This is a genomic window from Sphaerisporangium sp. NPDC049457 (genome assembly GCF_055586705.1).
Genome location: NZ_JBVJHR010000035.1, coordinates 1 through 43,902, shown reverse-complemented (window position 1 = coordinate 43,902; position 43,902 = coordinate 1). Strand labels below are relative to the sequence as shown.

At 69.2% G+C, this 43,902-nt stretch carries 45 protein-coding genes, 1 pseudogene and 1 CRISPR repeat array; of the genes and pseudogenes, 16 read left to right on the top strand and 30 right to left on the bottom strand.

The genetic code is table 11. From position 1 onward, the window contains the following. Positions 1–92: 92 nt before the first annotated feature. Positions 93–1,282: direct repeats of the CRISPR family, unit length 29 nt; unit sequence GGGACCATCCCCGCGTGCGCGGGGAGCAC. A 274-nt stretch (positions 1,283–1,556) separates the two neighbouring features. Beyond that, positions 1,557–2,231 carry a DUF2637 domain-containing protein gene (locus tag ACZ6QO_RS36860; RefSeq protein WP_465857981.1) on the bottom strand — a complete coding sequence of 225 codons (675 nt, stop codon included), beginning with the start codon at positions 2,229–2,231 and terminating at the stop codon, positions 1,557–1,559. A 353-nt stretch (positions 2,232–2,584) separates the two neighbouring features. Here ACZ6QO_RS36860 and ACZ6QO_RS36855 point away from each other — a divergent pair, with 353 nt between their 5' ends. Together ACZ6QO_RS36855 and ACZ6QO_RS36850 are read left to right on the top strand one after the other, a co-directional pair. Then, entirely contained in the window at positions 2,585–2,800 is a 216-nt protein-coding gene (locus ACZ6QO_RS36855; protein ID WP_465857979.1) for a hypothetical protein, read from the top strand. Continuing rightward, positions 2,800–3,186 (top strand): Clp protease N-terminal domain-containing protein, encoded by a 387-nt coding sequence (locus tag ACZ6QO_RS36850; protein ID WP_465857977.1) that lies wholly within the window; start codon positions 2,800–2,802, stop codon positions 3,184–3,186. Before ACZ6QO_RS36855 ends, ACZ6QO_RS36850 begins: the two co-directional genes overlap by 1 nt. On the opposite strand, the pseudogene ACZ6QO_RS36845 reads toward ACZ6QO_RS36850, so the two are convergent. Both ACZ6QO_RS36845 and ACZ6QO_RS36840 read right to left on the bottom strand, forming a co-directional pair. Next, positions 3,125–3,760, bottom strand: a pseudogene (locus tag ACZ6QO_RS36845) (recombinase family protein); the annotation flags it as partial. The gene ACZ6QO_RS36850 and the pseudogene ACZ6QO_RS36845 sit on opposite strands and share 62 nt — an antisense overlap. A 33-nt stretch (positions 3,761–3,793) precedes the next feature. Then, positions 3,794–4,198: a MerR family transcriptional regulator gene (locus ACZ6QO_RS36840; protein ID WP_465857975.1), complete on the bottom strand. Its 405-nt coding sequence runs from the start codon at positions 4,196–4,198 to the stop codon at positions 3,794–3,796. Between the two features lie 559 nt (positions 4,199–4,757). On the opposite strand from ACZ6QO_RS36840, the gene ACZ6QO_RS36835 reads away from it, so the two are divergent. Together ACZ6QO_RS36835 and ACZ6QO_RS36830 are read left to right on the top strand one after the other, a co-directional pair. Beyond that, complete coding sequence (locus ACZ6QO_RS36835; RefSeq protein WP_465857973.1) at positions 4,758–6,275, top strand: SulP family inorganic anion transporter; 1,518 nt, start codon at positions 4,758–4,760, stop codon at positions 6,273–6,275. Positions 6,276–6,655: 380 nt separating this feature from the next. Next, positions 6,656–6,823 carry a P-type ATPase actuator domain-containing protein gene (locus ACZ6QO_RS36830; RefSeq protein WP_465857971.1) on the top strand — a complete coding sequence of 56 codons (168 nt, stop codon included), beginning with the start codon at positions 6,656–6,658 and terminating at the stop codon, positions 6,821–6,823. Here the strand turns inward: ACZ6QO_RS36830 and ACZ6QO_RS36825 are convergent. The 3 genes from ACZ6QO_RS36825 to ACZ6QO_RS36815 all read right to left on the bottom strand — a co-directional run bounded on the left by ACZ6QO_RS36825 (position 6,801) and on the right by ACZ6QO_RS36815 (position 8,784). Next, positions 6,801–6,947 carry a hypothetical protein gene (locus ACZ6QO_RS36825; protein ID WP_465857969.1) on the bottom strand — a complete coding sequence of 49 codons (147 nt, stop codon included), beginning with the start codon at positions 6,945–6,947 and terminating at the stop codon, positions 6,801–6,803. The two genes, ACZ6QO_RS36830 and ACZ6QO_RS36825, sit on opposite strands and share 23 nt — an antisense overlap. 115 nt (positions 6,948–7,062) lie before the next feature. Then, on the bottom strand, positions 7,063–8,274 hold the full coding sequence (locus ACZ6QO_RS36820; RefSeq protein WP_465857967.1) for an acyltransferase family protein: 1,212 nt from the start codon (positions 8,272–8,274) through the stop codon (positions 7,063–7,065). Between the two features lie 252 nt (positions 8,275–8,526). Further along, positions 8,527–8,784 carry a GlsB/YeaQ/YmgE family stress response membrane protein gene (locus ACZ6QO_RS36815; protein ID WP_465857993.1) on the bottom strand — a complete coding sequence of 86 codons (258 nt, stop codon included), beginning with the start codon at positions 8,782–8,784 and terminating at the stop codon, positions 8,527–8,529. Between the two features lie 177 nt (positions 8,785–8,961). On the opposite strand from ACZ6QO_RS36815, the gene ACZ6QO_RS36810 reads away from it, so the two are divergent. Both ACZ6QO_RS36810 and ACZ6QO_RS36805 read left to right on the top strand, forming a co-directional pair. Beyond that, on the top strand, positions 8,962–10,017 hold the full coding sequence (locus ACZ6QO_RS36810; protein WP_465857991.1) for an acyltransferase family protein: 1,056 nt from the start codon (positions 8,962–8,964) through the stop codon (positions 10,015–10,017). Between the two features lie 571 nt (positions 10,018–10,588). Beyond that, positions 10,589–11,563 carry a sporulation protein gene (locus ACZ6QO_RS36805; RefSeq protein WP_465857965.1) on the top strand — a complete coding sequence of 325 codons (975 nt, stop codon included), beginning with the start codon at positions 10,589–10,591 and terminating at the stop codon, positions 11,561–11,563. Positions 11,564–11,733: 170 nt separating this feature from the next. Here the strand turns inward: ACZ6QO_RS36805 and ACZ6QO_RS36800 are convergent, their stop codons facing one another. Beyond that, positions 11,734–11,901, bottom strand: a complete 168-nt coding sequence (locus ACZ6QO_RS36800; RefSeq protein WP_465857963.1) for a hypothetical protein — start codon at positions 11,899–11,901, stop codon at positions 11,734–11,736. Positions 11,902–11,955: 54 nt separating this feature from the next. Further along, positions 11,956–12,405, bottom strand: a complete 450-nt coding sequence (locus ACZ6QO_RS36795) for a hemerythrin domain-containing protein (protein ID WP_465857961.1) — start codon at positions 12,403–12,405, stop codon at positions 11,956–11,958. Between the two features lie 381 nt (positions 12,406–12,786). Between ACZ6QO_RS36795 and ACZ6QO_RS36790 the strand changes: the two genes are divergently transcribed. The 3 genes from ACZ6QO_RS36790 (at position 12,787) to ACZ6QO_RS36780 (ending at position 15,201) form a co-directional block, all read left to right on the top strand. Next, on the top strand, positions 12,787–13,485 hold the full coding sequence (locus ACZ6QO_RS36790) for a CBS domain-containing protein (protein ID WP_465857960.1): 699 nt from the start codon (positions 12,787–12,789) through the stop codon (positions 13,483–13,485). A 324-nt stretch (positions 13,486–13,809) separates the two neighbouring features. Then, positions 13,810–14,847: a zinc-dependent alcohol dehydrogenase family protein gene (locus ACZ6QO_RS36785; protein WP_465857958.1), complete on the top strand. Its 1,038-nt coding sequence runs from the start codon at positions 13,810–13,812 to the stop codon at positions 14,845–14,847. A 195-nt stretch (positions 14,848–15,042) separates the two neighbouring features. Next, positions 15,043–15,201 (top strand): PLDc N-terminal domain-containing protein, encoded by a 159-nt coding sequence (locus ACZ6QO_RS36780; protein WP_465857989.1) that lies wholly within the window; start codon positions 15,043–15,045, stop codon positions 15,199–15,201. A gap of 28 nt (positions 15,202–15,229) precedes the next feature. On the opposite strand, the gene arsB is transcribed toward ACZ6QO_RS36780, so the two are convergent. The 10 genes from arsB to ACZ6QO_RS36730 form a co-directional block, all read right to left on the bottom strand. Continuing rightward, positions 15,230–16,321, bottom strand: coding sequence for an ACR3 family arsenite efflux transporter (gene arsB / locus ACZ6QO_RS36775; RefSeq protein ID WP_465857956.1), 1,092 nt, complete (start codon positions 16,319–16,321; stop codon positions 15,230–15,232). Next, entirely contained in the window at positions 16,318–16,626 is a 309-nt protein-coding gene (locus tag ACZ6QO_RS36770) for an ArsR/SmtB family transcription factor (RefSeq protein ID WP_465857987.1), read from the bottom strand. Before ACZ6QO_RS36770 ends, arsB begins: the two co-directional genes overlap by 4 nt. A gap of 155 nt (positions 16,627–16,781) precedes the next feature. Next, positions 16,782–17,438, bottom strand: a complete 657-nt coding sequence (locus ACZ6QO_RS36765) for an arsenate-mycothiol transferase ArsC (protein ID WP_465857955.1) — start codon at positions 17,436–17,438, stop codon at positions 16,782–16,784. A 301-nt stretch (positions 17,439–17,739) separates the two neighbouring features. Next, positions 17,740–18,039, bottom strand: a complete 300-nt coding sequence (locus ACZ6QO_RS36760; RefSeq protein ID WP_465857952.1) for a hypothetical protein — start codon at positions 18,037–18,039, stop codon at positions 17,740–17,742. A gap of 91 nt (positions 18,040–18,130) precedes the next feature. Then, positions 18,131–18,481: an ArsR/SmtB family transcription factor gene (locus ACZ6QO_RS36755; protein ID WP_465857950.1), complete on the bottom strand. Its 351-nt coding sequence runs from the start codon at positions 18,479–18,481 to the stop codon at positions 18,131–18,133. 43 nt (positions 18,482–18,524) lie between these two features. Further along, positions 18,525–19,190 (bottom strand): response regulator transcription factor, encoded by a 666-nt coding sequence (locus tag ACZ6QO_RS36750; protein ID WP_465857948.1) that lies wholly within the window; start codon positions 19,188–19,190, stop codon positions 18,525–18,527. A 97-nt stretch (positions 19,191–19,287) separates the two neighbouring features. After that, the gene (gene pstB, locus ACZ6QO_RS36745; protein ID WP_465857985.1) at positions 19,288–20,181 is read right to left on the bottom strand and encodes a phosphate ABC transporter ATP-binding protein PstB; all 894 of its coding nucleotides are present in this window, start codon (positions 20,179–20,181) and stop codon (positions 19,288–19,290) included. A 44-nt stretch (positions 20,182–20,225) separates the two neighbouring features. Further along, positions 20,226–21,092, bottom strand: a complete 867-nt coding sequence (gene pstA / locus ACZ6QO_RS36740) for a phosphate ABC transporter permease PstA (RefSeq protein ID WP_465857946.1) — start codon at positions 21,090–21,092, stop codon at positions 20,226–20,228. Next, positions 21,089–22,042 carry a phosphate ABC transporter permease subunit PstC gene (gene pstC / locus ACZ6QO_RS36735; protein WP_465857945.1) on the bottom strand — a complete coding sequence of 318 codons (954 nt, stop codon included), beginning with the start codon at positions 22,040–22,042 and terminating at the stop codon, positions 21,089–21,091. Before pstC ends, pstA begins: the two co-directional genes overlap by 4 nt. A 33-nt stretch (positions 22,043–22,075) precedes the next feature. After that, positions 22,076–23,026, bottom strand: coding sequence for a PstS family phosphate ABC transporter substrate-binding protein (locus ACZ6QO_RS36730; RefSeq protein ID WP_465857943.1), 951 nt, complete (start codon positions 23,024–23,026; stop codon positions 22,076–22,078). A 276-nt stretch (positions 23,027–23,302) separates the two neighbouring features. Here ACZ6QO_RS36730 and ACZ6QO_RS36725 point away from each other — a divergent pair, with 276 nt between their 5' ends. From ACZ6QO_RS36725 to ACZ6QO_RS36715, 3 genes are all read left to right on the top strand, one after another. Beyond that, positions 23,303–23,491, top strand: coding sequence for a hypothetical protein (locus ACZ6QO_RS36725; RefSeq protein WP_465857941.1), 189 nt, complete (start codon positions 23,303–23,305; stop codon positions 23,489–23,491). Positions 23,492–23,654: 163 nt separating this feature from the next. Next, on the top strand, positions 23,655–24,335 hold the full coding sequence (locus ACZ6QO_RS36720; protein WP_465857939.1) for an arsenate reductase/protein-tyrosine-phosphatase family protein: 681 nt from the start codon (positions 23,655–23,657) through the stop codon (positions 24,333–24,335). 53 nt (positions 24,336–24,388) lie between these two features. Further along, entirely contained in the window at positions 24,389–24,790 is a 402-nt protein-coding gene (locus tag ACZ6QO_RS36715; RefSeq protein ID WP_465857937.1) for an arsenate reductase ArsC, read from the top strand. Positions 24,791–24,892: 102 nt separating this feature from the next. Here the strand turns inward: ACZ6QO_RS36715 and ACZ6QO_RS36710 are convergent, their stop codons facing one another. Next, complete coding sequence (locus ACZ6QO_RS36710) at positions 24,893–25,246, bottom strand: ArsR/SmtB family transcription factor (RefSeq protein ID WP_465857935.1); 354 nt, start codon at positions 25,244–25,246, stop codon at positions 24,893–24,895. A 57-nt stretch (positions 25,247–25,303) separates the two neighbouring features. On the opposite strand from ACZ6QO_RS36710, the gene ACZ6QO_RS36705 reads away from it, so the two are divergent. After that, entirely contained in the window at positions 25,304–26,431 is a 1,128-nt protein-coding gene (locus tag ACZ6QO_RS36705; protein ID WP_465857933.1) for a flavin-containing monooxygenase, read from the top strand. A gap of 148 nt (positions 26,432–26,579) precedes the next feature. Here ACZ6QO_RS36705 and ACZ6QO_RS36700 read toward each other — a convergent pair whose 3' ends face one another. Both ACZ6QO_RS36700 and ACZ6QO_RS36695 read right to left on the bottom strand, forming a co-directional pair. Next, positions 26,580–27,800: a GNAT family N-acetyltransferase gene (locus tag ACZ6QO_RS36700; RefSeq protein WP_465857931.1), complete on the bottom strand. Its 1,221-nt coding sequence runs from the start codon at positions 27,798–27,800 to the stop codon at positions 26,580–26,582. A gap of 10 nt (positions 27,801–27,810) precedes the next feature. After that, on the bottom strand, positions 27,811–28,146 hold the full coding sequence (locus ACZ6QO_RS36695) for an ArsR/SmtB family transcription factor (RefSeq protein ID WP_465857929.1): 336 nt from the start codon (positions 28,144–28,146) through the stop codon (positions 27,811–27,813). A gap of 250 nt (positions 28,147–28,396) precedes the next feature. Here ACZ6QO_RS36695 and ACZ6QO_RS36690 point away from each other — a divergent pair, with 250 nt between their 5' ends. The 3 genes from ACZ6QO_RS36690 (at position 28,397) to ACZ6QO_RS36680 (ending at position 33,795) form a co-directional block, all read left to right on the top strand. Next, entirely contained in the window at positions 28,397–29,767 is a 1,371-nt protein-coding gene (locus tag ACZ6QO_RS36690; RefSeq protein WP_465857983.1) for an FAD-dependent oxidoreductase, read from the top strand. A 22-nt stretch (positions 29,768–29,789) separates the two neighbouring features. Beyond that, positions 29,790–31,040 carry an MFS transporter gene (locus ACZ6QO_RS36685; protein WP_465857927.1) on the top strand — a complete coding sequence of 417 codons (1,251 nt, stop codon included), beginning with the start codon at positions 29,790–29,792 and terminating at the stop codon, positions 31,038–31,040. Between the two features lie 211 nt (positions 31,041–31,251). Continuing rightward, positions 31,252–33,795: a molybdopterin-containing oxidoreductase family protein gene (locus ACZ6QO_RS36680; protein ID WP_465857925.1), complete on the top strand. Its 2,544-nt coding sequence runs from the start codon at positions 31,252–31,254 to the stop codon at positions 33,793–33,795. Positions 33,796–34,044: 249 nt separating this feature from the next. Here ACZ6QO_RS36680 and ACZ6QO_RS36675 read toward each other — a convergent pair whose 3' ends face one another. The 9 genes from ACZ6QO_RS36675 to ACZ6QO_RS36635 all read right to left on the bottom strand — a co-directional run bounded on the left by ACZ6QO_RS36675 (position 34,045) and on the right by ACZ6QO_RS36635 (position 43,769). Further along, positions 34,045–34,974 (bottom strand): GNAT family N-acetyltransferase, encoded by a 930-nt coding sequence (locus tag ACZ6QO_RS36675; protein ID WP_465857923.1) that lies wholly within the window; start codon positions 34,972–34,974, stop codon positions 34,045–34,047. A gap of 26 nt (positions 34,975–35,000) precedes the next feature. After that, positions 35,001–35,381 (bottom strand): ArsR/SmtB family transcription factor, encoded by a 381-nt coding sequence (locus tag ACZ6QO_RS36670; RefSeq protein WP_465857922.1) that lies wholly within the window; start codon positions 35,379–35,381, stop codon positions 35,001–35,003. A 68-nt stretch (positions 35,382–35,449) separates the two neighbouring features. Continuing rightward, positions 35,450–37,822 (bottom strand): heavy metal translocating P-type ATPase, encoded by a 2,373-nt coding sequence (locus tag ACZ6QO_RS36665; RefSeq protein ID WP_465857920.1) that lies wholly within the window; start codon positions 37,820–37,822, stop codon positions 35,450–35,452. 121 nt (positions 37,823–37,943) lie between these two features. Next, on the bottom strand, positions 37,944–38,165 hold the full coding sequence (locus ACZ6QO_RS36660; protein WP_465857918.1) for a heavy-metal-associated domain-containing protein: 222 nt from the start codon (positions 38,163–38,165) through the stop codon (positions 37,944–37,946). A 45-nt stretch (positions 38,166–38,210) separates the two neighbouring features. Continuing rightward, the gene (locus ACZ6QO_RS36655; protein WP_465857916.1) at positions 38,211–39,434 is read right to left on the bottom strand and encodes a pyridoxal phosphate-dependent aminotransferase; all 1,224 of its coding nucleotides are present in this window, start codon (positions 39,432–39,434) and stop codon (positions 38,211–38,213) included. A 7-nt stretch (positions 39,435–39,441) separates the two neighbouring features. Next, positions 39,442–39,867: a FixH family protein gene (locus ACZ6QO_RS36650; protein ID WP_465857915.1), complete on the bottom strand. Its 426-nt coding sequence runs from the start codon at positions 39,865–39,867 to the stop codon at positions 39,442–39,444. Positions 39,868–39,892: 25 nt separating this feature from the next. Further along, on the bottom strand, positions 39,893–40,132 hold the full coding sequence (locus tag ACZ6QO_RS36645) for a hypothetical protein (RefSeq protein ID WP_465857913.1): 240 nt from the start codon (positions 40,130–40,132) through the stop codon (positions 39,893–39,895). 3 nt (positions 40,133–40,135) lie between these two features. After that, entirely contained in the window at positions 40,136–42,043 is a 1,908-nt protein-coding gene (locus ACZ6QO_RS36640; protein ID WP_465857911.1) for an ABC transporter ATP-binding protein, read from the bottom strand. After that, a complete protein-coding gene (locus ACZ6QO_RS36635; RefSeq protein ID WP_465857909.1) occupies positions 42,036–43,769 on the bottom strand; it encodes an ABC transporter ATP-binding protein in 1,734 nt (577 codons plus the stop codon). Before ACZ6QO_RS36635 ends, ACZ6QO_RS36640 begins: the two co-directional genes overlap by 8 nt. Positions 43,770–43,902: the final 133 nt, after the last annotated feature.

Here is a 43,902-nt window from a genome sequence, read left to right as displayed (position 1 = left end):
CCAGCAGCAGACACCAGCAGCGACCAGTAACAATCAACACGCAGGGGTCAGATTTCAGCCGCCGCCACGGGGTCCGGATTCAGCCGTCGTCGAGAACCATCCCCGCGTGCGCGGGGAGCACATCTGAAGTGGCTCCCGGAGGTGACTTCTGATAGGACCATCCCCGCGTGCGCGGGGAGCACTTCTGCGTCCAGTAGTGGACGACGTTGAGCGGGGGACCATCCCCGCGTGCGCGGGGAGCACATGCTGTCCTCCGTCCTGGTGATGTGGCGGTCGGGACCATCCCCGCGTGCGCGGGGAGCACGAGCAGGCTGCGGTAGGTGGCCATGGTGCTGGGGGACCATCCCCGCGTGCGCGGGGAGCACAGGTGGCGTGCTCGGTCCTCGGTCGGCCTCGCGGGACCATCCCCGCGTGCGCGGGGAGCACAGCAGGTGTGCAGCGCCCTGGCGGACATCGTCCGGGACCATCCCCGCGTGCGCGGGGAGCACACGTGGCTGAACCGCACGGCGTTCGACCCCGAGGGACCATCCCCGCGTGCGCGGGGAGCACAGAAGGAAATGCCCCTCCGTGTTCCCGCCCCAGGGACCATCCCCGCGTGCGCGGGGAGCACATGCCCTCCGGCCCGCCCCGGAGGGCATCTGTGGGACCATCCCCGCGTGCGCGGGGAGCACAAGGTGGCCGGCGGCAAGGAAGAGGTCGACCAGGGACCATCCCCGCGTGCGCGGGGAGCACCGAGTCGTTCGAGCAGTCCGGCAGCCGTGTCCGGGGACCATCCCCGCGTGCGCGGGGAGCACCGGCGACCGTGGGGCGGGGCAGCAAACGCGACGGGACCATCCCCGCGTGCGCGGGGAGCACGCCGCGCCTGTGGTGGCCGTGGCCGTGTCGGCGGGACCATCCCTGCGTGCGCGGGGAGCACGTCCGGTCGTCTCGGGTGCGTCGCGGGGATGCGGGACCATCCCCGCGTGCGCGGGGAGCACGATGGACCGCCAGAGCAGCGGTGATCGCGACTGGGACCATCCCCGCGTGCGCGGGGAGCACTAAGCCGCCGGATCTTGTCAAGCGGTCCGGCGGGGACCATCCCCGCGTGCGCGGGGAGCACGGAACCCCAGGTCCCTGATTACGCATCGAGGCGGGACCATCCCCGCGTGCGCGGGGAGCACAGGAGGTCAACCTGGCGGAGGCGGACCACACCGGGACCATCCCCGCGTGCGCGGGGAGCACTGAAGGCGGTCACCTCCACCACGACGGTGTCCGGGACCATCCCCGCGTGCGCGGGGAGCACACTGGCTGACCTGCGCGCTTATTGGCCGCAGGAGCGAAAATAGAGCACTTTCGAGACCTCGGACATATCCGACAGTCCTGCCCTGGAAGCGTCGCGCCACAGAGGAAGCGGAGTGCCATCTCTGATCTGCTCACTCTCGCACCCCGGATGCCGCTCGCGGTAAGCCAACATAAAACCGGTCGTCGAGGTGATCAAGCTTACCTCGAACACGCTCCGCCCGAAGGAATGCGTACTTCACGGACTAGCTTCGTAGGATCACTCCTTTCGATGTCGATTACCGCCCGTATTCACCAGCCAGTCCCTCGCGTTTGACCAGCCGACCCCAGCGTGCTGATCTGGCAAAATTGGCTGCGATCGCCTTGCCAGATGGGAGAGTGCCATCAGAGGCTCGGTTGGCCAGAGCCCACTCCCACGCCGCGCGCTGCAACCGCCCCTTGCTCCTCTTCACATCGCGCCCCTCGATCGCCTCGCTTCCCGGTGACTCCTCGGAGACCTCTCCGCGATGGCCGCCTCCGGCGTCCTCCTCCCGATAGAACCCTGGCTTCATCGAAGGACCTTTGCAGGCCTGTCTGATCTGGGCCATGAACAGCTCGTAGGCACCGATTAGAGCAAAGCTTGGCCAGGCGGCAATGACGCGGCCGGTCAGTGTCGGTTCGGCGACCGCGACGTTGGCGCCCAGGCTCCCGAGGCTGGCAATCACCAGAAGGGTCCACGGCAGCCCACCTCCCCGTGCCCCTCGGCGGCTCGACAAAAGAAGTGACATGGATGCCGCCACGATCATGCCGTCGACCGACAGCGGGATCAGTGCCGCGCTCCACGCGCTCTCACCGTGACGGAGTACCAGCTGGTACATGTGCTTGTAGGAGACCACGGCCGCGATCGCGGCCAGCAGGACGACGCTGGCGGTCGTGGTGTAGCGGATCCATCGATCCACCGTCGAGAGCTCCATGGCCGCTCACCGTGCTCCGACAGGCAGGACCAGCTCGGTGGATGCGATGAAGGGCATGTACGTATCGAGGGTGTCGCCCCTCGGACACCAGCCTTTTGCATATGTGGGGGCCAGGAGAGATCCGGGCCTCCACTAGCTGTTTCTGGGGCCGGTACGTCAGTCGCAGTCCGATCTGGGCGTAGACCTCGGCCTTGTCGGCCGGGTCGGCTTCCTGGAGTATCTGGACCAGGTCTCCAAGTGCGGTGACCATGTCGTCGATCTCCTTTCTGGACATGCGGCGCCGTCCGGCGGCCTGCCGCTGCTCGGCCTGGGCCGCTATCCGCTGCGCCTGAGTCTCGGCCATCCATCGGGTGATGAGGGCAGGGTCGGCCCCGGCCTCCAGCGCGGCGCGATGCTGGGCGAGCTTCCTGCTCCAGGTCGGCCTGGCCGCGAACGTACTGGACCGGCTCGGCGTCACCCACGACAAGGTCCTCGAGGCGCCTCCCGCCTGCTGCACCCGCACGGTGCTGTCGACGGGGCCGCCGAAGGCACCCGGACGGTTGGGGACGGCGAGGCCTACGACACGGTGATGCGGGCCCACCGGTTCGCCGCCGGCCGGGGTCAGAACCTGGCCAGCACCGAACACCGGCTGTTCGTCCTGGCCACCGACCCCGGCTGCTCGGCCCGCCGCATCCTGGACGACCTCGACATCGAAGCCGCCCACATCAAGAAGGAGCCCGCCGAGTGGATACCGTCCCCGCCGCGACCCGGCCGCCGCGCTCGCAAGCTCGCCAAACCCGGCCGAGGTGAGCGCGCCTGCTCACTTTGCGGCTGCCCCGACCCGCACCGCGCCATGGTCCACGGCCCGGGCGTACAGATCTGTGGCGAATGCGTCCGCCTGGCCGGTGGGATCGTTACCGCCCAGCATGAGAAGGCCGATCGCGGACTTCAGCACGGCCGGCGGCTGATCGGTTGAGCCTCACCCGCCTCCCCGTCGGACAGCACACGTAGACGCTGGCGACGGAGGGAGGCCGCCCACCCGTGGGGATGACCAGCTTGCGGGCGACGTCGGGGACCGCTACGCCACGGGCCCGCAGCGTCCGCGCATAGGAGATCATGTCGTCGTTGAACACTTCCGGCTGCCCGCCGTGGCGGCCGCGTTCACGGGTTGAGGCTCGGCCCTCCAGCGACTTCTCGCAGATGTACTCCCGCTCGGACTCGGCCATCCTGGCGAAGAACGCGAACAGCGCCGCTCCGTGCTCGGACGGGTTGTAGATCTCCTGCAGCGGGCCGGTGAGCAGGTCCAGCTGAATATCGGCCCGGCGCAACTCCTCGACGATGACCAGGAGTTCGGCCGCGCCTCGGCCCAGCCGCTTCATCTTGTGCACCGTGAAGATCACCTGATGGTGCGGCACCGCCGTCTTGATCGTGCGCGCGCACTCCATCGCCTTGGTGAACTCCGGCCGCACCTTGACCCGGGTGCTGATCTTCTCCGAGAAGATCAGCTGGCAGCCCGCGCCCTCCAGCGCGTCCAACTGGCTCTGCAGCTCCTGCTGCGCGGTTCAGGTGAGCTCGGCCGCCGGTCAGGCCGGGCCGCCGGTCAGCTGGCCGGCGCGGCGCTGCAGGTCGGCCGCGAATTCCTCAGCCCGGCCCAACTGGGTGCGCAACGCCTGGCAGCGCTCGCGGGTGGCCTGCTCGAAGCGGCCCAGCCGCGCCAGCAGCTGCTCCCGCTCTGCCGCCTCCAGGGCCGCCGCCGCGCCGCTGTTGTCGAGTCGGTCGGTGACGGCCAGCAGCTCGCCCATCTGCTCCAGGGTGAAGCCGAGCGGCTTCATCCGGCGGATCACCATCAGCCGGGCCACGTCGGCCTCGGTGTAGAGCCGGAAGCCGCCCTGGCTGCGCGCCGAGGGCCGCACCAGGCCCACCTCGTCGTAGTGCCGGATGGTCCGCAACGACAGCTCGGTCCGCGCCGCCACCTGCCCGATGTGCATATGACCTCCGCTGCGAGCTTCGCTGTGATCTCTGCCACTGCTCGGCTCAGCCGGAAGCTCGCCCTCGGCGGCGGAAAGCGCCGATACGTCCATCCTTCGCACAACCTCACTGCTCCACGGGTGGCGGCGGTGCAGGCGTGCACACTCGCCCCCGCCAGATCTCTACTCTAACGTTAAGGTAGAGTTTCCGATGGCCAGACCGCATTATGACGTTCCGGCACAGACCCAGACATACCATCCTGGCGCCCTCGGTCCCCAGACATGCATCTGTGCCGGCACGAGCGCCACCCCCGTCACGAGGTAAGGAACATCGACGCGCGCATACCTTTGATCACCACCGCTTGCTGCCCGCCGTGACCTACCTGAGGCAGCGCCGCCGACGTCGTCGTTGTCGTCGCCCGGCGCCTGCCGCCCTCCTTTGACTCGGGCACGCCCGCGAGCGTGCCCTCGCGGCCCCTTCACCCGGCCGCTTCCTCACCTGCCGCCGCCGCGCCAACGGCCGGTGGCCTGCTGCCCACTGCCCCCGACAAGGGGCCGCTCCACGTTCAAAGGACGCCTGTTGCCTCACTCATCTGTGCCCGCCCGACCGTCCGCGACCCTGGCCGCCCGCCTGCGGCCCACCCGCCCCGCCTGGCTGACGCCCTCGGTGGCCCGCACCGAGATCCTGTCCGGCCTGGTCGTCGCGCTCGCCCTGATCCCCGAGGCGATCTCGTTCTCCATAATCGCCGGGGTCGATCCCAGCGTCGGGCTGTTCGCCTCCTTCACCATGGCCGTGGTCATCGCCATCGCCGGCGGCCGTCCCGCGATGATCTCCGCGGCAACCGGCGCGATCGCCCTGGTGGTCGCCCCGCTGGCCCGCGAATACGGCCTGGGCTACCTGGTCGCCACCGTTATCCTCGGCGGCCTCATCCAGATCGCGCTAGGCGCGCTGGGCGTGGCCAAGCTGATGCGGTTCGTGCCGCGCAGCGTCATGGTCGGCTTCGTCAACGCCCTGGCCATCCTGATCTTCATGGCTCAAGTGCCCGAGCTGGTCGACGTGCCGTGGATCGTCTACCCGCTAGTCGGCGGCGCGCTGGCGCTGATGGTTTTCCTGCCCGGGCTGACCAAGGCGATCCCAGCACCGCTGATCTCCATCGCCGCGCTCACCGCGCTGACCATCGGCGCCCACCTGGCCGTGCCCACCGTCGGCGACCGCGGCGCGCTGCCCTCCGCGCTGCCCATCCCCGGCCTGCCGGACGTGCCCTTCACGCTGGACACCCTGACCCTCATCGCCCCGTACGCGCTCGGCTTCGCCCTGGTCGGGCTCATGGAATCGCTGATGACGGCCAAGCTGGTCGACGACTTGACCGACACTCACTCCTCCAAGACCCGCGAGTCCATCGGCCAAGGCATCGCCAACATCGTCACCGGCTTCTTCGGCGGCATGGGCGGCTGCGCCATGATCGGCCAGACCATGATCAACGTCAAGAACGGCGCCCGCACCCGGCTTTCCACCTTCACCGCCGGCGTCATGCTCATGGTGTTGTGCATCGTGTTCGGCCCGCTGGTCTCCCAGATCCCGATGGCCGCCTTGGTCGCCGTCATGATCCTGGTCTCGGTCGGCACCTTCGACTGGCACTCCATCGCGCCGGCCACGCTCAAGCGCATGCCGGCCGGCGAGATCGGCGTCATGGTGATCACCGTCGCGGCCGTGGTCGCCACCCACAACCTGGCCATCGGCGTCGTCGCCGGCTCCCTGACCGGCCTGGTCATCTTCGCCCGCCGGGTGGCGCACCTGGCCGAGGTCTCGGCCGTCGTCGATCCGGACGGGGGCCAAGTCGTCTACGCCGTCACAGGCGAGCTGTTCTTCGCCTCCAGCAACGACCTGATCTCCCAGTTCGACTACACAGGCGACCCTGACGACGTGGTCATCGACTTGACCGACGCCCACATATGGGACGCCTCCTCCGTCGCGGCTCTGGACGCCGTCGAAGCGAAGTACGCCGCCCGCGGCAAGGCCGTGCGGATCATCGGTCTCAACCAGGCCAGCGCTCGCATGCACGCCACCTTGTCAGGGGAGCTGTCCGGCAGCCACTGAGGTTTCGGGGCGACCTTGCCGCCCCGAGTCCGGCAGGCGCTGCCCGCCGGCGCCTCGCACGTGGAGCAGTCGAAGGCCTCAACGGCGGCGGCCGGATCAGCAAGATGGCCCATGTCGCACTATCCATCGTGAGCCGTGTTGTGCGAACAAGGTTTAGCGAGAGGTCATGAGAAGGACGCCCGGGATGAGCGGACACCGCCGGGCGGGGGCGACACGACATCCACCGATAGCGGCTCGTCGACGACCCACGTGGGTGGGCCCCTGGCCGGGGACCGGCACCATCCGACACACCTGCGGCGACCTGGACCGGCTGATGGGACGCGAACGGCAGACTTCGCCCCTGCTGTTCTGGGTCGGCATGCATACCAGGCGATCCGCTCGTGCGCCTGCCCATACCCAGATTCCAGCGACATCTGGCCCATCCGGCGGACGCGCGACTGCTCGACGGCGGCATCGAGGTGGACCTGTCGACGCTGACCGGTGAGCGTCTCGCCCGCGAGCGCCACCAAGCGAATCTGGCCCGGCTCACCGATGAGTGGACGGGCTGAACCGGCACGGACGGTACACGGTCTTGGGATGGTCCACCTTGTTCGCCAGGGCGTACTCGGCGGGGTAGCGGCAGCAGTAGTACAGCTGGTCGTTGTTCCCCATCCCCGCGTGCGCGGGGAGCACACACACTGACTGACCTGCGCGATCATCGGCCGCGAGCGCGAAAGTAGAGCACCTTCGCAGACTTCGACATTTCGGCTGACCGGTGGGGCATCATCGTCACCGAGCCGCGCAGGCCTCACAACCGCGCCGCAGTCCGACCCGGCCGCGCGAGGGCCGACGCGCCCGCGGTGAGGCGCCGGCCCAGGCGCTGTGCGGGGGCTTCGATGCACCGATATGTGGACCAGCTCGTGAGCAGGATGAGGAGCACGAAGGTCACGGCCGCCAGAACCCGAACATGGAGCGGCGACCAGCGCATGTCGCCGGTGATCATGGTGAGCAGTTTCAGCATTGGGACGTGCACGAGGTACAGCGAATAGCTGATGAGGCCGAGCCAGAGCAGGACTCGTGGCAGGCGAAGGCGCCGGATGGCCATCGCCCCGGCGAAGGTCGAACCGGCGAGCGCGACAGTGGTGATCCACACATCTGGCCGGACCCACCACCATCCGTTCTGGATCGCCCAGATGGGAGACAGCGACACCAGCAGTGCGGCGAGCGCCACCGGCCATAAGCTTCCCGAGCCCTGCTCCCATCGATAGACGGCCGTACCGGTGAACATCACCGCGAGAATCGCCCCGCTGAACCACGGAGTCCCGCTGCCCAGCAACAACAGGACCAGCGCCATGAGACCGAGCACGGAGGACGCCGTCCGGGGGAACCTGTTCGCCATCACACAGGCCGATGCCACGGCGAAGACGGCGCACGAGCCCCATGCGAGCCAGGCACCCGCCAGGAGAGGCTTCGACAGCACCAGTCCCGCCGCGCAGGCGATGACGCCGAACCCGACCGCGAGCACAGCGCCAGGCGTACGCCCTCTGGTCGCGAACAACGCGGTGACCAGCAGGTAGAAGACCATTTCGTAGGAGAGCGTCCACATGGTGTCCGCGAGACCGGCGACGCCGACCACGTCGAGCAGCATGGTCGCATGCGCCACGATCGCCGAGCCGTCGCGTGGCACGGCCGCGCGTACGGGCACCCACACACTCATGGCGAGAACCAGGCCGATGACCACCAGGTACAGGGGGTACAGGCGGAAGGCCCTGCTGATCCAGAAAGCCCGCACATCCCCGCGACGTTCCAGCGAGGTCGGGATGATATAGCCGCTCACCAGGAAGAAGACCAGAACACCGTAGATGCCGAGGTTGAACCAGTAGGGCCGCAACGACGGCAGGACCCCCGGCAGCAGGTGTTCGGCGAGCACCGCGGTCGCCCCGATGCCCCGCAGTGCGTCCAGCCACGCAAGACGGGCAGCCGGGGACGTCATCAGGACGCGGGGCCCGATGCGGTCCACCGGGATGGACGTCGGCGCCCGCAGACCGAGGCGGGAATCAGGAACCCCGGCGGATACCTAACATCGCGAAATGGTAGATCACGCCGGTTCTTCCGATGTCCCATGAGCGCTACCGTAGCAATGCGAAACCTACGTCACCTGGCGAAGCGGACAGGTCACACCTCGTCACTCTCGCGCGCAAGGACGAACTCTGAGCATGTTCCGGAACCTGCGCGGCTCCGCCAACTTGACGTGAGTTCGCGCTCTCCACCGTCAGGCGCCGCGCCTCCCCATCAGACCTGACACCAGGGCCACTCCGACCGCCGCCACAACGACCTGGATCACCGGTTCGATCCAGTCGACGCCCCTGGTGACCGCTACCCCCAGGGCTGCGGCGATCGCAGTGCCGACCAGGGCGGAGACAATGCCGATCAGCATCGTCAGCAGGATGCCGATGCTCTGCCGTCCAGGCACGACCAATCGCCCGAGGGCGCCGATGACGATGGCGGAGACGATTCCGGATACAGCCATGCTCACGCGTAGAACAGTCTCCGGTATGCCGTAGCGCCGATGAACTATGAGCGTTCTCTCAGACAACACCGCTAAGGTCACCTGCTCGTCATCGTTCCTCGACAGATCCGAGCGCCCGTGAGCATCAGCCGTCCCGCCTCCACCGCCCCGGCAACCCCATCGTCCGGCGTGAGCGCGATGGCAGTGATGTCTCCGGCCGCTCAGCGCGACAGACCACCCACCGCTGGCAAGCGGCCGCGGGAGCCGTACCTGGACAATGTGAAGTTCCTGCTCATCGCGCTGGTGCCGACCGGGCACGCGCTGGTGCCGACGCTGTCGGCGCACTCCTCGCGCTCGGCCTACCTGTTCATCTACGTGTTCCACATGCCGCTGTTCGTCATCATCAGCGGCTACCTGAGCCGGAACTTCTGGAACTCCAACGCCAAGACGAACAAGCTCGTCGACACCTTCCTGGTGCCGTACGTGATCGTGGAGATCGGCTACGCCGTGCTCCGCTTCGCGCTCGGCCACAAGTGGAGCCTGACGATCATCGACCCGGCCTGGCTCAACTGGTACCTGCTCGCCCTGCTGCTGTGGCGGCTCTCCACGCCAGTGTGGAAGCGCATGCGCCACCCGCTGCCGATCGCGGTCGCCGTCTACCTGCTGGCGGGCTTCTCCGACCTGCCCGGCGACTTCAGCATGGACCGGTTCTTCGGGCTGATGCCGTTCTTCGTGCTCGGGCTGCAACTGCAGCCGCGGCATTTCGAGATGCTCGACCGCACCTGGCTCAAGGTGGCCGCGGTCGGCGTGCTGACCGGCGCGGCAGGGGTGGCGATCGCGATGGCCCCGCATGTCAAGCTGGCACCGATCTACTTCAAGGACAGCTACCAGGACATGCACATGTCCTGGTGGGTCGGCATGGGGGTGCGGGCCGGCCTGCTGATCGCCGCACTGGTGATGTCGGCGGCCATCCTGGCGCTGGTGCCACGCCGCCAGACGTGGTTCTCCGACATGGGCACCCGGACGCTCTACTGCTATCTCCTGCACGGCGTGCCCGTGCTCATCGCCAAGGAGATGGGCTGGCTGAGCCTCCCTTGGCTGCACGGTCCGCTCGGCGTCCTGGCTATCAGCTGTACCTGTTTCGCCCTCGCGATCGCCCTGTGCCTTCCCGAGACCCGGACGCTCTTCAAATGGCTTCTCGAACCTCGCCTCGTCTGGCTCTACCGCAAGCCACGGACGGCATCGGTCAAGTGAACGCCGAGCCGCAGGTTGCGCCCAAGGGAACTCTTCGAGGCGGAAATTGCTGCGGGCGGTCGGCATCGAGCCCGTCGAGGAGCTGCACCACGGCGCCACGCTGGAGGAACTCGGCCACATCATCGGCGAGTCCGAAGCGCACGGCCAGCTGCCGGGCAGCCAGGCGGACGTGCTGGAGCGGGCGCGGCCCAGCCGGATCACAGCCCGGCGTAGGAGAGCAGGGAGTTCGATGACTACGCGCGGCTGCCAGAGGATCTGCGGGCTGCCTGTCGGTCCATGCTGGCATTTCCGGCATTCCGGGAGTAGCCATTCACCGTAGATCCGCCGTTCATGCCGGCCACCACGATGATTCCCGCAACAACCCTTGACAGCGACCTTCGGTGACGTCCGACCCGGCCAAACCTCATAGAGCTACTTAAGCGGCCATAAATTACTGCATTCCGTCTATTCACTGTCGCCTTTTCTCTGTCGCGAAGATGGATTCCGCTTCGCGGGAACCTCGCCCGGATGTTGATCGTTCAGGCGAGGTGGCTGACACATGCCATCCATCTTCGATAGGAGAGAGTAACCCGTGGTCCTCAAACGGATGCTGGGCGCCTTCGGTGTCGGCGCCCCCTCGGTGGACACCGTCCTGACCACTCAACGCACCCAGCCAGGCGGGACGCTCACCGGCGAAGTACGGCTCAACGGCGGTGACTTCGACGCCGAGATCGAGCACATCACCCTTGGTCTGGTGGCCAGGGCCGAGCTCGAACATGGCGATGGCGAGGCGGCCGGAGCGGCCGAGTTCCTGCGCGCCCAGGTCTCGGAGCCCTTCACTCTCCGCAAGGGTGAGAGCCGCGCCATCGACTTCAGCATCCCGGTGCCCTGGGAGACGCCGATCAGCGAGATCAGCGGCCGGCCCCTGCACGGCATGGCACTGGGCGTGCGCACCGAGGTCGCCATCGCCAAGGCCGTCGACAAGGGCGACCTCGACATGGTCTCCGTCGAGCCGCTGCCCTCTCAGCTGCGCGTCCTGCAGGCGTTCCTGGACCTCGGCTTCCAGTTCGAGTCCGCCGACCTGGAGATCGGCCAGATCTTCGGCTCCGATCAGCGACTGCCGTTCTACCAGGAGATCGAGTTCTACCCGCCGCCCCAGCACTCCGGCGTGATCGGGCAGGTCGAGCTCACCTTCATCACCAGCCCGGGGGGCCTGGAGGTCATCCTGGAGGCCGACAAGCGCGCCGGCCGCTTCTCCGGTGACGCCATCGGGCGCTTCACCATCGGCCACGACGACGCCATGCACACCGACTGGCCCGGCGAGATCGGCCGCTGGCTGGACGGCCTCGCTCAGTACGGCGGCCACCACGCCGGCTTCGGCCACCAGGGTTACGGCCACGCCGAGTACGGTCACGGCGATCACGGCCACCACGATCACGAGCACCGCGGCCCCGGCTGGGGCGGGGTGGCCGCCGCCGGTGCGGCCGGCGTTGTCGGCGGCCTCGTGGCCGGTGAGATCATCGAGGAGGTCTTCGAAGACGACGAGGAAGAGGGCGGCGACTGGTAGACACTCTTCCCGGAGGCGGGCACCTACCCGGTGGTCGACCACACGATGCGCCAGGCCGAGGCGGGCGCGCACGGCCTGTTCAAGGTGACCGGCCAGTGAGATGATCGGCCCTTTCGCCATCCACCCGCGGCAGGAGTCGCAGGCCGGTTCAGCCGGTGATCTCGTGCGCGTCACTGAGAAGAGCTCCCAGATCGACGCCGTGTGCGCGCCGCGGCGGCGTACAGGGTCCTCTCCTCGGCCGCGGCGTGCGGCAGCACCTCCTCGGCGCGGAACGCCGCCGGCTTCGCCTGCCCGGCGGCCGGGGACATCGGCCGGTCGATGGAGCGAGCGATGGTCACCGCGTGGACGGACACCGTCCGGACTCGTCCTGCCGGGCCGTTCGGATGTGCCGGCTATCCGGTCTGCGCCGGGGCCTGGCCCGGTGTGATGCGGTCCCAGGCCGCGAGCGGCAGCATGATGACGGCGGCGGGGAACAGCCCGTGCTCCTCGTGATCGATGTGCTGGTGCAGCAGGTCCAGGGCCGCCAGAACGGCGGGCCAGTCGGGCGCGGCCCGGTCGACCGCTCCCAGCACGCCGTGGATGCCGGCGTGTTCGGCGCAGAGCCGCTCCACCTCCTCTGCCAGCGGCCCGTCGGCGCGGAGCTCGGCGAACAGCCCGCTCTCCTCGACGGCGGTGTGCGGGATCAGCCGGGACATCAGCTCGTCGAGGATCGCCTTGGCCTCGCCGTGCCGGCCTTCGCCGATGGCGCGGCGCAGCGCTCCCGCGCACTCGGCGATGTCCCAGTGCTCCTGGGACAGGCGGCCGATCAGCGGAAAGTCCCGGCAACCGCAGTAGTTGCACATACTCGTGTCCTTGTGGAGGAGGTTGAGGCTCGAAGACGGGGGCGGGCGGGTACGGCACCGGCGAGGACGTCGTCGCACGACTGGTCGATCTCTCGTCGTGCTTCCACCTTCCCGCCGGGTCCGGCGCCCTGATCAGGGCCGAAGGTCCTGTACCGCGTGGGCCTCCGTCCCCCTCCCGAGGAGTCCCGGCGCAGCTCGGCAAGGCTCGGACCAACGCCGCGACGGACCGAACGTCGCCAGGCACAGGGACCTCCGTCTCTACGCTCCTGGTCCCGTTCCAGGATTCGATGAAGAGGAGCGTGGATGTCGCATGAGCGCACCGGTGGGCGGGGACGCTCGCACCGAGACAGGTGCCTCGACAGCGCGCGGAGGGAGCCGATCATGCACAAGAAGGTGCGGGACGTGATGACCACTGAGGTCGCCTCCGTCAACGGCAGCACACCCTTCAAGGACGTGGCGGAGGTGCTCGTGCACCACGGCGTGAGCGCCGTGCCGGTGGTGGACGGCGAGGGGCACGTGATCGGCGTCCTCTCCGAGGCCGATCTGCTGCGCAAGGAGGAGTTCAGGCAGCGGTACTACGGCGAGGACTACCGGCCTCCCCTCCGGGCACGGCTGCGCCGGCGCGTCGGCGGGGGTTCCGACCCGGAGGACAAGGCGCGGGGCGAGACGGCCGTCGAGCTGATGAGCACGCCGGCGATCACCGTCAGGCCGTACGCCAGTGTGGTGGCCGCCGCACGTGCCATGGACGTGCACGGGGTCAAACGGCTGCCGGTGGTCGACGAGGAAGGTGTGCTGGTGGGCATCGTCAGCCGTCACGACCTGCTCAAGGTCTTCACACGGACCGACGAGGACATCGCCGCCGAGATCCGCGACGACATTCTCAGCGGCCCTTTGTGGATGGACACCTCAGGGGTCCACGTCTCGGTGTCACAGGGCGTGGTGACCGTGGGCGGTCATATCGCCCACCACAGCGAGGCCCGGACCATCGTGGCCATGATCGAGCGGGTCAACGGCGTGATCGACGTGCTCGACGAACTGCGGTGGCAGGAGGACGACACTCTGTTCGCCGGGCGGAGATGAGGGCCGATCCAACAGCGGGTTCCGGCGAAGCCCGAGATCACCTTCGGTGCTTCCGGCTCGGCCGACGGCGGACCGTCAACCACCTCTGCCACGACGCCGGCCGGCTCGCGGCGGACGTATCCCGATGTCGACGTGATCGAGGATGTGGTCCAGAGCCATCCATGGCTGCGCGGCCCCGGCGTCAGGCGCCGCGCGGGCGATCGGTTCCGCTCCGGGACGTTGGTCCCGCTTGGTCGGGTCGGCGGGCACTGTCTGCGGCCGTCGATCCGCCGGACGCTGGTGACGATGGAACTTCCCTGCGGTGAGTCCATCGAGGAGGAGACAGTGAAAGCTCTGGTTTACGCAGGCCCCGGGCAGAGGTCGTGGACCCAGGTGCCCGATCCCGCGATCATCGATCCCCGTGATGCCATCATCCAAGTGGACATGGTCACGATCTGCGGAACGGACCTCCACATCCTGGCCGGTGACGTCCCCGAGGTCGAACAGGGACGGATTCTCGGCCACGAGGCGGTCGGTACCGTCGTCGGGATCGGCAGCGGAGTCAGCGGGCTGGTGCCCGGTGACCGCGTCGTGGCCTCCTGCATCTCCGCCTGCGGCGTGTGCGCCTACTGCAGGAGAAGCGTCTACGGCCAGTGCCGCAACGGAGGCGGCTGGATGCTGGGCCACCTGATCGACGGTGTCCAGGCCGAGTTCGCGCGGATCCCGTTCGCCGACCTGTCCACGTACAAGCTGCCGGCCCGCACGACCGACGAGGCGGCCGTTCTGCTCGCCGACATCCTTCCCACCTCCTACGAGGTCGGTGTCCTCAACGGCCGGGTCCGCCCCGGCGACACCGTGGCAGTAGTGGGGGCCGGGCCCATCGGGCTGGCCGCCATCCTGACCGCCCAACTGTTCACGCCATCCCTGGTCATCGCCATCGACAAGGCGGAGCCCCGGCTCGACGCCGCCAAGCGGTTCGGGGCCGACATCACGATCAAGCCCGAAGACGACCCGTTGGAGGTCGTCCACTCGGTGACCGGCGGCCTCGGCGCCGACGTGCTGATCGAGGCCGTCGGCACGCCCGAGACGTTCGAACTGTGCACCGGCCTCACCCGCCCGGGAGGCCGGGTGGCCAACGTCGGTGTTCACGGAAAGCCGGCCACGCTGCACCTGGAAGACCTGTGGATCCGCAACCTCACGATCACGACCGGGCTGGTCGACACCTATTCCACGCCGACCTTGCTCAAGATGCTCGATGAAGGACGGCTGGACGTCGGCGGACTGGTCACCCACCGCTTCGCCCTCAACGACTTCGAGAAGGCCTACGAGGTGTTCAGCGACCCGGCGAAGACCGGAGCGCTGAAGGTCGTGCTGAGCCGTTGAGGAACGGCCTGCGACTCGGCCGCACCGCCCACGCCGGATCTGTGCGAGATCTCTGAAGGGAGAAAGGTGAAAGAAGCATCCGATACTGCGCAAATCACGGAGCGGCGGACGAGTGAATGTCCGGGCCGGTCCAGGCGGTGGGCGGATCTCACGCCGCGGCAGCAGACGATCCTCTTGACGCTCGCCTCGGTGGAGATGGCACTGACCGCGACCGCCGCCGCCGATCTGTTCCGTCGCCCGCAGAACCGGCTACGCGGCCACAAGGCACTGTGGTGGCCGGTCCTGGCCGTCCAGCCCTTCGGCCCGATCGCCTACCTCGCTCTGGCCCGGAGGCCCGGCTCAACAGCCGGGTAGAGCCTGGCCTCCTCTTCAACGGGTCACCTTACCGGACAGCGGGGGTGAATCTTCTGCGCCAGGCCAGCGAGACATAGACCAAAGCCACAAGTACCGGGACTTCGATGAGCGGCCCGACGACCCCGGACAGGGCCTGGCCGGAGGTGACGCCGAAGGTCGCGATGGCGACGGCGATGGCCAGCTCGAAATTGTTGCCCGCCGCGGTGAAGGCCAGGGTCGCGGTGCGGTCATACGGCAAGCCCAGAACCCTGCCGAGAGCGAAAGCGCCGAACCACATGACCGCGAAGTACGCCAGCAATGGCAGGGCGATACGGGCAACGTCGCCGGGCTGGGAGGTGATCGCCTTCCCCTGCAGGGCGAACAGGATCACAATGGTGAACAGCAGCCCGTACAGGGCCCATGGTCCGATCTTCGGCAGCACCACGGCCTCGTAACGCTCGCGTCCGAGCCTCCGTTCTCCGAGGCGGCGGGTGAGGAAGCCGGCGAGCAGCGGGATACCGAGGAAGATGACGACGTTCAGTGCGATCTTGAGTGCGGAGATGTCGAGGTGCTGCCCCTCTCCAAGACCGAGCCACCCCGGCAGCAGGTCGAGGTAGAACCAGCCGAGCAGGCCGAACACCAGGACCTGGAACAGTGAGTTCAGCGCCACCAGTACGGCGGCCGCCTCCCGGTCGCCGCACGCCAGGTCATTCCAGATGATCACCATGGCGATGCAGCGCGCGAGACCTACGATGATCAGCCCCGTCCGGTATTCCGGCAGGTCGGGCAGGAAGATCCACGCCAGGGCGAACATCACGGCCGGGCCGACCACCCAGTTGGCCACCAGCGAGGAGGCCATCAGCCGCCTGTCGCCGGTGACGGCGTCCAGCCGGTCGTAGCGGACCTTGGCCAGCACCGGATACATCATGATCAGCAGACCGGCCGCGATGGGCAGTGAGATACCGCCGATTTCGACCTTGGACAGGACGTCGCCCAAGCCGGGGATGAGGCGGCCGAGCCCGAGGCCCAGCGCCATGGCGACGATGATCCATACCGCCAGGAAGCGATCAAGGGTGGAGAGCTTGCCGACGACGCCGGCGGCACCGTCCGGCGGTTGGCCGGTCATTTCTCGGGTGGTCATGGGCAGGCCCTCTTGTTGTCTGCGGCGGCGGTGGCACGGGCGGTCTCGGCCAGCTCGCCGAACTGACCGGCAAGGGAGGCGATGACCTCGGGTCTGAGGCGGTAGTAGGTGAAGCGGCCGCACGGCTCCGTCTCCACCACACCCGCATCGCGCAGCACGCGCAGGTGGTTGGACAGGTTGGTCTGCCGCGCCCCGGTCTCCGTGACCAGATGGGTAGTGCACAAGGTCTCACGGGCGAGCAGGGAAACGATTCGAAGCCGGAGCGGATCCGCCAGCACTCTGATCAGATCAGCATCTAATGACATCAGCACACACTGATGTTATCGCGACAGTATTCGCTCATGCGATCCGCCCCGTCGCTGACCGGTCAAGCCCCCACCCGACTCGCTCGGCGCCACTGCTTGTCCACGACGCCGGCCCGGTTCGGCCACGGCTTTCGCCGCGTGGCCACTTCGCCGCCTCAGCGGTGGTGACCGACCGCGGGCTGAAGCTCGTCGAGCAGGGCGCGGACGTGAGTGTCGATCAGGTCTCGGATCACCCCCACCTCTTCTACGCTTCTCCCTTGAGGGTCGGGCAGCGCCCAGTCCAAATACCGCTTGCCTGGGTAGATCGGGCAGGCGTCTCCGCAGCCCATTGTGACGATGACGTCAGCTGCTCGGAGTACGTCGTCGGTGAGAGGCTTGGGGAACTCGGTAGAGACGTCGAGCCCCACTTCGAGCAGAGCCGCCACGACGGCCGGTTCGATGTCGGACGCCGGTTCGGCACCGGCCGTGCGCACGTGCACCCGGCCCTGCGCATGATCGTTCATGAGCGCCGCGGCCATCTGGGAACGCCCGGCGTTCTGGGTGCAGACGAACAGGATCTCGATGACCGGCTTGGGAGTCAGCCCCTTCACCTGTGCCAAGGCGGTCAGCCGGTCGGCCGCGAAACGCTGGGTGAGCACATGCAGGTGGCTTTTGACCCGCGCGGTCCGATACAGAGCCAGATACGACTCGCGCACGTACAGTTCGATGGTCTCCTGGGAGAAGATGCCGGCGAACTTCCGCGCGCACCGCTCCGCTATGCGCTTCAGCACGCCGTCGTTGTCGAAGTGGCGGAATTCATCGAGTGTGTCCATCGACCGTCCTCAGGAAGAGTTCGTTTCGGCCCGCGGCATCCGCCGGCGCCGGCGGTGATGACGTAGACGCGAAGGCCGTGCCGGCGCATCAGTGAGATCGGCCCAGCGACTCCCGGACGCCGTTCGATGCCGAGTAGGGCGCTCGGCGTACCATCCGGACCGCCGTGGGCCGACGATGCTGTCAGGACTCCTGCGCGGTTACCGGATCAGCCTTGCCCATCGCATCGACATCAATCTATATGCGCAGCTCATACGGGCGATGCGCAGGAGGATGAATTTTCGCCGACGGAAGGATGAACGGTCAGACGAGAAGGTTCAGCATGTCGAATAAAGCGGCGCCGAACTCCGTGAGGTGGTACTCCCGGCATCCGTCCCTCGTGTCGGCAGCCAGGAAACCGGCCGCGGCGAGGCCCTCCAGATGCTCCATGACGATCTGGCCCGGCTCTCTCAGGACCCTTGCGCACTCCAACGCGCCGATATGGCTCTTCGTGGTGGAGAGAGCGAGAAGGCGCAGCCGAAGCGGATCGCCCAGTTCCCCGAAAAGACCGGCGAGCCAACGTGCCACATCTGCTTCGATCGGCCGACCCGGCGCGGATGCCACACACACCATAGGCGCTGCGCCCTGTGCGGTATCTACTGCAGATATAGCCATGCGTCTATCTTCTCCGTCCTCAGTGACGCTGTCCAGCGCCTCAACGTGGAGGCAGGAACGCGCGTAGCGCGTCGATCCGCTCGGGAACGATGGAGTACATCGCCCATACCCCACGCTTCTCCCTCATGAGGATCCCGGCGTCCACCATGAGTTTGAGGTGGTGACTGATCGTGGGTTGGGTGAGTCCCAACGGCTCGGTGAGGTCGCAGACGCACGCCTCGCCGTTCTCGCTCCCGTCGATCATGCTCAGGAGTTGGAGGCGGGTAGGGTCGGCAACGGCCTTCAGCACGCGCGCGACCGCTTCGGCGTCCTGACGGGACAAGGCCGGTCCTGGGAACGGGGCACTTCTGTCGCCTGGCGAGATCTCGTCGTTGAACGCCGGCTCTGACACGCCCCCAAGAGTACGACCATGCCGCCGCCCATGGGGAAGGGGGCTATTCGGCCGGGCTGACGAAACGGTAGCCGACCCCCCGCACGGTCTGGATGATCCGAGGTTCCTCCTGGTTGTCCCCCAGTCGTGCGCGCAGCCGTTTGACGTGCACTGCCAGGGTGTTGGTCGTCGCATGCGCGCCGGCGCCCCAGATGAGCCGGTAGATCTGCTCCCGGCGCAGAACCGTACCGGGACGTCTCATCAGCAGGTGCAAGAGCTGGAACTCTCGAAGTGGAAGGTGAACGGGCACACCCCGCAGGTGGACCGTGACCGCGGCGGGATCGAGGAGCAGAACGCCCCGTTCGAGGACGGGGGCGCTGTTCTCGTTGTTCTTGGCCGCGATCACCATCGGGAGCAGTTGCTCCAGCCGGTAAGGCTTGGAGACGCAGGCGATGGCCCCCGCCTCGAGCGCCTTGGCGGCCGTCTCCTGCGCGTCCGATCCGCTCACTCCAATGATCACAGGGGTGTCCAGATTCCGGCGCAGCGCCCGTGTCAGCTCCGCCCCGCACAGGACGGGGATATCCGCGGAGGCCAGCACGACATCGGGCGTCCGCGCCCCCGCCTTCAGCAAGGCTTCGGCTCCGTCGGAGCACCAGATCACCTCCACATCACGGCGCGACAGCTCCGCCACGAGAAGCTCCACGGCCTCCCACGTGGCGTCGACGATCATCAGGACGAGGGGTGCTTCGCCGAGGAATCGAACGGGTTCACCGGCGCCCGGTTCCGTCGGGGATTCCGCGGTCGGCATGGCGATCACCACCTCCGTCTCACCCGAAGCGGCCGGTGATGTAGCCCTCGGTCCGTTTGTCGGACGGCGTGGTGAAAAGCTTCCCCGTCTCCGCATACTCGACGAGCCGCCCATGCCGTACGCCGTTTTCGTCGAGTTCCGCGGTGAAGAAGGCGGTGCGGTCGGAGACACGTGCCGCCTGCTGCATGTTGTGGGTCACGATGATGATCGCGTAGGTGCGGGCCAGCGTGTGCATCAGGTCTTCGATCTTGGCGGTGGCGATGGGGTCGAGCGCCGAGCAGGGCTCGTCCATCAAGATGACCTCGGGCTGGACCGCAATGGTGCGCGCGATGCACAGCCGCTGCTGCTGTCCTCCGGACAGGGCCAGGGCACTCTCCTTGAGCTTGTCCTTGACCTCGTCCCACAGGGCGGCGCCGGTCAAGGCCTGCTCGACGATGTCGTCCATGCCGCGCCGCACGCCGTTGACCCTCGGGCCGTAGGCGATGTTGTCGTAGATGGACTTGGGAAAAGGGTTCGGCTTCTGGAAGACCATGCCGATGCGGCGCCGCACCTCAATGGGGTCGATGTAGTCGGCGTAAAGATCCTCACCGTGATAGCTGATCTTGCCTTGGACATGCGCGCCCGGTACGAGATCGTTCATGCGGTTGAAGCAACGCAGGACCGTACTCTTGCCACAGCCCGACGGGCCGATCATCGCGGTGATCTGCTGCGCGCCGATCGTCATGGAGACGTCGCGAACCGCTTCGTAGGATCCGTAGTGGACGTTCAGGCCGGACACTTCGAACACCGGGTCGTCCAGGGGGGGCTCGGGTCGATCGTGCCTTGTGTCGTACGCGCCTTCCGGGACGGGCGCGTGCCGTTCGTTCCTGCCGCCGGGGGTGAGGGACGGCGACACGGGGGTGCTGTCGGGCATGGCTTCCACCTGGTCGATGGTCGAGCGGGAAGGAGTCATCAGGGTCACCAGCGCTTCTGGTAGCGGTTGCGCAGCCAGATCGCCAGCGAGTTCAGCACCAGCAAAATGACCAGCAGGATGACGATCGCGGCCGCGGCCAGTGTGCGGAACTCCGCTTCCGGCTGGGCGATCCAGTTGTAGATCTGGATGGGGAGCACCGTGTACAGGTCCAGGATGCTCGCGGGGTTGAACGCGATGTAGGTCACCGCACCCAGCAGCAGAAGCGGCGCCGCCTCGCCTATCGCCCGGGACAGCGCGAGGATCGACCCCGTGGCGATTCCCGGGATCGCGGCGGGCAGCACCTGGCGGCGGATGGTCTGCCACTGGGTTGCGCCCAATGCCAGCGAGCCGAGACGTATGGAGTTCGGCACCGCTCTGATGGCTTCCCGGGCCGAGATGATGACGATGGGCAACACCAGCAGCGACAAGGTCAGCGAAGCCGTCAGAATGCTCGCCCCGAAGCCGATGCCGCGTGCGATGATCCCCAGGCCGAGGATGCCGTAGACGATGGACGGCACGGCGGCCAGGTTCTGGATGTTCAACTCGATCAGCCGGTTGTACCAGCGTGTCGAGTCGGCGTACTCCTCCAGATAGATGGCGCTGGCTATGCCGATCGGCAGGCAGAACACGGCCGTCAGGGCGATGACGTAGACGGTGCCGATGATGGCCGACTGTGCGCCCGCCTGCTCAGGGTGCAATTTCGAAGGGAAATTCTCCCACAAGCGCGCGTCGAGCCGTGGCCAGCCCTGGGTGAGGACGAAGGCGAGCAGCACCACGAGGAACAGGACCGCGACGACGAGGCTGGCCAGCAGCACGGCCTTGAAGGCCGGCTCGGCGGGCCGGGAGCGCTTGCGCAGTCGTACGCCCGTCATTCGTACACCTCCCGGTACTTGCGGACCAGCCTGATGCTGATCACGTTCATCACGAACGTCAGCACGAAGAGCAGCGCCCCCACCGCGAAGATCGTGGTGTAGTCGAAGGAACTCGTCGGCAGGTCACCGGAGCCGGCCGCGGCGATGTAGCCGGTCATGGTCTGCATCGCGTCCAATGGGTTGAACGACAGGTCCGGCCTGAGCCCGGCGGCGATGGCCACGATCATCGTCTCCCCGACAGCGCGTGAGATCGCCAGCACGACGGCCGCAACGATCCCCGACAGCGCGGCCGGCAGCACCACGCGGACCGCCACGATTCTGCGGGTGGACCCGAGGGCGTAGGCGCCCTGCCTCAGCGAGTTGGGCACGGCCGCCATCGCGTCCTCCGACAACGACGCCACCGTCGGGATGATCATGATGCCCATCACCAGACCGGCCGACAGGGCGTTGAACACGTCCGGCCCCTCTCCCCCTGGCCAGATATCGCGAAGGAGCGGAGTGAGAAAGGTCAGTGCGAAGAAGCCGTAGACGACGGTGGGAATACCGGCGAGGACTTCGAGAATCGGCTTGAAAGTCGCACGGACGCGGGGCGAGGCGTACTCGCTGAGATAGATGGCCGCGGCGAGGCCGAGCGGAACGGCCACGACGATGGCGATCGCCGTGATCAGTAGGGTGGCGCTGAGCAGCGGCAGTACTCCATAGTGCTGCTGCCCTTCGCCGAACAGCGGCGTCCACTGAGTGTCGGTGAAGTACTCCCCGATACTCACCTTGCCGAAGAACCTCACGGTCGGCGGCAGCAGGGAGATGACGATGCCGACGGTGGTCGCGACGGACACCAGGGCGGCGGTCATGAGTGCGCCTTTGACCGCCGTCTCGCCGTAACGGGGGCGCGTGCGCCGCAGGGACCGGGAGGAGGCCCCTGCGGCGAGCGATCGGGCGGAGACCGTCACAGCGCTCTCGCACACTGGTTCACGGCCGCCATGTCACTGACCGGCCTGCTGCTTGAGCTTCTCCAGGTCACCCTCGAGCTCGGTCTCCTGGGTCGCGTTGAGCGGCACGAACTTGGACTGCTTGGCGATCTCCGCGTGGTTCGCCACGTAGAACTCGACGAATGCCCGTACCTCGGGGCGCTTCAGCGCCGAAGCCGCCGGGTAGATGAACAGCGGCCGGGACAGCGGCTTGTAAGTGCCGTCCTGCGCGGCCTGGGAGCTGGGGGTGACACAGCCGCTTCCCCCGTCGACCTGCACGGCCTTGAGCTTGTCGGCGTTCTCCTCGAAGTAGGAGAACCCGAAGTAGCCGAGCCCGCCCTTGGATCCGGCCACACCCTGAACGATCACGTTGTCGTCCTCGGAGGGCTGGTAGTCGGTCCGGCTCTTGCCCTCCTCACCGTTGATGACGTCGGTGAAGTAGTCGAACGTGCCGGAGTCGGTGCCCGGCCCGAAGAGCTTGAGCGGCTCGTCGGGGAACTTGGGGTCGATCTGGTTCCAGGACGAGACCTTGGAGTCCGGCTCCCAGATCCTCTTCAGCTGGTCCACGGTCAAGCAGGTGGCCCAGGTGTTCTCCTTGGGCACGACAACGGTGAGCGCGTCGTTGGCGACCGTGAACTCCTCGTAGGTGATGCCCTTCGCCTGGCAGGCGGCCTTCTCCTCATCCTTGATCGGACGAGAGGCGTCGGAGATGTCGGTCTCACCGGCGCAGAACTTCTCGAAACCGCCGCCCGTCCCCGAGGTTCCGACCGGAACCTGGACTCTGGGCTGCTCCTCCTTGAACAGTTCGGAGGCGGCCGTGCTCAACGGCGCCACAGTGCTGGAGCCGTCGATTCTGATGGTTCCGGAAAGCTGTTCGGCCCCGCCGCCGGCCGCGGTACCACCGCCGGTCGAGGTGTTCGAGTTGCCGCCCCCGCATGCGGCCAACGTGATGGCCAGACCGGCCACAGCGACAAACGGACCGACACGTCCGCGCAGGGTGGTGATCACTTCAAATCCGCCTCTGCTTCGTTCCGCCGGCTGGTCGACCCCTCCGGCGCTGGCACCCGGCGACTACCGGGTCGTTAGACATAGAAGAGTGTCTATGTGAACATGAAGTGAATGCGAGGCAGCCAAGTCATAAAACATAGAAGCCTGTCTATATCCGCTGTTGGCAACGTCACCCTTGTGGACAATGGTTGACCCTGACAGCAGAACGAAGGGCGATCCGACGGGAGCGTGACCATGATTGAGCGACTGCTGACCCTCTGGCAGTGGTGCGCGGACCACCGGCCGTTATGGGGAGTGATCGCGGCGGTCGCCTGGGCGTCGGCCATCTCTCCGTTCGTCGACGGTGCGATCATCGCGGTCATCTGCGGGGCGCTTTTCGGCACGGTGTCAGCCATCACGCTTCCCCGCCCTCCAAACAGGTGAGGTCCACGGCCAGGCCGCCCGACAGGGGCGGCATCCGACAGCGGAGGGAATGGATGCGGACACGCCCGCCCAGCCTGCACGGACGAAGCACCATGACCTTGACCATGCTCAGCCGGCGACCGTGAGTTGACGACGGACACTTCACTCAATATATTTTGAGTCAATGAACAGTGAGCTTGCAATCTCGGTGCGGGCACGTGCTCGTGTGCACGCGGCGTTGGGCGATCCTGCGCGGCTGTCGATCGTCGATCGGCTGCTGCTGGGCGACGCCTCCCCCGGAGAGCTCGGCCGGGCGATGGGACTCCCCACCAACCTGCTCGCTCACCACTTGAAGGTCCTCGACGAGGCCGGCGTGGTGGAGCGATGCCGATCGGAAGGCGACCAGCGACGCACCTACCTGCGCCTGAGATCTGACGCGCTCAGCGATCTGGTGCCCGCGGTCGTCCTTGAAGCCCCCCGAGTGGTCTTCGTGTGCACCCGGAACTCTGCGCGGTCCCAGCTCGCCGCGGCATTGTGGGCGCATGTGAGCGAGGTGCCGGCCGCCTGCGCAGGCACCGAGCCCGTAGATGAGGTGCACCCCCAGGCCGTCGCCGTGGCGCGCGGGCATGGGCTGACCCTCGACGCGACCCGTACTTCTCATCTGGCGGACGTCGTGCGGCCGGACGATCTGGTGGTCGCCGTGTGCGACAACGCACATGAACTGCTCCGTGACGACACCGATCGCCGACTGCACTGGTCGGTCCCGGATCCAGTCCGCGTGGGCACGGAGCAGGCGTTCGACCATGCCTTTCATGACATCTCCCGCCGGATCCACCGGCTGACGCCCATCGTGCGTCTCCCCTGAACGAACTCTCGACACCAGTCCCACCCGCAATCGCGGTCGCCGGAAGGATCTCCATGACCAGCAAGCCCAGCGTCCTGTTCGTGTGCGTGCACAACGCCGGACGCTCCCAGATGGCGGCCGGATTCCTCCGCCGGCTCGCCGGCGACCGCATCGAGGTGCGCTCTGCGGGTTCCGCCCCCGCCGGCGGCGTCAACCCCACCGCCGTGGAGGCCATGCGCGAGCTCGGCATCGATATCACCGACCAGACGCCGAAGATCCTCACCACGGACGCCGTCGAGGCCTCCGACGTGGTCATCACAATGGGCTGCGGCGATGCCTGCCCTATCTTCCCCGGCAAGCGGTACGAAGACTGGACGGTCAACGACCCGGCCGGGAAGGGCATCGAGGATCTCCGCCCTATCCGCGACGAGATCAAGGTGCGCGTGGAGAAGCTGATAGCCGAACTCGAGGCATGACGACGCCTCCCCTTCCCGCGCGGACGCCACCGACAGCGGCTTCGGCGATCACCGGATGGCGGTTGACCATTCAGCAGCGAGGGGAAATCGTCCACCTGGTAGTCAGCCGCGGCCGCCTGCGGCAGGGTCGCCTGGGCGGCACTCGGTGGGCGAGCAGCATGCGTGCAGGCTGAGCTGGAGATCGGCGAGACCGCCGCCGATGCGGTCGGGGTCGGCGCGGTAGTAGACCGTCTTCCATTCGCGGCGGGAGGTCAGCACCCCGCCGTCCCTGAGCACGGCCAGGTGGGTCGAGGTCGCGGACTGCGCCAGCGACATGCGTTCGGCCACCTCGTTCACCGTCAGCTCGGCGCCTCCGGCGAACAGCATGAGGATCTGCTGGCGGGTCTCGCTGGCCAGCGCCTTGAGCAGGCCGCGCGCCCGCTCGCTCAGTTCCACCGGGCTCGACGTCATGGTCATAGCATCACCCCACACCCATCATATTGTAATTTCGCGATTTGACGATACGATCGCGTCATGGACACCATCGTCATCGGCGGGGGCCAGTCAGGCTTGGCCGCCGCCCGGGCCCTGCTGGACGCCGGCCTTTCGCCCCTCCTCCTTGAAGCCACAGAACAGGCGACCGGGTCCTGGCCGCACTACTACGACAGCCTCACCCTGTTCTCGCCCGCCCGCTACAGCTCCCTGCCCGGCATGCCGTTCCCGGGTGCTCCCGACCGCTATCCGCACCGCGACGAAGTGGTGGAGTACCTGGCCCGTTACGCACGTGATCTGAGCGGCCGCGGCGCGGATATCCGCACCGGTGCGCGCGTCGATGCCGTGGACGCGGAAGATGACCGTTTCAGGGTTCACACGGCCGATGGCGGCACCTTCACGGCCGCCACTGTGATCGCTGCGAGCGGCTCGTTCGCGAACCCCTACCTGCCGTCGCTGCCAGGACAGGGGAGCTTCACCGGAGAGATCCTTCATGCCGCCGATTACACCGGCCCCGCATCGTTCGCCGGCAAGCGGGTCATCGTGGTCGGCGCGGGCAACTCCGCGGTCCAGATCGCCTACGAACTCGCCGAGACCGCCACAGTGACCCTCGCCACCCGCGAACCGATCCGCTTCGTCGATCAACGCCCGCTCGGCAAGGACCTGCACTTCTGGTTCGCCGTCACCGGCTTCGACCGCTTCCCCGCCCGCCTGGTGGGCGACCCGCCCAGGGGCCCGGTGCTGGACACCGGCATCTATCGCCAGGCGCTACGCGATGCCCGGATGGATCGGCGCCCCATGTTCACCGGTTTGGACGGCGATGAGCTGGTGTGGGCCGCCGACAGTCGTGAACGCGTCGACGTGGTGCTGTTCGCCACCGGCTACCGGCCTGACCTTCGATACTTGGACCGGTTGGGGGCACTTGACGAGTCAGGCCTCCCGCGGCACACACGTGGCCATGCCACAGCCCATCCCGGTCTCGGCTACCTCGGGCTGGAGTGGCAGCGCACCCCCTCCTCCAACACCCTGCGCGGCGTCGGCCGCGACGCCCGGCATCTCGTCCGTGAGCTCGTGGCCCACCTTGCCGCACGCCGTCCCGCGCAAGCGCTTGCCGCACACCGAACGGCTCCGTCACGGCAAGAACCGCGTTGCCCGCCTCTCCCCGAATAGGACCCGTACAGAAGCATCAGGCCGCAGGACCATCCCGCATGCCCGGGAAGCACCTCGCCCGCCCACGCCGTCTTCAGCTACGCAGAAACCATCACCGCGCGCCGGGGAGCACGCGTTCGAGGCCGCGGGGGACAAGCGTCTCGTTGGGTCATCCCCGCGTGGGTGGGCCGGCTGATGTCAGGGTGTCGGGCGTTCTGCGCTCCAGGAACAGCACGTCGCGCCAGATGCCGTGGTGGCGTCCGATGCGCTCGCGTGTGCCGACGACGCGGAATCCGCAAGCGCGGTGCAGCAGCAGGCTGGGGCCGTTCTCGGGGAAGACGCCGGTCTGGATGGTCCACACCCCGGCTGTCTCGCTTGCGTCGATGAAGGCATTGAGCAGGTCACGGCCGATGCCGCGCCCACGGTAGGACGGGTCGACGTAGATGCTGTGCTCGACCACTCCGGCGTAGACGGCCCTGTTCGACACCGGCGAGGCCGCGATCCAGCCTACGACGTGGCCGGTGTCGAGGTCGACGGCGACATAGCGGAGCCGGCGGAGCTTGCTCTGGTCGAAGTGGTTCCAGGTGGGGGCGGTGGTCTCGAAGCTGGCGTTCCCGGTGTCCAGCCCGGCCTGGTAGATGGCCAGGACCCGGGCGGCGTCCGCCTCACGCATGGGGCGGATGGTGATGCCCGGCGAGGAGGCGGGTTTGACGGCCCGGACCATGGCCGCGTGCACGCCGTCGCCGTGATCGACGGTCAGGGTGAGGGCGCCGGCGACGAATCCCGAGTCCAGCAGCAGATCGCGATACCGCCCGGCGGCCAGGACTCCTGCCGTACGGCCGGCCCGGCGTCCGGCGTCGGGACGCGCGGCGGCGGGATCGGCGTCGTCGCGGACGACCACGTCGCTGACAACCAGACGTCCGCCGGGCTTGAGGACGCGGAACGCCTCGGCCAGTGCCGCCGGTGCGTCGCCGGAGAGGTCGGCCACGCGGGTGGAGATGACCACGTCGACAGAGCCGTCCGGGAGCGGGACGTGCTCGATGGTGCCACGCAGCGACTCGACGTTGGCCGCATCGGCCTCGGAGGCGTCGCGCCGGACCGGGCTCGGCATGTCCGCGCCGGCGTACAGACCGTAGGCCTTGCCGTACGGTCCGACCATGCGCGCGGGCGGCAGGACATCACAACCGAGGGCCAGGACGATCTCGCCCGCACGGAGGCCGGCCACCACGGCAGGATCGCCACGGCTTGAGCTCGCCCGTACAGCTCCGTCGGGCGGTCCGGTCACCTCCTCGCGGCTCGCCTCGCCGGAGGTGTCCGCTGCGCCGTCGGCGACCGACTCACCGGAGAGAGCGGTCCTCGGGCTGTTGTGCACGGCTTCATCGGGTGCCATCGCGTGGTCCTCACTCGCAGGCGGGGGTCACGGGAACGGGACGGCCCATCACCACGTCCGCGGCGGTGGGGAAGCAACTCACGCAGGTCTCGTTGATGCGGTACAGACTCGCGGTGCCGCGTCGCTCCACCAGGACGAAGCGCACCTCGGCCAGAATCTTCAGATGGTGGGACACCGTCGACTGGCCGATGTGCACGGCTTGGACGATCTCCCCCACCGTCAGCGGCTCCCGGTGCCGGGCCAACAGCGACACGATCTGGATGCGAGTGGCGTCGGCCAGAGCCTTGAACCAGCTCGCGTACTCCTCTGCCGAGTCCCGTTCGAGGGGGACGACGTCTCTGTTCATCTACCATCGACGATATTAGATTAATTACCCCCAGGGAAGCCCTTATCGTCCACCGCACGAAGGAGAGCGGTGACGATCTTGGGGATAGGATGTTTTGAAAGCCATCTAATTTGACAGAGCTCTAAGCAGTGCGGCAGACTAGAGTCTGCTTAGACGGATTTCAAAACAAGTCCGGCACGGCCGGCTTGGATCTGCATACACGAGCAAACGGAGAGGGATCATGAGTGACGGATGCTGCGGTCCGGTGACCATGGATATCGAGCCCTTCCCCTCGAAGGCCGACTCGCATGCCCTGCCCGTCGTGGTGATAGGGGCGGGACCGGTCGGGCTGGCCGCCGCCGCTCATCTCGCCGAGCGCGGCTTTGACTTCCTGGTGCTGGAGGCCGGAGGACAGGCCGGCGCCTCGGTGGCCCAGTGGGGGCATGTACGCGTCTTCAGCCCCTGGCGGTACAACATCGACGCCGCCGCCCGCCGTCTTCTCGAGGCGGACGGCTGGACGGCGCCCGATCCCGAGTGGCTGCCGACGGGCGCGGAGCTCATCGAGCGCTACCTCGCCCCGCTCGCCGGTCACCCCGCCATCGCGCCCCGGCTGCGCACCCGATCGAAGGTCACCGCGATCAGCCGCCTCGGCTACGACCGGGTCCGCACCAACGGCCGCGAGCAGGCGCCCTTCCTCGTCCGTCTCGACAGCGGCGAGGAACTGCGGGCGAAGGCCGTCATCGACGCCTCCGGCACGTACGCCACGCCCAACGTCCTGGGCGCGTCCGGTCTGCCCGCCCATGGCGAGCCCGGCGCGGCGAAGCTGATCGACCACGCGTTGCCCGATGTGCTGGGCGTCGACCGTGCCACCTACGAGGGCGAGCGGGTCCTGGTGGTCGGCGCCGGGCATTCCGCCGCCACCACGCTCCTCGGGCTCGCCCAGTTGGACGACACGCCGATCACCTGGGCGATCAGGGGCGGCAGCGCGACCCGGACCTACGGCGGGGGCGCCGCGGACGCGCTTCCGGCCCGCGGCGCTCTGGGCACGCGCCTGCGCGCGCTGGTCGACTCCGGACGGATCAAGCTGCTGACCGGCTTCTACACCCACCGGGTCTCCACCGGTGACGACGGAATACAGGTGATCAGCCGCGATCCCGGCGGTGCCGAACAGTCCGTCACCGTCGACCGCATCGTGTCGGCGACCGGGTACCGGCCCGACCACTCGATCGCGAGCGAGCTGCGGCTCGACCTGGACCCGATCCTCGGCTCCACCCGCGCGCTGGCGCCGCTCATCGATCCCAACCAGCACTCCTGTGGCACCGTCCCGGGCCATGGCGTGGACGAGCTGGCCCACCCCGAGACGGGCTACTACGCGGTGGGCGTCAAGAGTTACGGCCGGGCTCCCACGTTCCTGATGGCGACCGGCTACGAGCAGGTCCGGTCCGTGGTGGCGGCGCTGGCCGGAGACTGGGACGCCGCCCGGGACGTCCGGCTCGACCTGCCGGAGACGGGCGTGTGCTCCTCTCAGCTCGCCGAAGAGCAGGAGGCCCGCGTCGGCCTGGCGACCGGCCTCAGCGGAGGACTCCTCGCCACGCCGCTGCCGCTGGTGAGCGCCGACTCCGGTGGTGGCTGCTGCGGCTGACCCGGACGTCCCGGGAGCACGAGTGAGTTCCGTTTCCCCGGTCGCCGCCTCCGAGGACCGAGGCGGCGACCGGCCTCGTGCCGGCCAGGGGCGGCGGATGGTCGCCGCGCTGGCCGTGACGCAGACCGTCGGCTACGGGGTGCTGTACTACGCCTTCTCGGTGTTCCTGACGCCGATGCGGAGCGATCTGCGGGCGAGCGGTCCGCAGGTCGCCGGCGCGCTCACGCTGGCGGTCCTGGTGACCGCCCTGTGCGCCCCCTTGGTCGGCCGATGGCTGGACGCCCGGGGTGGCCGGGGCCTGATGACCGCGGGTTCGGTGCTCGGCGCGCTCGCCGTGCTGGCCTGGTCGCGCGTGGAGAACCTGCCGCAGCTGTACGGCGTGTTCGCCGTCGTCGGGCTCGCCTCGGCCATGGTGCTGTACGAACCGGCGTTCGCCGTCGTGGTCGGCTGGTTCGACGAACGCCGGCGGGCCGGCGCGCTGCTCGCCGTCACCGTCGTCGCCGGGTTCGCCTCCTCGGTATTCCTGCCGCTGTCGGGCCTGCTGCTCGACCGGTACGGCTGGCGCCATGCGCTGGTCGTCCTGGCCTTGCTCTACGGAACCGTCGCGATTCCGCTGCACGCCGTGTTCCTGCGCCGCCACGGGCAGGCGAGACCGGAGGCCGCGGCGTCCGGCTCTGCCGCGGAGAGGGCGGGCATCCTGCGCTCCGCGGTACGCGGGCGGCCGTTCTGGCTGCTGGTGACCGCCTTCACCGCGCACGCCGCCGCGGTGTCCGCGGTCGCCGTCCTGCTGATCACCTATCTCGTGCGGCTCGGTCATGCCCCCGTCTTCGCCGCCGGAGTCGCCGGCCTGCTCGGCGTGCTCTCCGTGACCGGACGGCTGGTCACCACCGGCCTGCGGCGTCGCATGGGGATCGCCGTCGTCGCCGCCGTCATCTTCGCCGTGCAGGGCGCGGCGGCGCTCCTGCTGCCGGTCGTCGGCGGGAGCGTCGCGGGGGCGGTGGGCTGCGTGCTGGCGTTCGGGATGGGGTTCGGCGTCGCGGCCGTCACCCAGCCCCACCTGATCGCGGCGCGCTACGGCACCATCGCCTATGCCACGCTGGCCGGGCGGGTCGCGTTCTTCTCGATGACCGCGAGGGCCGCCGCGCCGCTGGCCGCCGCCGCTCTGGCGCAGGTCGCCGGGTACGGAGCGGTGATGGGAGTGGTCGCCGCCGCCTGCGCGGCCGGAGCCGCGGCGCTCATCGCCTACCACCGGGCGTCGCGCGGGCGACGTTGAGCCTCGGCCATGTCGGCGACGGCGTAATGAGTTTCTGCCGGAATGGATCCGGCGGACCGCGCCTCGATACGGTCCCCGCGAGGTGCGCGCGCCGTTGTCACAGGCACGAAGTTGCCGGGCAGCATGCTGCCTGGCCGGACCACTTTCATGATCCGGTGCCGGACACGAGAGTGGTCCTCGTTGAGTGCCCCATCGCGATGGGAGAGACGTCATGGTGGAGCAGGAGGGCGCAGCGCCCGGGGACGGTAAGAACATCACCCGCCGCGGGGTCCTGCGCGGCGGGATTCTCGCGAGCGCCGGCACGGCGGCGGGCGGGGTGCCAGGCATCGTCCCTTTCGCGGGGCAGGCGGCGTACGCCGCGGCGCCGGTGGCCTCAGACTCGGGCGGGGGCTCCATGCCGGACTTCAGTGAGGGCTCGGCGGCGCTGACCCCGGACAAGGTGGTGCACAGCGCCTGCCAGTTCTGCAACAGCGACTGCAGGCTGGAGGTCTCGCTCAAGCTCGGCCGGGTGCTGGAGATCCGCGGGGAGCGGAAGGATCCCGTGCAGGACGGCAACCTGTGCGTCAAGGCGCCCATGATGACCGAGCTGGTCTACAACCCCCTCCGGCTCACCAGGCCGCTGCGGCGGGTCTCCGGCAAGAAGGGGGATCCGGGCAGCCGCTTCGAGCCCATCTCGTGGGACGACGCGCTCGACATCATCGCCCGCCGCTGGCTCGCGTTGCGCGACGCCGGAGAGGCCCGCGCCATCGCCAACCGGACCACCGGCCGGCTGCCGCGCGGCACCGGATCGCTGGCCGGCCGCGTCTTCTCCTTGCTGGGCAGCCCGAACGACACCGACGTCGGCCCCGTGTGCAACGACGCCGGAGGCAACGCGCTCGCCGCCACCTTCGGGCTCGGCAACTTCACCAACGGCTACGGGGTCGACGGAGCCACCGGGAAGGAGGACCTGGGATCGGCGAAGTTCTTCCTGTTCCTGGGGACGAACCAGGGGGAGACCCATCCGGTCACCTTCGCCCACCTGCTGCGCGGCAAGAAGCGCACCGGCGCCAAGCTCGTCGTCGTCGACCCTCGGCACACGCCCACGAGCGTGCACGCGGACCAGTGGATAGCGCCGAAGCCGCACACCGATTTCGCGCTCGTCCTTGGCATGCTGCACCACATCGTCACTCAGAACCTTCACGACAAGGCGTTCGTGGCGCGCTGGGTGCTGGGCTTCGAGGAGCTGCGCGAGCATCTGAAGGCCGAGGCGTACACCCCGGAGTGGGCCGCGGGCGTCACCGGGGTGCCGGCGGCGACGATCAGGCGGCTGGCCGTGGACTACGCGACCACACGACCGGCCGCGATCTTCTGCAACGCCGGCATCTCCCACCAGCTCGGCGCGTTCGACACCTACCGGGCGCTCGCGATGCTGGCCGCGGTCACCGGCAACATCGGCGTCCCGGGCGGCGGCTGCAACTTCATGCACAACACCTGGCCCGGCGGTCTCGGCCTGCCACCCCTGAAGGTCACTCCCCCCGAGCGCGGACCGGCCCTGCCCGTCGGCCCGGACGCGTTCGCCGAGTCGATCCTCAACGGCAGGCCCTACCGCCTCAAGGCCGTGATGACCGAGGGCAACCCCCTGATCAGCTCGGCGAACACCGGCAAGGTACGTGAGGCGTTCGCCGAGCTCGACTTCTACGTCTACACCGGGCTGTTCATGGAGGAGGCGGCGTACTACGCCGACGTCATCCTGCCGGTCTGCAGCGGCCTTGAGTTCGAGGGCGTCTACATGCGCCGCGACGACCGGGCCATCCGATGGCAGGACGCCGCGGTGGAGCGCGTCGGCGAGTCGTGGTCCGACACGGAGATCTGGATCGGCCTCGCGCACGCCCTGGGCCGCAACGACCGCCGGCGTCCCAGCTCCTACTGGACCGACGCGTTCCCGTTGGAGTGGAGGAGCTACCCGAAGCTCTGGGACACCTTCGTGGCCAACACGCCCGGCATGGGCGGGATGACCCGCGAGCGCCTCCGGGCGCGCACCGAGCCGCTCCGCTGGCCGTGCCCCACGACGGACCACCCCGGTGTCAGCACGCTCTATCTGGACCACCCGAGCTGGTACCAGGCCGCCGAGGCGCTCGACCCCGCCAACCGCGGCAAGAGGTTCCTGACCCCCAGCGGGAAGATCGAGATCACCACGCCGGACCTGGAGCGCAAGCTCGCGCCCAGCGGCCACCATGCCCTGCCGTCCTTCTACACCCATCCCGAGGTCACCGGCGCGCACCCGACCATCGCCTACGAGGACCGGTACATCGCCAACCCCGTCAACCCGCAGGCGCTGACCCAGCCGGTGCGTCTCGGCGTGCCGGGCTCCGGCGCCGTGCACCGGAGGTTCCCGCTGATGGGGATGACCGGCCGGCCGAGCGTCGTGCACTTCGCCTCGGTGACCCACTGGACCGCGACCGGCGAGCGGCTCAACGGCGTCCGCCTGGTGCAGATCCATCCGAGCACCGCCCAGAGGCTGGGGATCGCGCAGGGCGACACCGTCGTGGTCGAGAGCCCGCGCGGCGCGGTGACCGGCACCGCGCTGCTCGACACCGGCATCCGTACCGACACCATCTATCTGCCCAACACCTTCGGCCCCGCCCAGCGGGTCGGCGACCTGTACGGCGATCCGCGCTACGAACCGGCGAACACGCTGGTCGACGACCGGTTGTACGACAACCTCTCCGGCCAGCAGGCGTACAAGTGCTTCGCGTGCGACGTCCGGAAGAAGTGACCGGCGGGCCGTCCCGGCGACCGTCGGCGGCGCTCCGGGCACGGCCCGCGCGGCGCGGTCGCGTGCCCGGTCACGCGGCGGCCGCGACGTCCCAACCGGCTCCGGGAGTCAGCGGGGGCAGGGGCGAGTCCCGGCCGGCGGGTATGCCCGGCTCGGCCGGGTGAACGGTACCCGGCTCGGCGACGTCGGGGCTCGCGGGCATGAGAGTGCACGGTTCGAGCGGCATTTTTCCCTTCCCATCGTTCTCGATCACGGATTCACCGTGGGGACGGGCGCGTCGCCGAGGCGGTGCGCGCGCACCCCGGCGAGGAACCCGGCGCTGTAGGGACGCAGGTCCGGTTCCTCGGCCGAGCCGAACAGCTCCAGCCGCAGGACCGGTCCGCGCCGCGGCCGGCCGTCGTCCCCCGCGGCGTAGGAGAGCACGAATGACGGGTCGGTGAGCGCGCTCAGACCCACGATCAGATCGGCCTGGTCGGAGCCGGAGCCCGGGTCGACCAGATGCGAGGGGACGGCGGTGAAGCCGAGCCGGCTCTTGAAGCCGAACAGGCCGGGCTTCACCATGTGGCCGTACAGGTTCGGGTCGCTGCCGAGGCTCACCCAGCCGAAGCCGCGCCGTCGCGCCTCCTCGATGACCCGCATGTACAGCAGGCGGGGCAGTCCGGAGGAGCGGTGCCGCGGCGTCACCGCCGAGAAACGCGCCCGCACCTCGTCCTTCGGCCGGGACCGCAGGTTGAGGCACGCGCCGGCCAGGTCGTCGCCGTCCCACGCGCAGACGGCGAAATAGTCGTCGGCCGCGGCGAGGATGCGGTCCTTGGCGGCACTGGCCACGGCCCAGCCGTGGCGCATCTTGCCGACCTCGTTCTCGTACAGCGGGAGGAACGCGTCCAGCAGCGCCGCCGAGACCGGACGGACGTCGAAGCGCACGCCGTCGCTCGCGACCCTGCGGCGCGCCGCGAAGACGTTGCGCCTGTCCTTGCTCGGCAACCGGGCCAGGAACGCCTCCTCGGTCCCGGCCGTGGCCGCCCGCCACACCACGACCTGCGGTTTGGGGAAGAATCCCGCGCTCGCCAGGTCCGCCCACGTGTCGACCGGCGGATTCTGCACACGCACGACGTCGACCTCGCCCCGGTGGGCCGACCAGTCGCCGTCCAGCGCCTCGTCCGGTGTGACGACCGCCATCGGCACTCCGAAGGCCATCTTCCGGATCACCGGTCCTCACGTCCCGTCTCGGCCGGGAGCACCGCCGAAATGGCCTCGCCCGGGGCGTCGAGCAACCTCGCCAGGCGGCCGAGCGCCGTCGCGACCGTGCTGTAGTAGACCCACGTTCCGCGCCGGTCGGCGGTGATGAGACCGGCGGCCCGGAGCACCTTCAGGTGGTAGGAGATCGTCGGGGACGACAGGTCGAAGTCCTCGGACATGTCGCAGACGCAGACCTCCCGGTCGGGATGGGAGGCGATCAGCGAGAGCAGCCTGAGCCGGACCGGATCACCGAGCGCCTTGAACATCGGCGCCAGGTCCCCCGCCACGGAGTTGTCGAGCACGCCGCGCGTCAGTGGCGCGTACCCGTCGGACCCGGCGGCATCCATGCGTCACCTCCCCGCTCGCACATCGTCGTCTTCGTGGCCGCTCGCGTCGGCCGCTCGCCGGGGCATCGTCAGCCGTCCCTGCTCGTCGTGGCCGTTTCGAGCGCGCGGCCGGGCGGGGTGTCCGGCGTGACCGGCGCTTTCGCGGGCTCGGCGGGCGCGGAGCCGTCCGCCAGGGCGTGGAACCGGCGCAGCCGCAGGCTGTTGGTGAGCACGAACACGCTGGACGCGGCCATCGCGGCGCCGGCGATCATCGGGTTCAGCAGGCCCAGGACCGCGAGCGGGACGGCGGCCACGTTGTAGGCGAAGGCCCAGAAGAGGTTGCCCTTGATCGTCGCGAGCGTCCGCCGGGACAGCCGTACCGCGTCGGCGGCCGCGCGCAGGTCGGCCCGGACGAGGGTGATGTCGCCGGCCTCGATCGCGGCGTCCGTGCCGGTGCCCATGGCGATGCCGAGATCGGCCTGGGCGAGGGCCGCGGCGTCGTTCACCCCGTCGCCCACCATGGCGACGACCCGGCCCTCCTGCTGCAACCGCTTGATCACGTCCACCTTGCCGGCCGGCATGACCTCGGCCTCGACCTCGGTGATCCCCACCTGCCCGGCGACGGCCTGAGCGGCCCGCGTGTTGTCCCCGGTGAGCAGGATCGGCCGCAGCCGCAGTCGCCGCATGGCCTCCACGGCGCCGGCGCTGGTCGGCTTGACGGTGTCGGCGACGACGAGCACGCCCCGCACTTCCGCGTCCCAGGCGACGAGCACCGGGGTCAGACCGCGGCTCTCGGCGTCGTCGTGCGCCTGACGCAGCTCGGGCGGCAGCGGCGAGGCGGCGTCCAGCCAGGTGGCGCGGCCGACGCGTACCCGCACGCCGTCGACCTCGCCGGAGACTCCGCGGCCGGGGGTGCCCTCGAACGCCGAGACGGCCGGCAGTCCGCCGAGGCGCTCTCGCGCGCCGGCCGCGATGGCCTGGGCGATCGGATGCTCGGACGCGTCCTCCAGCGCGCCGGCGAAGGTGAGGACCCGGTCCTCGTCCTCCCCCGCGCGCGGCACGACGGCGACCAGCCGCATCGCTCCGGCCGTGACGGTGCCCGTCTTGTCCAGGACGATGGTGTCGATCCGCCGGGTCGACTCCAGGATCTCGGGTCCGCGGATGAGGATGCCGAGCTGGGCGCCGCGTCCGGTCCCGACCAGCAGCGCGGTCGGAGTGGCCAGGCCGAGCGCGCACGGGCAGGCGACGACCAGGACGGAGACGGCGGCGGTCAGCGCGGCCGCGACGTCCAGCCCGTTGCCGAGCCAGAACCCGAACGTGGCCGCGGCGATCGTCACGACGACGGGGACGAAGACCGCGGCGACCCGGTCGGCGAGGCGCTGCACCGGGGCCTTGCCGGCCTGCGCGTCGGTGATGAGGCGGGACATCTGGGCGAGCTGGGTGTCGGCGCCGACGCGGGTGGCACGGACGATCAGCCGCCCGCTGGTGTTGACGGTGGCGCCGACGACGGCCGACTCCGGTCCCACTTCCACCGGAACGCTCTCGCCGGTGAGCATGGAGACGTCCACGGCCGAGGTTCCCTGCACGACGACGCCGTCGGTGGCGATCTTCTCCCCCGGCCGGACCGAGAAGATCTCGCCGACGGTCAGCCGGTCCACCGGGATGCGCACCTCGTCGCCGTTCCTCAGCACCGCGACGTCCTTGGCGCCGAGCCGCAGCAGGGCGCGCAGCGCCGCTCCCGCCCGGCGCTTGGAGCGGTGCTCGGCATAGCGTCCCGCGAGGATGAAGACCGTGAGGCTCGCGGCGACCTCCAGGTAGATGTGGTGCAGTCCCTCACCGGAGACCGGGCGCATCACGAACGGCATCCGCATGCCGGGAAGCCCGGCGTACCCGAAGAACAGCGCGTAGAGCGACCAGCCGAACGCCGCGATGACGCCGAGCGACACCAGCGTGTCCATGGTGGCCGAGGCGTGCCGCAGGTTCTTCCACGCGGCACGGTGGAACGGCCACGCTCCCCACACCGCCACGGGCGCCGCGAGGGTCAGCGACAGCCACTGCCAGTACGTGAACTGGAGCGGTGTGATCATCGCCATCGCCACGACCGGGACCGCGAGCGCGGTGGAGACCAGGAGCCGGCGTCGCATGACGGCGAGCGCCGCGTCGCTCGCGTCGTCCGCCTCCTGCTGCTCGTCGGCGACCCGTCCGTCTCCGGGATCGGGCTCGGGCTCGGGCAGCGCCGCCGTGTATCCGAGCCCCTCCACCACGGCGATCAGCTCCTCGACCGAGACGCCCGGGTCGTGGACGACGTGCGCCTGCTCGATGGCGAGGTTGACCTCGGCCTGGACGCCGTCCAGGCGGTTGAGCTTGCGTTCGATGCGGGCCGAGCACGAGCCGCACGTCATCCCACCGATCAGCAGGGTGACCTCGGAGCGGTTCGCGATCGGCAGAGCTGATGCGGACACTGTTCGTCTCCTTCCGACCGCGCCTAGAACTCCACCGGCGGGACGAGGGTCCCGAACGCGTACGCCAGTGCGAAGACCACCGCGAGCGCCACCACGAAACCGGCGATCTTGGTCTGGGGTCTCATGCGAGCACGCCCGCGAAGCGGTATCCGCTGCTCTCCACCGCGTCCCGCACGGTCTCCTCCGACAGCGGAGCGTCCGAGCCGAGCCGCATCCGGCCGCTCTTGGGGTCGATCTCGAGCACCTCGACGCCGGGGATGGCGCCGTCCACGGCCTTCCTGACGCGCTTCGCGCATCCTCCGCAGGTCATGCCTTCCACCACGTACGTAGCGACAACGCTCACAGCTGTTCCTTTCGGTGCGGATGGTCCGGCAGTGCCGATGGGGCATCAATCGCGGGCGGCGCCGACGTTCACGCGGGCGGCCTCGGTCAAGAACTCTCGGATCCTGGCGAGCGCCTCGGCGATCACCTCAGGACCGTCCACGTAGGAGACGCGGACGTGGTCGGGCGCGCCGAAGTCGGCGCCCGGGACGACGGCGACGCGGGCGGCGCTCAGCAGATGACGGGCGAAGTCGGCGGCGCTGCGGATCGTCTCGCCCTGCCAGGCGAGGCCGTAGGTGCCGCTCACGTCGACGAAGGCGAAGAACGCCCCCAGAGGTTCCACGTCGAGCCGGAGGCCGGGCAGCTCGGCGAGTCCGGCGCACAGTGCTCGCCGGCGGACGTCGAGCTCCGCCCTGCGGGCATCCAGCTCGGCGACCGGCTCGTCCAGCAGGACGGCGAGCGCGGCGTACTGGGAGATGGTCGAGGCGGCCGACGTCGTGTGCCCCTGCAGCGCGGCCATGGCCGATATCACCGGCTTCGGCCCGGCGGCGAACCCGACCCGCCAGCCGGTCATCGCGAAGGTCTTCGACAGGCCGCCGATCGTGATGGTGGCGGCTCGCACCTCGGGGCCGAGGGAGGCCATGCCGGCGAACAGGCCGTCCTGGTAGACCAGGTCGCCGTAGATCTCGTCGCTGACGATGGCGAGCCCGGCGTCCAGCGCGACCTCGGCCAGGGCCGTCAGCTCCCGCCGGTCGTAGACGACTCCGGTGGGATTGGACGGGCTGTTCACCAGCAGGACCTTCGTCCGCGGGGTGACGCGCTCGGCGACCGCCCGCGGGGTCATCTTGAAGCCCGTGCCGGGTCCCGTCGGCAGGATGACCGGCGTGCCGCCGGCGAGGGTCACCATGTGCGGGAAGCTCACCCAGTGCGGGGCCTGGACGATCACTTCGTCCCCGGGGTCCAGGAGTGCGACGAAGGCGTTGGCGAGCGCCTGTTTGGCGCCGTTGGTGATGATGATCTCCTCGCCGGCGTAGGGCGCCCGCCACGCGCGCGTCAGCCGTTCCGCCACGGCCTGCCGCAGCGGCGGGATGCCGGCGACGGCGGTGTACCGGGTGCGGCCGCCGGTGATGGCCTTGATCCCGCCGTCGGACGCCTGCCGCGGGGTGGGGAACGCCAGTTCACCACTCGTGAGGTTGATGACGTCGACGCCTTCCGCGGCGAGTTGCTTGGCGTGCGCGTCGAGCGCCGCGGTGCTGGAGGGCGGCAGCTGGGCCGCACGGCGACTGAGCATGGTCTCCCTACTTGGCCCGCACGTCGAACCGCACCGTGGCCGGCGCTCCCGCCCCGCGGTTCACCTGGACGCTGATGACCCAGTAGCCGGTCATGCCGAGGACCAGCTTGGACTCGTAGGTGTCGCCCTTCCTGGTCGCCACCTGCTCACCGCCGCGCATGTTCATGCTCGGCATGTCGTAGTTGACCTTGACCGTCGCGTCGGTGACGGCGGCGCCCGAGGAGTCGAGGACCGTGAACCGCCCGGTGGCCGCCGTGCCGCCCTTGGCGGGGCATGGGTTGGTCGTGAACCGCACCGTGAGCCCGGCGCTCTGCTTCTCGGTCTGGCATGCCGCCGGCGAGGAGTCGCCGTCGGCCCGGCTCTGCGCGCAACCTGCCATGGCGGCCACCGCGACGATCGCGGCCGCCCCGGCTCGAAGTGAGCGCCTGCTCATCGGCTTCCTCCTGGTACGTGGCGTGCTATCCGCAGCACGACTTCTTGGCGGTGGCCGCGGCCTTCTCCTCGGTGGCGGGCTTGGGGCCGCAGCAGGAGCTCTTCGCGGCGGGCGCCGCGGTCTCGGCGTCGGTCGTGGCGGGCTTGGTCGTGGCGGTCTTCGGGCCACAGCACGAACTCTTGGTCTCGGCCTCGACGACGGGCAGCGGCTCGTTCTGAGCGGCGGACCAGAAGAGCTGGCCGACGCTCGGCTCGGTGACGGACATGGGTCACTTCCTTCCAGCGGGTAGGGCGATTTCTCCGGTCTGGACCTTGCAGAGCTCGGCGAGCCGGCCGTCGCCCGTGAGGAGCTCCACGGGCCTGCCGCTCTCGACGATCCGGCCGTCCTCCAGGACGAAGACGCGGTCCAGGTCTTCGACGAGGGCCAGCCAGTGCGCGACGACCACCGCGGTGCGGCCTTCCAGCAGCCGCCGGATGGCGGCGAGGACGGTCCGCTGGCGGGCGGGGTCGACGCTGGAGACGGCCTCGTCAAGAATGATCACTCGGGGGTCGGCGAGCATGGCGCGGGCGAGGGCGATGAGCTGGCGCTCCCCGACCGACAGACGCGAGCCGCGTTCGCCCACCTTGGTCTGATAGCCCTTGCCCAGCTCGCCGATCACCTCGTCGGCGCCCACGGCGCGGGCCGCCTGCACGACCTCCTCGTCGGTGGCGTCCGGCCTGCCGAACCGGATGTTCTCCTCGACGGTGCCGTCGAAGAGCTGCGCCTCCTGGCTGACCAGCAGGACCTGGCCGCGCACGGACGACTTGGTCGCCTGTGCGATGTCGTGGCCGTCGATGCGGATCACGCCGGAGGTGGGCGTGTAGAAGCGGACCAGCAACTGCATCAGCGTGCTCTTGCCGGCGCCGCTGGCGCCGACGATGCCGATGTGCTCGCCCGGCCGGGCTTCGAGGGACACCTCATGCAGGACCTCGGCGCCGTCGGCGTACGCGAAGCTCACCCCGTCGATGCGCAAGTGTCCCTGGACATCGGGCAGCGGGTCGCCGGTGTCGTCCTCCTCCGGCAGGTCGAGCACCTCCAGGATGCGGTGCGCCGACACGGCCATGTCGGAGGCCTGGCCGAGCTGGTTGGCCACGTCGCGGACCGGGTTCAGCATGCGCTTGGAGAACAGGGCGAACGCGGCCAGCGTGCCGGCGGCCAGAGCGGCGCCCTGCGCCATGCCCATCGACGCCATCATCGTGTCGGTGCCGAGCAGCATCCAGGTCATGGGCATCATGCCCGCGGCCAGGTCGAAGAAGAAGCCGGAGCCGAGGGCGTGCCCGTTGATGATCTGCAGCCCGCCGAAGAAGATCAGCAGGGCCAGGGCGATGTGGACGGTCAGCCCGAGGTAGGAGGTGAGCCACAGTCGCTTGGTGGACAGCCTGTTGTGCACCTTGGTGTACCCGGCGGACCTGCTCTCCAGGTCGGCCATCATGCTGTCTTCCTGGCCGAAGGCGCGGATGTCGGCGAGCCCGTCGATGCGCTGGTTCAGGTAGCCCACCATGGTGTCCCAGGATTCGCGCTGCCGCCGGGTGTCGGCCTTCAGGTGGCGGGTCCAGCGCAGCGCGACGATGACCATGATGGGGATGACGATCAGCGTCGGCAGGGCGACCCCGGGGCTGAGGGCCAGCAGGAACACCGCGAACGCGATGAACCACACGGTGCTCTGGACGAGCTCCAGGCCGGTCTTGGTGATGTACCCGCGGAAGCGCTCGGCCTCGAACAGCACACGGGTGACCCAGGTGCCGCTGGCCTGCGAGACGTGCCGGGACAGCTGCAGGTTGTGCAGGCGCGCGACCAGGTCGTTCCTGAGGGTGACCGTCAGCCGCTCGTTCACCCTGATCATCGCGATGTTGTAGGTGATGCGGATGACGTTGTCCAGCACCGCGAGCACCACCAGGTTGATCGCGGTGCCCCAGACGGCGTCCAGGTTGCCGGTGACGATGTGCCCCACGCCGACCATCACCGTGTACATCTGCGCGATGGTGAGGATGGAGCTCAGGATGGTCACGACGGTGGCCACCGCGATCCAGCCGATGTGCGGCCGCAGGTAGGGCAGGAAGCGCCTGACCGCGCGGCGCAGTGTCTGGTTGACCTGGACGTCGGTGAGGACCACGGGTTCGGCGGCCGTCTCAGCCATCTGCCTGACCTCCTTCCGGCAGGCCGGCGGGCGCCAGCGGCCGTTCCCCCGGTCCGCCCTCCTGGGCGGCCGGCCGTACGGAATCCGGCTCCGCCAGGACGCCGTTCTTGAGCGCGATCACCCGGTCGACGTACCGGGTCACCGCGAGCTGCTGGGTGGCGATGACCAGCGTTCTGCCCTGGCGCACCCGCGTGATGGTGTCCAGCAGCTCCACTTCGGTCTCGGCGTCGAGGTTCGCCGTCGGGTTGTCCAGGAGCAGCACCGCCGGGTCGACCAGCAGGACGCGGGCCAGGCCGACGCGCTGCCGTTCGCCGGCGGACAGGTCGGCGGCGTCGGCGGCCAGCGCGCGGTCCAGCGGGATGTGGCGCAGACCCGCCGCGTCCGCCGCCTCGGCGACCTCGCCGGGGGTCGCCTCGGGGCGGGCGAAACGGATGTTGTCCGCCAGGGTGCCCTCGAAGATCCACTGGCGTTGGGGCAGGCACACGACCTGCCGCCGGATGGACGCCAGGTCGTACTCGCGGCCGTCGACGCCGTCGTACAGCACGAATCCGGACTCGGGGTCGCGCAGGCGGGCCAGCACGTGGAGCAGCGTCGTCTTCCCACTGCCGGTGGGGCCGATGACGGCGACCGCCTCGGCGGGTTCGACCGTCAGGCTGACGCCGTCGAGCACCTTGCGGTCGCCGACCTCCACGACGACGGCGGCCGCGGAGACCGCGCCGGCGGGAGCGGGCATGGGGCGGCTGTCGGAGCGCGGGTCCAGCACCGATGGCGCCTCGATGATGCGCAGCAGCCGCTGGGCGATGACCACCGACCGGAAGACGCCGTTGGCGTGCATGGTCACCTGGTGCATGCTCATCTGCACCATCATGACCAGCGCGACCAGGGCCACGAGGCTGCCCACGGTGAGCGCGCCGTCGACGACCGCGCCGCCGCCGAGCCACAGGGCGATGGGGGTGGGGAGCGCGCCGACGACGTTCAGGATCGCCTCCCACCTGCTGTAGGTGGTCTTCATGCTGCCGCGGCGGGCGGAGAGCTCTTCGTTGATCTTGTGCAGCCGGTCGGACGCGGCGTCCTCCCGGCCGAAGGACTTCACCACGCCGATGTTGGCCAGGGATTCCCCCACGCCGGACAGCAGGTTGGTGAACTGTCCCTTGACGTCGACGAAGACCCGCTGCAGTCGTCCCTGGACGCTCATGTTGCCGAGGATCACGATGGCGAGCGGGATGGAGGCGACCAGCGTGGTGCGGACGTCGATCAGGAGCGCCACCAGGTACATCACCACGGTGACCAGCACCTGGTTGAGCAGTTCGAGCAGGCCGCCGTTGGTGAGGCCGCGCACGAAGACGGCGTCGGAGACCAGGCGGGTCAGCGCCCGGCCGCCCGAGGCCTCGGCCGTGTCGGCCGGCCCGAGTTTGAGCAGGCCGCGGAACAGGTCGTGCCGCAGGTCGTTGACGGCCTTGCTGGCGACGTTGAAGCGCATCTGCTTGCCGAGGTGGAGCAGGGCGGCGGAGGCCGCGCCGATGGCGAGGACGCCGAGGGCGATGGCGAGCAGCAGTCCGGGATCGCCGCCGAGCACGCCCGCGTCGATGGCCACCCGGATGATGAGCGGGATGGCGATGGTGCTCAGCAGCCCGGTCAGCATGGTGATCGTGGCCACGGCCATCGCCCGGCGGTAGCGGAGGGGGTAGCCGTAGATGAACCGCAGTGCGTGAAGCGACTGTCTCACTTGCCTCTTCCTTTCGGCCCGGGCCGGCGCACGTGCCTGGCGGGGGGGGGGGGGGGGGGGGGGGGGGGGGGGGGGGGGGGGGGGGGGGGGGGGGGGGGGGGGGGGGGGGGGGGGGGGGGGGGGGGGGGGGGGG

Coding starts and splice junctions, on each gene's coding strand:
- ACZ6QO_RS36840 (WP_465857975.1), bottom strand. CDS start 4,198: ATGCACATCGGGCAGGTGGCGGCGCGGACCGAGCTGTCGTTGCGGACC.
- ACZ6QO_RS36640 (WP_465857911.1), bottom strand. CDS start 42,043: ATGGCTGAGACGGCCGCCGAACCCGTGGTCCTCACCGACGTCCAGGTC.
- ACZ6QO_RS36705 (WP_465857933.1), top strand. CDS start 25,304: ATGGACACCATCGTCATCGGCGGGGGCCAGTCAGGCTTGGCCGCCGCC.
- ACZ6QO_RS36680 (WP_465857925.1), top strand. CDS start 31,252: ATGGTGGAGCAGGAGGGCGCAGCGCCCGGGGACGGTAAGAACATCACC.
- ACZ6QO_RS36645 (WP_465857913.1), bottom strand. CDS start 40,132: ATGTCCGTCACCGAGCCGAGCGTCGGCCAGCTCTTCTGGTCCGCCGCT.
- ACZ6QO_RS36815 (WP_465857993.1), bottom strand. CDS start 8,784: ATGGCTGTATCCGGAATCGTCTCCGCCATCGTCATCGGCGCCCTCGGG.
- ACZ6QO_RS36655 (WP_465857916.1), bottom strand. CDS start 39,434: ATGCTCAGTCGCCGTGCGGCCCAGCTGCCGCCCTCCAGCACCGCGGCG.
- ACZ6QO_RS36670 (WP_465857922.1), bottom strand. CDS start 35,381: ATGGATGCCGCCGGGTCCGACGGGTACGCGCCACTGACGCGCGGCGTG.
- ACZ6QO_RS36695 (WP_465857929.1), bottom strand. CDS start 28,146: ATGAACAGAGACGTCGTCCCCCTCGAACGGGACTCGGCAGAGGAGTAC.
- ACZ6QO_RS36675 (WP_465857923.1), bottom strand. CDS start 34,974: ATGGCGGTCGTCACACCGGACGAGGCGCTGGACGGCGACTGGTCGGCC.
- ACZ6QO_RS36850 (WP_465857977.1), top strand. CDS start 2,800: ATGCGGGCCCACCGGTTCGCCGCCGGCCGGGGTCAGAACCTGGCCAGC.
- ACZ6QO_RS36650 (WP_465857915.1), bottom strand. CDS start 39,867: ATGAGCAGGCGCTCACTTCGAGCCGGGGCGGCCGCGATCGTCGCGGTG.
- pstB (WP_465857985.1), bottom strand. CDS start 20,181: ATGCCCGACAGCACCCCCGTGTCGCCGTCCCTCACCCCCGGCGGCAGG.
- arsB (WP_465857956.1), bottom strand. CDS start 16,321: ATGACCACCCGAGAAATGACCGGCCAACCGCCGGACGGTGCCGCCGGC.
- ACZ6QO_RS36690 (WP_465857983.1), top strand. CDS start 28,397: ATGGATATCGAGCCCTTCCCCTCGAAGGCCGACTCGCATGCCCTGCCC.
- pstA (WP_465857946.1), bottom strand. CDS start 21,092: ATGACGGGCGTACGACTGCGCAAGCGCTCCCGGCCCGCCGAGCCGGCC.
- ACZ6QO_RS36790 (WP_465857960.1), top strand. CDS start 12,787: ATGCACAAGAAGGTGCGGGACGTGATGACCACTGAGGTCGCCTCCGTC.
- ACZ6QO_RS36860 (WP_465857981.1), bottom strand. CDS start 2,231: ATGGAGCTCTCGACGGTGGATCGATGGATCCGCTACACCACGACCGCC.
- ACZ6QO_RS36770 (WP_465857987.1), bottom strand. CDS start 16,626: ATGTCATTAGATGCTGATCTGATCAGAGTGCTGGCGGATCCGCTCCGG.
- ACZ6QO_RS36710 (WP_465857935.1), bottom strand. CDS start 25,246: ATGACCATGACGTCGAGCCCGGTGGAACTGAGCGAGCGGGCGCGCGGC.
- ACZ6QO_RS36720 (WP_465857939.1), top strand. CDS start 23,655: ATGAACAGTGAGCTTGCAATCTCGGTGCGGGCACGTGCTCGTGTGCAC.
- ACZ6QO_RS36750 (WP_465857948.1), bottom strand. CDS start 19,190: ATGATCGTCGACGCCACGTGGGAGGCCGTGGAGCTTCTCGTGGCGGAG.
- ACZ6QO_RS36725 (WP_465857941.1), top strand. CDS start 23,303: ATGATTGAGCGACTGCTGACCCTCTGGCAGTGGTGCGCGGACCACCGG.
- ACZ6QO_RS36765 (WP_465857955.1), bottom strand. CDS start 17,438: ATGGACACACTCGATGAATTCCGCCACTTCGACAACGACGGCGTGCTG.
- ACZ6QO_RS36700 (WP_465857931.1), bottom strand. CDS start 27,800: ATGGCACCCGATGAAGCCGTGCACAACAGCCCGAGGACCGCTCTCTCC.
- ACZ6QO_RS36795 (WP_465857961.1), bottom strand. CDS start 12,405: ATGTGCAACTACTGCGGTTGCCGGGACTTTCCGCTGATCGGCCGCCTG.
- ACZ6QO_RS36715 (WP_465857937.1), top strand. CDS start 24,389: ATGACCAGCAAGCCCAGCGTCCTGTTCGTGTGCGTGCACAACGCCGGA.
- ACZ6QO_RS36810 (WP_465857991.1), top strand. CDS start 8,962: ATGGCAGTGATGTCTCCGGCCGCTCAGCGCGACAGACCACCCACCGCT.
- ACZ6QO_RS36855 (WP_465857979.1), top strand. CDS start 2,585: ATGAGGGCAGGGTCGGCCCCGGCCTCCAGCGCGGCGCGATGCTGGGCG.
- ACZ6QO_RS36780 (WP_465857989.1), top strand. CDS start 15,043: ATGGCACTGACCGCGACCGCCGCCGCCGATCTGTTCCGTCGCCCGCAG.